The organism is Shewanella sp. VK101 (assembly GCF_056497865.1).
This window is the reverse complement of sequence record NZ_CM151402.1, coordinates 2,870,145-2,925,810: the sequence shown is the minus strand read 5'-3', so window position 1 is coordinate 2,925,810 and position 55,666 is coordinate 2,870,145. Positions and strand designations below refer to the sequence as shown.

Below are 55,666 nucleotides of genomic sequence, written 5' to 3'. Positions count from 1 at the left end.
TTTCCCTCTGCGCTTTAAACCGTTTCCAGGCCAGTGAGCCGATATAGAGCACCCATGGGACTCGTTCGCACCTTCCCTTGAATAACTGGTTAAGCTGCTCTCGATTGATATCAGTAAAGACACAATCATTCTTCAACAGATGCTGAAGTGATAGGGATTATTTAAGCGTTAACAACTTGGATGTATATAAGGTATCTAAATGTTGATTCAACAAGCACATGAAGTCGAAGAAGCAATAAATAATGGTGACATAGAATCAATCAGGAACGATCTGGACTTTAGGGTATTGACCTCGATAATTGAGAGTAACAGGTTTGATCTAGTCGAAATAATTTACAATCATTTTAAAGATACCGAACCTATGGAGCAGCTAATTTTTAATGCTGTTGTCGAGAGTGCCGGTGTTGATATCACCCCTACGGCCATCCAGTGCCTCAACTTCTTAAAGTCGCTCGACAAAGGAATATCCTATGAGTTCGACGATGAAGATGCTCTCTATCATATGTGCCAAATCCCCGGCAGGGTTGAACTATTCAAATTAATGCTCGATATGGAGGCAGACATACCTTGGGGTTATGTTTTACAGGTGAGCTGTAACTTTATTTGTCGTGATACCATTGAGTTTTTGATTGCCAACATTCAAGTATCCAACGAAGAGCTTAATCTTGCCTTTGGCTACTTGGTTAATGCCAGTGTCACTTCCTGTTATCATGAAAACTCCGATCAAACCGAAATAATTTCATGGTTTATAAACAAGCTCAATGTGGATGTGAACTTAACGACGGACAGTGATTATGCATGGGCGTATTTGGATTGCTTCATTAATGCACCCAATGCGGCTAAACACTTTTACGTTGAGAGATTTAACTCCGGCATTATCAATTCGGAAGATTTTTGGGCGAAGTTTATTGAAGCTTATCTTGAGGATCAAAAGTTCAAGCAAGCATTTGCTCAAGCTTTTGAAGACCTAAGGAATAGCAGCATAGATTTAACTGAGTTGGCCACATTATTTGACCGTTTGGGCCATGACGCGCTTGCAAAGGAATTACTGAACTAGGGCTTGGCCTGTAAGTTTGTACAGAGCAGATGTAAGGCTTCTTAGCAGTTCTGCATGACGGATATCTCCTGCTTACCCAACACATCCTGGGTTCCGTTGGGGGGATGCTATATGGCTAGGGCTGAATTGGACGTAAGAAAGGCGCTCAAGGAGCGCCTTTTTCGTCTCTGGTGTTTTGATGACTGCTTTTATTATTGCAGTATTGGGCCGAGTCCCATGCTCCAGAGGATCACGCTGCTGGCCATCAGAGCGACCAGGAGCACCAAACCTGCAGTCACCACAGAGCTGGCATAGATAAAGCCTTTTTCCTCGGGAATATTCATTATGATAGGGACCCCGGTATACAGCAGGTATACAGAGTAGCTAAGGCCTATCAGTCCTATCACCATAATAAACCAAAGCTCTGGATAGAGCGCCGCCAGTCCCACCATAAACAGTGGGGTGGCAGTATAAGACGCCAGTTCCAGGCACTGGGTAAAGTCCGGATGGGCATCAAAAGTTTGTCCCATCCAGTAGGCCAGGTAGGCGAGGGCGAACACACCGAATACCAGGCCGCAATACATGCCGGCGCACATGATGAAGCCGCTTTGGGCTGTTAGAAACAAGGGTTCGCCGGCACCTGGGTTCCAGCCGATATGCACGGCGGCGATATAACTACAGACAGAAGGGATGAGCGCAATGAGTAGCAGGTGACTGAGACAGCTTTTAAGTGCCTCATGGTTTTGTTCTATGGTTTGCCATTCCTGTTTGGGATGAGTATACAACCCCATTAAGTGATTCAATACCATTATAATTATCCTTATTCCGCTTTGACTTTTGCTCGTCAAACTGCAGACGAGCGTTTTACCGCTCTGAGTCTATTTATTGAACAAAAACAGCGGGCCGTCAAGTTTGTACTCCGAGAGGCTGTGGGCATAGCATTGGCTTGCTGGTAGACTTGGCGGCCTTGAAAACTCTTGTGGAAGCTTGACCTCAATGCAGCAGTTACTCGCCCCAGTAAAAGAATTCCTGGCCTGTGAAACCCCTGACAGCTGGATAGCAGCTGCCAAAGAGGAGCATAGACTGGCCGAATTGCTGATAGATCACTGTAATTGTGAGCTTAAGGCGGCGCAGACGGCGATGTTTTTGGTCCGCAAGTATGCGGTGGACAAGCAAAGTGGCGAGCAGTTGCTAACCTGGGCCAAGCCTTACGAAGAGTTTGTTTATCACAACGACAGGGATATGGCGGCATTTCTGGCCAGAGAGGTGAAGAAGAACGAGTTGATTGGTGAGTTGACGCCCAGGGCGGGATTCCCCCATGGCTTTGAGCTCATCGCCAAGATGATCCGCCTTATCAAAGAGGAGTTCCACCACTTTGAACAGGTTCTGGAACTGATGTTGGCGCGCAATATCCCATACAGCAACATCCGCGCCGGCCGTTATGCCAAGGGGATGATGAAACACGTTCGCACCCATGAACCTGCGACTCTGATAGATAAACTCATAGTGGGCGCCTTTATCGAGGCCCGCTCCTGTGAACGTTTCGCCAAGCTGGCGCCTTGGCTCGATGATGAGCTTAAACGTTTCTATATTTCACTGCTGCGTTCTGAAGCGCGCCACTATCAGGATTATCTTTCATTGGCCGAGGTGATTGCCGGCGAGGATATCAGCGCCAGAGTGGCCTATTTTGCTGAGGTGGAAGCCGAGCTTATTCTAGCGCCGGATGATGAATTCAGGTTTCACAGCGGGGCGCCGCTTTAAACTACTCGATATTGCGCCTACATAGATAAAGATGCCGACAGGGTCGGCAACTGCTGGATTGGAAGGGTTTTATAGGTTATCAGGGCTGGCTAGGTTCAATGTGAGCCGACTCAAGCTACACAGATAAAACTCGAACCGAATGAGTTCAGTTAAAGCCGGGTCTGCTGGCTTTATTCTATGAAAGGCAGGCTGGTCAGTGCTATGTTGTCGGCACTGATGCTCAAGACACTTCCCTGTTCATACCAGTCTCCCACTACCAAGCGCTGCTTATTACCCGCCAATTGATGGATATCCGGTCTATGGGTGTGACCGTGGATCATCAACTCGGCGCCAGTGCCGGCAAACAGTTCATCCACCGCGCTCGGCTCAACATCCATTATCTCAATGCTTTTCAGCTGATTCTGCATCTGGCTGTTTTGCCTGAGCTTGGCGGCAATATTGCTGCGGGTCTTCTTCGGCAGATGGCGGTATATCCAGCGGGGCAAAGCCATATTGCGAAAACGCCGAAAACGCTGGTAGGCCTTGTCCAGAGTGCAGAGGCTGTCGCCATGCAGCAGCACTGTCTTGTGGCCATAGAGATCCAGTCGATACACCTCGGGCAGTAAGGTTATCCCCGCTTTGGCGGCGTATTCTTTCCCCAGCATAAAGTCGCGGTTGCCGTGGATAAAGTACACCGGCAGGCTGCGGCTGACTTCATAGAGACGCTTGGCCAGCGCCAAGGCAAAGGGCTCGGCCAAATCATCACTGACCCAAACCTCAAACAGATCACCCAAGATATAGAGGGCGTCGACCTGTTCAAGACCGGTATCGAGAAATTGATAGAAGGCGTTGAGGATATCTTGGCGATCGGCACTGAGGTGCAGATCGCCGATAAAGAGAGTGCGCATTCAGAAGTTATCAGTCTGCTATGGTCACTTTCTCGATGATCACGGCTTCCAGAGGCACGTCCTGATGCATGCCGTGGTTGCCCGTGCTCACGCCCTTGATGGCATTGACCACGTCCATACCTTCAACCACTTCACCGAATACACAGTAACCCCAGCCTTGGATGGATTCGTTTTTGAAATCCAGGAAGGTGTTGTCGTTGACGTTGATAAAGAACTGCGCCGTGGCGGAATGAGGATCGGAAGTGCGGGCCATGGCTATGGTACCTGTCTTGTTTGACAGGCCGTTGTTGGCTTCGTTACGCACTGGGGCATTGGTAGGTTTCTGTGACATCTGTTCGGTAAAGCCGCCACCCTGAACCATAAAGCCATCGATAACGCGGTGGAAGATAGTACCGTCATAGAAGCCTTCCTGGGCGTACTTGATAAAGTTGGCCGCAGTCAGAGGGGCTTTTTCACTATCCAGCGCCAGTTTGATGTCGCCGTGGTTGGTGTGCAGTGTAATCATGGTCGGATCCTCAGGATAAATTTTGTTGGCGGATTCTAACTTATCCGACTCCGGCTATAAAGGGCAGTATTCAAGAGCTTTTGGCAATGCTAAACTGCCAGATTCGTTTTACCCACTAATCCTATATTGCTGAAGAGAAAGTCGATGTTGAAGATATACAACAGTCTGAGCCGCCAAAAAGAGGAATTTAAACCGATTAACCCAGGTAAAGTGGGTATGTATGTGTGTGGTGTCACCATATACGACTTGTGTCATATCGGTCATGGCCGGACCTTTGTTTCCTTTGACATGATAGTGCGCTACCTGCGTTACGCGGGGTACCAGGTTAACTTCCTGCGCAACATCACAGACGTGGATGACAAAATCATCAAGCGCGCCAATGAAAATGGCGAGAGCTGCGATAGTCTCACCGAGCGTCTCATCGGCCAGATGCACCAAGACTTTGATGCCCTGAACATGCTGCGCCCCGATATGGAACCAAGGGCGACTCTGCATATTGGCGAGATTATCGAAATGGTTGAGGCGCTGATCGCCCGTGGTCATGCCTATGTGGCCGATGATGGCGATGTGTTGTTCAGCGTCGCCTCTTTCCCTGAATACGGCAAGCTTTCCGGGCAGAACCTGGAGCAGTTGCAGGCCGGAGCCCGGGTCGAAGTGGACGAGCATAAGCGGGATCCCATGGACTTTGTGCTGTGGAAGATGTCCAAGCCTGGCGAACCTACCTGGGATTCACCTTGGGGCCCGGGGCGTCCCGGTTGGCACATTGAGTGCTCTGCCATGAACAGCAAACACCTGGGATTGCATTTCGATATCCATGGCGGCGGCAGCGATCTGCAGTTTCCGCATCATGAAAATGAAATCGCCCAGTCTTGCTGCGCCCACGACACGCCTTATGTGAACTACTGGATGCATACCGGCATGGTGATGGTCGACAAAGAGAAGATGTCCAAGTCGCTGGGTAACTTCTTCACCATTCGCGATGTGTTGGCGCATTATGATGCCGAAACCGTGCGCTACTTCCTGTTGTCCGGCCACTACCGCAGCCAGTTGAATTATTCGGAAGACAACCTCAAGCAGGCCAGAGCCGCGCTTGAGCGAATTTACACAGCGCTCAAAGACCTTGACCTGAGTGTCACTGCGGCGCCTGCCGAAGAGTATGTTGAGCGCTTCAAGGCGGCGATGGATGATGACTTCAACACCCCCGAAGCCTACTCTGTGCTGTTTGAAATGGTGCGTGAAATCAACCGCCTCAAGGGCGTGGATATGGCGGCAGCCTCGGCCCTTGGCGTGTCACTGAAACAACTGGCTGCAGTGCTTGGGATTGTCAGCTCTACACCTGAAGCCTTCTTCAAAGGCGAGGGCAGCGACGATGAAGTAGCTGAAATCGAAGCACTTATTGCCGAGCGCAACCGCGCCCGAGCCGAGAAGGATTGGCCTGCTGCAGATGTTGCTCGCGACAGACTGAATGAGCTGGGTGTGGTGCTGGAAGATGGCCCACAGGGGACCAGCTGGCGCAAGAAGTAATCCTTCTTTGCCAATAATCGAAACAAAAACGCCGGCTGTTGAAGCCGGCGTTTTTTATCGCTTGAAATTGAAAACCAAACTGAGGTTGGTTTCAATCTACCCTTAGTCGTGATATTGCTCCGCGGCAAACAGGGTATTTTCCAGCAAGCTGGCTATGGTCATAGGGCCCACGCCACCGGGAACCGGGGTGATATGGCTGGCGCGCTCACAGGCAACATCAAAGTCAACATCGCCCACCAAACGGCCACTGTCGAGACGGTTAATGCCCACATCTATGACTATGGCACCTGGTTTGATCCAGCTACCGGGGATAAAGTCGGGTTTGCCGACGGCAACCACCAGAAGATCGGCGCGGCTGACCTTATCCTTGAGATCTTTGGTGAATCTGTGGCAAGTCGTGGTGGTGCAGCCGGCCAGCAGCAGCTCCAGAGTCATGGGACGGCCCACGATGTTGGAGGCGCCAACCACAACCGCATCCAGACCATAGGTATCGATACCGGTAGACTTGATAAGGGTCATGATCCCCATGGGAGTGCAGGAGCGCAGTACCGGGATCCGTTGAGCCAGACGGCCGACATTATAAGGGTGGAAACCGTCGACATCTTTGTCGGGACGGATCCGCTCGATCACCTTGGATTCTTTAATATGTTCCGGCAGCGGCAGCTGCACCAGAATGCCATCAATGGCGGCATCTTCATTGAGTGAATCTATCAGGGCCAGCAGTTCTTCTTCACTGGTGGAATCCGGCAGATCATAGGAGCGGGAGATGAACCCCACTTCTTCACAGGCTTTACGCTTACTGCCGACATAAACCTGAGAGGCAGGATCAGCACCCACCAGAATAACAGCCAAGCCTGGGATACGTTGTCCCGCTGCTTGACGTGCAGCGACTTTTTGCTTTAGCTGTTGTCTTATGGATTGCGCAATCGCTTTGCCATCTATTAGTTGGGCTGTCATGGGTGTAGGATATCCTTTGTATGGCGCGATGTTGAAAACGGCGCTATTTTACCAGTGAGGCTTGGGAGTGTCATGGACAAACCTGCTCCAGAACACAGAATTTCGTCAAAGCAGCACGTAATTTCGCCAAGCAGATAAAGCGTTTAAAAAAATCGTTGACGCTTGTTGGGTGAGGGGCTAAGATGCGCTCCGTTCTCGAGGCAAGCCGGTTGTAACCGCGCTTGGAGAAAATTTTCGGTGATTAGCGCAGCCTGGTAGCGCATCTGCTTTGGGAGCAGAGGGTCAGAGGTTCGAATCCTCTATCACCGACCAGATTTCAAGGGCAGTGTGGATAGCATTGTCAGTACCGCTTAGGATGCAAATTGAATTTGTAGATCCTGCGCCCGTAGCTCAGTTGGATAGAGCATCCGCCTTCTAAGCGGATGGTCGCAGGTTCGAATCCTGCCGGGCGTACCACTTTCGGTGGTGATTGTAGCTCAGTTGGTAGAGCCCTGGATTGTGATTCCAGTTGTCGTGGGTTCGAGCCCCATCAGTCACCCCACTCTTTTATAAAAAAAGCGACCTTAGGTCGCTTTTTTTATGCCTTTTTCTGTGGCATTGAGGCTCGACTCCACTAAGAACGGTCGATATAATGCTGCGTCTTGATAACAATCAACAATGTGCGACCGGTGCCGGAATTCACTTCTGATGGGCATTTCAGTCAAGTTAAAGATCAAGAAACGAATACCTGAATAGTTGAAACAATCGGCTATTGCAAAGGACGTTAGACACATTTCGAGGTAAAACAATGCAAGTTTCTGTTGAAACAACCCAAGGCCTGGAGCGTCGCCTGACCATCTCTGTTCCTGCAGAGCAGATCGAACAACTGGTTAAAGACAGCCTGCAACGCGAAGCCAAGCGTGCCCGTATTCCAGGTTTCCGTCCAGGTAAAGTCCCAGCAAGCGTGATTGAAAAGCGTTATGGCAAAGCGATTCGCCAAGACATTACCGGTGAAGTAATGCAGCGCAACTTCATTGAGGCCATCATTGCCGAGAAGTTGAACCCTGCCGGTGCTCCTACCTTTACCCCAGGTGCCACTGACGCCGAAAAGTTTGAGTTCACCGCGACCTTTGAAATTTATCCAGAAGTTGAAATCAAAGGCCTGGACGGTATCGAAGTTGAGCAGCCTGTTGCCGAAGTACAACAAGCCGACGTTGACAACATGATCGAAACCCTGCGCAAGCAACACGCGACTTACGAAGCAGTTGAGCGCGCTGCCGAAGACGGTGACAAAGTCGTTATCAACTTTGTGGGTAGTGTTGACGGTGAAGAGTTTGAAGGCGGCAAGGCCGAAGACTTCGAACTGCAACTGGGCAGCGGTCGTATGATCCCTGGTTTTGAAGAAGGCGTTAAAGGCCACAAAGCCGGTGAAGAGTTCGACATCGACGTGACTTTCCCTGAGGAATACCACGCCGAAAACCTGAAAGGCAAAGCCGCCAAGTTCGCTATCACAGTGAAAGAAGTCAAGGGTGCCAACCTGCCTGAAGTTAACGACGAGTTCGCCAAGTTGTTCGGTATCACTGACGGTGGCATCGATGCTCTGAAAGCTGAGATCAGTAAGAACATGAGCCGTGAGCTGGAACAAGCTCTGAAAGCCAATGTGAAAGAACAAGTGCTGAACGGCCTGCTGGCTGCCAACGAAATCGAACTGCCAAAAGCGCTGATCGACGGTGAAGTTAACGTTCTGCGTCGCCAGGCCATGCAGCGTTTCGGTGGCCAAGGTGCCAACATGCCTGAGCTGCCAGCCGAGCTGTTCACTGAACAAGCCGAGCGCCGCGTTAAAGTCGGCCTGCTGCTGGGCGAAGTGATCAAGTCCAACGAGCTGAAAGCTGAAGAAGAGCGCGTACAGGCGTTGATCGCTTCTATGGCTTCTGCCTACGAAGATCCAAAAGAAGTGATCGAATACTACAACGGTAACGAAGAGTTGATGCAGAACATGCGCAACTTGGCTCTGGAAGAGCAAGCCGTTGAAGCGGTTCTGAAATCAGCCAAAGTGACTAAGAAAGATGTCGCTTTTGAAGAATTTATGAACAAGGCTACCGGCCGCGCATAACCTAAGCTTGACTTGCTTGGTTGTTCGCCATTTATAATGGCTCGTATGAGGTCCCTCATGCGGGCCGTTTTTTTATTTAGGGAAAGTTAATGATGCATAACGCGCCAGAATCAGTACTTAATGCACTCGTTCCTATGGTGGTTGAGCAAACTGCCAAGGGAGAACGCTCTTACGATATCTATTCACGTCTGTTGAAAGAGCGGGTGATCTTCCTGGTTGGTCAGGTTGAAGAGCACATGGCCAATCTGATCGTGGCACAGTTGCTGTTTTTGGAATCAGAAAACCCGGATAAAGAGATCTCTCTTTATATCAACTCACCAGGCGGCTCTGTCACTGCCGGTATGGCTATTTATGACACCATGCAGTTTATCAAGCCGGATGTCAGCACTGTATGTATCGGGCAAGCGGCCAGTATGGGCGCCTTCCTGTTGGCCGGTGGTGCCAAGGGTAAGCGTCACTGTCTGCCTAACTCGCGGGTGATGATCCATCAGCCTTTGGGGGGCTTCCAGGGACAGGCATCGGATATCGCTATCCACGCCCAAGAGATACTGGGGATCAAACAGAAGCTGAACCAGATGTTGGCCGATCATACTGGTCAACCGCTGGAAATCATCGAGCGGGATACCGACCGAGATAACTTTATGAGCGCTTCTCAGGCCATGGAATACGGTTTGGTGGATTCGGTTCTGACCAAACGTTAAGGCTGATTTTTGCTTTTGGCTGGGCTATGCTCAGATTGAAGACGCTTAAGTGTATGGCAGTAGAGCAGACTGCAAAAGAGGTAGAGTAATGGGTGACAACAAAGGCAACGGTGATAGCGGCAAATTGCTGTATTGCTCTTTCTGCGGAAAAAGCCAGCATGAAGTTCGCAAGCTGATCGCCGGGCCATCTGTGTATGTATGTGATGAATGTGTCGAGTTGTGTAATGACATCATTCGCGAAGAGATAAAAGAGATTTCGCCCAACCGGGATCAGGACAAGCTGCCAACTCCCCACGAACTGCGTGCTCATCTGGATGATTATGTTATCGGCCAGGAGCAGGCCAAGAAGGTGTTGTCTGTAGCGGTTTATAACCACTACAAACGCCTGAAAAACAGTACTCCCAAAGATGGTGTGGAGCTGGGCAAGAGTAATATTCTGCTTATCGGTCCAACCGGTAGTGGTAAAACCTTGCTGGCAGAGACCCTGGCGCGGTTCCTGAATGTGCCTTTCACCATGGCAGATGCCACCACATTGACCGAAGCCGGTTATGTGGGGGAAGACGTTGAAAACATCATTCAGAAGCTGCTGCAGAAGTGCGACTATGATGTCGACAAGGCGCAGCGTGGTATTGTCTATATCGATGAGATTGACAAAATCAGCCGTAAGTCAGATAACCCTTCCATCACCCGGGATGTGTCCGGTGAAGGGGTGCAGCAGGCACTGCTGAAACTGATTGAAGGTACTGTTGCCGCCGTACCTCCTCAGGGTGGCCGTAAACACCCACAGCAGGAGTTCCTGCAGGTTGATACCTCCAAGATACTCTTCATCTGTGGCGGTGCCTTTGCAGGCCTTGAGAAGGTGATTGAGCAGCGCTCCCATGTGGGTAGCGGTATAGGCTTCGGCGCCCAGGTTAAAGGCCAGGCCGAAAAGGCCACCATTACCGATACTCTGCTGCAGGTTGAGCCGGAAGACTTGGTCAAATATGGCCTTATTCCTGAGTTTATCGGGCGTTTGCCTGTGGTTGCGACCTTGGGTGAACTGGACGAAGCAGCTCTGGTGCAGATTCTGTCTCAACCCAAGAACGCCATCACCAAGCAGTTTGCCACTTTGTTCGAGATGGAAAATGTCGAACTCGAGTTTCGCGATGACGCCCTTAAGGCGATAGCACAAAAAGCCATGTCCCGTAAGACAGGGGCCCGAGGTCTGCGCTCCATCGTTGAAGCGATACTGCTGGATACCATGTATGACCTGCCGTCCATGGATAACGTGGTCAAGGTGGTTATTGATGAATCTGTGGTGAAAGGTGAGTCAGCGCCTATTCTTATTTACGAGAATAATGACTCCCAGGCTGCTGCCGGTGACCAATAACTGAGCAACAAGCTATCAAGTTGAAAATTAAGGAGTCCACTAGGGCTCCTTTTTTTGTCTTTACCATTGAAAGCCGGGAAAGCGTCCCAATATACTCTCTGTAATCTTTAACTGAAACGGAATCGAACTATGACCCTAGAGCGTGAAGCGCGAATCGAATTGCCCGTGCTGCCACTGAGAGACGTGGTGGTCTATCCCCATATGGTAATTCCGTTATTCGTAGGACGTGAAAAGTCCATCCGTTGTTTGGAAACTGCCATGGCGCAGGATAAACAGATCATTCTTGTGGCGCAGCGGGATGCGGATCTGGACGAGCCTGGCATAGACGATATTTTCGACGTAGGTACAGTCGCTTCCATTTTGCAGCTGCTGAAGCTGCCCGATGGCACAGTCAAGGTATTGGTCGAAGGCGGCAAGCGCGCCCGCATCGAACGCTATACCCAGGAAGAAGAGTTCTTTGTTGCTACCGCACACTACCTGGAGTCCGAAGCGCTGGACGACAGGGAAGAAGAGGTGCTGGTTCGCAGCGCAATCAGTCAGTTTGAAGGCTATATCAAGCTGAACAAGAAAATTCCTCCCGAGGTGCTCACTTCGCTCACAGGTATCGAAGAAGCCGACCGGCTGGCCGACACCATGGCAGCCCATATGCCTCTCAAGCTGGCAGACAAACAGTCTGTGCTGGAGATGGTCAAGGTCGGTGAGCGGCTCGAGTATCTGATGGCTATGATGGAAGCGGAAATCGACCTGCTGCAGGTTGAAAAGCGTATCCGCTCCCGGGTCAAAAAGCAGATGGAAAAGAGCCAGCGTGAGTACTATCTCAACGAGCAGATGAAGGCTATCCAGAAGGAGCTTGGCGATCTCGATGAAGGCCACGACGAATTTGAAAGTCTGAGCCGTAAGATTGAAGAAGCCGGCATGCCGGAAGAGGCCAAAGACAAGGCGTCTGCCGAACTCAACAAGCTGAGAATGATGTCACCCATGTCGGCCGAAGCCACTGTGGTGCGCAGTTATGTTGACTGGATGACCTCTGTGCCCTGGAAACAGCGCTCCAAGATCAAGCGTGACCTCTCCAAGGCCGAACAGGTGCTGGATACAGATCACTATGGCCTGGAGAAGGTTAAGGAACGTATCCTTGAGTATCTGGCGGTACAGAGCCGGGTGAAACAGCTCAAGGGGCCTATCCTGTGTCTGGTTGGTCCGCCAGGGGTAGGTAAGACATCCCTGGGGCAGTCTATTGCCAAAGCGACCGGCCGTAAATATGTGCGGGTAGCGCTGGGCGGTGTGCGTGATGAAGCGGAAATCCGTGGTCACCGCCGGACCTATATAGGTTCTATGCCGGGCAAGATTATCCAGAAGATGGCCAAAGTCGGGGTGAAGAACCCACTGTTCCTGCTCGATGAAATCGACAAAATGAGTTCGGACATGCGCGGCGATCCGGCCTCGGCTCTGCTGGAGGTGTTGGATCCAGAGCAAAACGCGACCTTTAACGATCACTACCTGGAAGTGGATTACGATCTGTCCGATGTGATGTTTGTGGCCACCTCCAACTCGATGAATATTCCGGGCCCCTTGTTGGATCGGATGGAAGTCATCCGTCTTAGCGGTTACACCGAAGATGAGAAACTCAATATTGCCAAGCAGCACTTGCTGCCGAAACAGATTGAGCGTAACGGCCTGAAGAAGAATGAAATCACAGTCGATGACAGTGCCATTCTCGGGGTGATCCGTTATTACACCCGCGAAGCCGGGGTGCGGGCGCTGGAGCGTGAGCTGTCGAAGATTTGCCGTAAAGTGGTCAAGCAGATCATGCTGGAGAAAGACACCAAGCACGTGGATGTCAATCAGGATAACCTCAAGTCGTTCCTGGGGGTACAGCGCTTTGACTATGGCAAGGCAGAGTCCAAGAATCAGATTGGTCAGGTGACAGGTTTGGCCTGGACCGAAGTGGGCGGTGACTTGCTGACCATTGAAGCCACCTCAGTGGCCGGTAAGGGCAAGCTCACCTATACAGGTTCTTTGGGTGATGTGATGCAGGAGTCTATCCAGGCCGCAATGACAGTGGTTCGGGCGCGCGCCGAGCAGTTGGGGATCAACCCTGACTTCTACGAGAAGCGTGATATCCATGTGCACGTACCCGAAGGGGCAACTCCGAAAGATGGTCCATCAGCCGGTGCCGCCATGTGTACCGCGTTGGTTTCCAGCCTGACGGGTAACCCGGTCAAGGGTGAAGTTGCCATGACAGGCGAAATTACCCTGAGAGGAGAGGTGCTGCCAATCGGTGGCCTGAAAGAAAAACTGCTGGCGGCCCATCGCGGTGGTATCAAACTGGTGTTGATACCCAAGGAGAACGAACGGGATCTGGAAGAAATTCCGGCTAACGTAGTGGCAGACTTGGATATTCGTCCGGTTCGCTGGATAGATGAAGTACTGCAACTGGCGCTTGAGCGACCAGTAGAGGGCTTTGAAGTGGTTAAAAATTTGGGCTAACGCAAGAAAATGTCCTATGCCACTAAAAAAAGTGAAAAAAGGGGCTTAACAAAACCCAGACCTGTGGTAGCCTAGGTCTGTGGAGAGCCAGTTGTGCCAAGCCCTTGGGGCAACTGGCTTTGAGCTGTATCCAATTTAAATTCTTTGGTTTTCCGACTGAGCTTGAACTTTGGTATCAAGCTTGTTATAAAAGCCTCCGCAGACCGCTCTAGAGAAGGATTTGGTTGCGGCGCGAAAACTACATTCAAGGGGATGACATGAACAAATCTGAACTAATCGAGAAAATCGCTTCTGGTGCTGACATTTCTAAAGCCGCTGCCGGCCGTGCACTGGATTCTTTCATCGCAGCTGTGACTGATGGTCTGAAAGAAGGCGACAAAATTTCTCTTGTTGGTTTCGGTACTTTTGAAGTGCGTGAGCGCGCTGAGCGTACTGGTCGTAACCCACAGACCGGGAAAGAGATCAAAATCGCTGCAGCTAAGATCCCTGCATTCAAAGCAGGTAAAGCTCTGAAAGACGCTGTTAACTAATTAACATCGCAGCCTTTGTAGGGCTTTCGTAAAGACTAAGCACTGCCTGGCAGTGCTTTTTACGGATTGGGAAGCGCCGGGTTAACCGACGTTTCGGAGTGTGAGGATAAGCTGAAGTAGCGTCTGCAGACTCCATTCATGTTACAGATAGGCGCATCCCACAAGAGATGCGCCTTTTTTTTACTATTAATCGCATAAGCGAGACGTCTGATGTTAGAGAAGATTCGCGAAGGGTCACAGGGCGTAATTGCCAAAGGTATTTTGGTACTGGTGATACTTTCCTTTGCATTTGCTGGTGTAAGCAGTTACCTGGGTTCCTCCTCAGTGGCTCCGGCCGCCACAGTCAATGGTGAAGAGATTTCCACAACCGAACTGGACCAGGCCTATCAAAGCGAGCGTGCCCGTCTGGAACAACAGCTGGGTGAGATGTTTGACGCCCTGGCGGCCAATGATGCTTACCTGGCCAGTATCAAAAAAGGCGTGCTTGAACGTCTGGTAGCGCAAAAGTTGCTGGATCAAGCTGCCGCTGAAATGGGCTTGAGAGTGTCCAATGCCCAAATCATAGAAGCAATTAGACAAGAGCCTGCTTTCCAGACTGAAGGCAAGTTCGACAATGATCGCTTCGAGGCCATTCTGCGCCAATTGGGCTATCAGCAAGCTGCTTTCCGTGAAAGCATGCGGGTGGACATGACTCGTCGTCAGCTGATCAGCGCCTTGATTGGCAGTGAGTTTGTTCTCAATGGTGAGGCAGAATCTCTGGCCAAGCTGCAGGGACAAACCCGTGATATTCGCTATCTCTTGGTTGATGCCGAGCCTTTCCTGGGCCAAGCGACAGTGACCGAAGAGGAAGCCAAATCATTCTACGACACCAATCCGGCTCAATTTGAACGTCCGGAGATGGTCAGCCTGGAATATGTCGAGCTTAACGCCAAAGATCTGGTCGATGGTATCGAGGTCAGTGACGAGCTAGCCAAGACTTACTATGATGAGCACCAGAATCAATACCAGACCGCAGAAAAGCGTTTGGCAGCCCATATTCTGATCGACGCCTCGACCGACAATGCCGAAGCCAAGGCAGAGGATATCCATAAGCAACTGGAAAACGGCGCCGATTTCGCTGCGCTGGCCAAGTCTGATTCCCAGGATACCCTGAGCGGTGAGAAGGGGGGCGAATTGGGTTGGTTTGAGCCTGGTGTGATGGATCCCGCTTTCGATGAAGCCCTGTTTGCACTGAACAAGGGTGATATCTCTAAAGTGGTCAAGACACCTTTCGGTTTCCATATCATCAAACTGCTGGATATTCAGAGCGGTCAAACTGCGCCTTTCGCTGAAGTGAAAGACAAGATAGTTGAGCAGATCAAGCAGGAAGAAGCTGTAAAACAGTTCTATGGCCTGCAGCAGAAACTGGCCGATACCAGCTATGAAATTCCTGATAACCTGCAGGAAGCGGCCAAGGCCGTTGGTGCAGAGATCAAGACTACCCGACTGTTCGGCCGTGACAACGCGCCCGCACCTTTCGATAAGCCTGAGCTGTCTAAGGCTGCCTTCTCCAGTGATGTACTGGGGGGCATGAACAGTGAGCTGCTTGAAGTGGATCGCAACCATGTCGTAGTTGTTCGCGTTAAAGAGCATCAGCAAGCCGGTACGCTGGAATTCGCCGAGGTTAAGCCTGCCATTGAAGCGCGTCTTAAACAGCAAAAAGCCAATGAGATTGCCCGTGACAAGGCACAGGAATACATGGTCAAGCTCAAAGAAGGCAATGCCGACACTGCGCTGCAAAGCCGCGCCAACCTGGGACGTTTCACCCAGGATGTAGATTCCGCTTTGGTGAGCAAGGCATTCCAGATGGCCAAGGCTAAAGAAGGCTTGAGTGTTGATACCGTGTCTCTGGCAACCGGTTATGCGGTAGTGGTACTGGATGCAATCCATGATACTGAAAGCGCACCTGCAGATCAGGTCGCGGCCATCAAGCAACGTCTCAACAGCCAGTTTGGTGAGAATGACTATCGTGCCGTTATCGATATGCTGAAGGCCAAGGCCGAGATCATTTATCCACAAGGTGATGAGTAACTTGACTCATTGATTTAACATTAAAAAACCGGTCCAAGTGACCGGTTTTTTTATCTCCAGCGTTTATGTCCAGCGGTTAACTAGGCTGCTGGAACTTGCGGATAAAACGGGTTAATCCGGCAAGCGCCAGTCTATGGGTGGCTTGCCTTTGGCTATGAGGTAATCGTTGGTCTGATTGAAATGATTGCAGCCAAAGAATCCTCTATGAGCCGAGAGCGGTGATGGGTGAGGGGCCTTTAAGATAAGGTGTTTGTTGCCGTCAACCCGCTGGGCCTTGAGCCCGGCATGCTTACCCCAAAGCAGAAACACTACGTCTTCTGTGTATTTATCTATGGCCTCTATCACTCTGTCGGTAAACTGCTCCCAGCCGAGATGGGCGTGGGAATGTGCCTGACCACGTTCGACACTGAGCACAGTATTGAGCAGCAACACACCCTGACTGGCCCAGCTGCAAAGATTGCCATGGCTTGGATAGCTGAAGCCTGGGACTGTATTGGCCAGCTCCTGAAACATGTTCTGCAATGATGGCGGTGGCATCACCCCTTTGGGTACTGAGAAGCACAGGCCGTGGGCCTGCCCTGGACCATGATAGGGATCTTGCCCCAGGATCACCACTTTAACTGCCGATAGTGGTGTATAACGCAAGGCGTTGAAGGTATCGTTTTTGGGAGGGTAGATGGCCTTTCCCCGGGCGCGCTCGGCGTCGATATAGGCCAGAGTATCCCGAAAGTAGGCTTGTTGTTTTTCCGGGCCCAGCACTTCGGCCCAACTGATGTCCTTATGCATAACTAAAAAAGCAGCGCCTTGCGGCGCTGCTCATCTATTACTCGTCCACACCCAGCATCACGCTGCTGGCTTTGATCAGTGCGTATGCACTGTCACCCACTTTTAGCCCCAAACGCTCACAGGAGGCCTTGGTGACCACGGAAGTCAATTCGACACCCGGAGCCAGTTCAATGGTGACTTCGTTGTTTACAGAGCCTTCTTCGATGGCTTTGATGGTGCCGCCAAGACAATTACGTGCACTGATTTTCATTGGTTTTCTCCCGAAAGAACGATTAGCAGGATCAAGAGTATAAACCGAATTGCCATTAAGTTGGGATGCTTCGATAACAAATTTGAGCGTCAGAGGAGATTGAAATGACGCCAATGTCACGCCGAAAGTAGATACAGGACGCTGGTCCCCGGATGACAGGCTTATGCTGGCAATAAACCTGGTCAGCGCCATTGCTCGCAGTCAGAGTACCACGGGGACTTATTCACACCTTTTAGTCTTTATCGAATAAGGTCCTCATGGCGTGGTTGATTTCCGGATAGTTGAATTCAAAGCCGTCGGCCTGAGCATGAACCGGCAATACAAACTGACCCTCGGTCAGCAGGGTCGACATCTCACCCATGGCCAGTTGCAGGGCCAATGCCGGTGCCGGCAGACAAGCGGGGCGGTGCAGCGCTTTGCCGAGGGCCTTGCTGAAGTCGCGATTGCTGACAGGCTGAGGCGCAGTGGCATTGTATATGCCACGGCAGGCTTCATTTTCCAGCAGAAATTCAATAAGGCGCAGCAAGTCTTCGCGCATTATCCAACTCATTCCCTGACGGCCATGGCCAATCGGGCCACCAAGGCCCAGTTTGAAGGCAGGCTGCATTTTGGCCAAGGCGCCGCCATCCTTGCCAAGCACTATGCCGATACGAAAGATACAAACCCGAGTGAGATCGGCAACCGCTAGGGCTTTTTGCTCCCATTGGGCACAGACCCTGTGGCTGAACTCATCATGGGGCGTGGCGTTTTCGTCTATGGGCTCCGGCCCCTGACGCCCGTAAAAACCCACCGCCGAGGCGCTGAGAAAGACTTGGGGTTTCTTTTGGCTGTTGCGGACAAGTGTAGCCAACTGCTCTGTGATGTCCCAGCGGCTGTGGCAGATCCGCTGTTTCTGCTCATCGCTCCAGCGTTTGGCAACTATGGGTTCACCGGCGAGATTGATGATGGCATCTATCTCCTCAAGCAGTCCGGGTGTTTGCAGCGAATCTATGTAACGGGTTTGTGCCAGCGCCAGCTTTTGCTCGGCCGCCGCGGGGTTGCGGCTCAAAATAGTCAGCCTATGGCGTTTTGCCAGCCGCTGCGCCAGTTCTGAACCGACAAACCCGGTTGCACCTGTGAGCAAAATATTCATGCTTTCTCCCTGAATCACTGAAGGTTTCTCCAGAGTATAGACGGACTTACACCGGCTTACGGTAGCTCAGTTGCAGTGAAACCGAGTCGGCATATCTCAAGGCATGGGGCTTGTCGATTTCCACGCTGGCGAACTCTACCCATTCATGCTCGCTGGCCAGTTCCAGTACTTTCCCTGTGAGGTGTTCAAGCAGGGAGAAGCGGTTGTCTTCCACCAGGTTAATGATCGCCTTGGTGATGGTGCGATAATTGAGCGCGTGCTCCATGTCATCACTTCTACGCGCCTTGTCGGCACAGTAATGGATGCAGACATTGATGATCACATCCTGGCGATTGTTGATTTCCTCTTCCTTGATACCGATAAAAGTGCGCAAGCGCAGGTTTTTAATGCGTATAATAGCTAATTCGGGTTTCATCATGTCACTACTTTTTGTTGTTGATGCAACGGCTGATTGTGACAGAGATCAACAAGGAATTTCAATTATGTCATCAGCCTATCGTCCGTCCATGGCGCTGAAAGGATTTGCTGTCATGGCCTGCCTGGTCATAGTGCTGGCGGGAATTAAGGCCGCCAGCGCCATAGTGGTGCCTTTTGTGTTGTCAGCCTTTATTGCGGTTATCTGCAGCCCGGCCATCAATGCCCTGAGTCGTTACCGCGTGCCTCGAGCCCTGGCTGTATTTGTGTTGGTGGCGATCATTTTGTTACTTGGGCTTTGGCTGGCCTCTGTGGTGGGCAGTTCCATCAATGAGTTTTCCCAGCAATTGCCTCAATACCGGGCGCAGTTGGTGGAGCAATTTGCCTGGATATTGGACAAGCTCAAGGAGCTGAATATTCACATCTCCAAAGAGAAGGTGCTGGCCTATCTGGACCCCGGCATGGCCTTGTCTTTGACCACCAATACGCTTTCCGGCGTGGGCAATGTCATGGCCAACCTGTTTCTGATCGTGCTGACCATAGTCTTTATGCTGTTTGAGGCACAATCTTTGCCGCGTAAGGTGCATCTGGCGCTGGATGACCCCGAGATGCGTTTATCCCAGATTGAGCGCTTCTTGCAATCAGTGAACCAATACATGGTGATCAAGACCCTGGTCAGCCTGGCAACCGGTGTTATTGTCGGTGTCGGTCTGGCGCTGATGGGGGTGGATTATGCGCTGCTCTGGGGCGTAGTGGCTTTTTTGTTTAATTATATTCCCAATATCGGTTCTATCATCGCCGCCATCCCGGCCGTACTGCTGGCCTTTGTGCAGTTGGGCGCAGCGGGTGCCGGCGGGGTTGCCGCCCTGTATCTGGCAACCAATATGGTAATGGGCAATCTGGTAGAACCCAGATTCATGGGGCGCGGCCTCGGGCTGTCCACCCTGGTGGTATTCCTGTCGTTGATCTTCTGGGGCTGGCTCTTGGGCTCGATCGGCATGTTGCTGTCCGTGCCGCTCACCATGATAGTCAAGATAGCGCTGGAATCGAGCCAGAGTGGCAGTTGGCTGGCAATCTTGCTCTCGGACGATGCCAGTATTGCCGTGCGGGAAAATGCCGATAAAGAAGCGGTATCCAATGCCGAATAAAGGCAGAAATAAGAAGTTGAGGATTTCATGCAGTTATTTTTGGAAGCCATCACCGACCTGACACCAGGCGATGAGTGTGGCCGTTTGTTTCATGGTCGCGGCGGCCGTTATCCAGGCGTTGAGCACTTATGCCTGGATTGGTTTGAACCTGTGGTGTTGCTGACCGCCTTTAAACCCCTGACGCCGGAAGAGCTGGCGCTGGTTACCGAGCGTCTGCAATTACGCTGGCAAGCCTTGGGGCTGGCACTGAATCTGGTCTATCAATACCGCGCCGCCGGGCAGACCCGCACCGAGCTCATTGCCGGCGAGATACCCGAGCCACATCTGGCCAGCGAGCTTGGCTGCCGTTATCAATTGCATCTGTTACGGGGCCAGAATCATGGTTTGTTCCTGGACATGCGAAACGGCCGCGAGTGGGTGATGGCCAACAGTGCTCAGCGGAAAGTACTGAATCTGTTTGCCTATACCTGTGCGTTTTCGGTGGCGGCCCTCAAGGGCGGCGCCGATGAGGTGGTCAATATGGATATGAGTAAGGGGGCGCTCGGCATCGGCAAGCAAAACCATTTGCTCAATGGGCTTACTGCCGGCGCCCGCTTTCTGGGGCATGATATCTTCAAGTCCTGGGGCAAACTTAAAAAACTCGGGCCCTATGACTTGCTGATTGTCGATCCGCCCAGCAACCAAAAGGGCAGCTTTGTGGCAACCAAAGACTATCTGCGATTGCTGCGTCATCTGCCGCAACTCTTGAACCCGGGCGCCGAGCTGTTGCTCTGTCTCAATGCGCCTGAGCTGGACAGAGCGTTTTTGCAGAGCCAGGTCAGTGACGCCGCACCAGAACTTGAGTTTGTCAAACAGCTGGATAACCCACCGGCCTTTGCAGACCGGGATCCTGACAGGGCATTGAAGGTGTTGCTGTATCGCTATGAGGGAGAACCGGACTCGGATACTCAATAACTGAGGCGTTCAGAGATCAGGGATTGGCCGCCTTCTTCCAACAGGGCGGCTATGCCTTCAACATCAAAACTGCTCAAGCCGGATGCCTGGTGCAATAGCCTGTCCTGGACATCCAAGGGCATCTGCATCCTTTCCATAAACATGCGCATTCCCAATATATCGCCACTGGCCAGCAGGGTGGCGAGGGTTCGTGCTTCAAAGTCGACAATATGATTCATGGCGTCGTCCTCTTGCTGATTTACGGGCCGGGGAGGCCTCCTTTAAGCAATAGCAGTTGCAGCGCCCGCCGCTAGACCCAATGTGTTTAAAAAATTTCGCCTCAGAACCCAGGGGCATATCAAACTGAAAGTCTTTCAGCACTTCCTACATAACCGGTGGATATTTGAGCTTTTGAAGGTGGTTTTACCAGTTTGGGGTAACGAAAGTGAAAGTTTTCTGTAATTCTTTCTCGGGCCCTGTTATACTGGCGCCGCCTTAGGGGAAACACCCTGGGCTCCGAAAAGCCGGAATCGGGCATAAAGTGTCGTCGGGACCTGAACTTAACAGGAATCCAAGAAAAAGATACGCCCTGTACCCTACAGAATAGACTGGAGTTGTTATGGAAATTCATGAGTACCAAGATGCTTACTACCAACTGCAGGATGAAGTGATTGAATCACTTCCGGTAGAGAAAGACGAAGAAGCGTTTTTGGATTAAGCCTCAGCCAGGCAGCTCAAATCTTGAAAAAGCGGCAACCTCAGGGTTGCCGCTTTTTTTGTTGCCATTGAATTACGGATGAGTCATTCGAGGGTGGAGCCGGGGTAATAATGCTCGATAAGTTGGGTCAATATCCGCTGCTGTTGAGCAAGCTTTTGTCTTTGTGCCTGGCGCTGCAAGCCTTTGAGTGCATGATGCTGAGGCTTGATTTCAATACCCTGGCTCTCGCTCAAGTGCTTGAAGCGACTGACCACTTCAGTCACGCTGAAATCCTCGGCGAATATATCCAACTGTTGCGAGTGCATCAGCCAGCGAATACCTTGATAGACACCTATGTGAGGCAGGGAGTGATGATCTTCGTCACTGAAGAACTCGCTTTGAAATATAAGTTGCTGAGACGGCAGCGCCGACAGATGTTTGGCCAGCGCCAGATTTCGCTGTTTGTGGTAGTCATTGCGGCCAAGTCCGGGGGTGGTGGCCTGGTTACTTATCGCCATGTACAGGGGCTTGCCTGTTAGCTTGCCCTGAGTGAGTGCCTGCTCGAGCTCATCGGCATAAGTCGGGCTGTCGTACCAGAGACTGGCATCCAGCACCAGGTAAGCATTGAACATAGGCTGTTGCCGGCGCAGCGCCTCCAGTGCCAACAAGCCTCCAAAAGAGTGACCGATAAGCACAGTAGGGCCGGGCTGCCCAAGCCTGGTATTCAGCCAGGGGTTAAGTTCCTGGTCGAGAAAGTCGAGAAAAGCGCCGGCATTCCCCGATTGCTGATAAAGCGGCCCTGCGGGTCTACCACCGGGTAGTGTTTCCAGTTTCACCGGAGTGAAGTCCCGAATACGGTTACGGTTGATGATGCCGACTATGACGCCTTCAGGTATCGCAGGATTAACCCCCGAAGCCAGATAATCCAGCATGGGCGCAAGATGCTCAAACTGCTGCTCGGCATCCAGGATCACATAACGGGCAAAGCTCTCGCTGTGCCTGGCGTCCCAGTGTTTGGGAAGGCGCAGTAATACTTCCCGCGATTCTCCCAATATGTTGGAGTTCAGCGTCAGTCGCTGTTGTTTCCCGGCGCCTTCTTTATCCAGGCTTTGGGCGCTGCAGCCTACCAGCAGACCGAACAATAGCGTCAGAGAGATAAACAGTGATTTTTTCATGGAAATTTTTACTCGGTAAAGGTGACATTTTCAGCTTGAAATTCAGCCCTGATGGGCTTTTGAGTGGCCTGGCTCACATTCGCATCATTACATTGTAAATGATAACCAATATCATTCCTATGTTGTAAAGATTATGCTACTTTTTCGCGCCATGGAACCAGGGGCTTTACCTGGATTTACCCAAAAGCAATAACTTACAAGGCGCAATCGTCGCCGCGATAATCGGGGGAATAGAATGAAACTGGATAAGTGCCGCAAACTGCTTACCTTGAGCCTGGTCGCCATGGCTGTCAGTGGTTATACCCAGGCAGATGAAGGTGAAATGGAGCATATGGTCGTTACTGCCAGTGCCAAGGATCAGCAACTCAGCACTGCACCTGCCTCAATCTCGGTGATCGATGCCGAAGCGATTAAGCTGATGCCGGTCAAAGATCTGGGGGATGTGCTGAGAAACAGTGTCGGCGTGAATGTGGTGACCAACGACTCGGGCCGAAACAGCATCTATATCCGTGGTATGGATGAAGACTATGTACTGATGTTGATCAACGGCAAGCGGGTTTCTTCTTCCAATGGTCTGTGGCGCGGCGGTAACTTTGACTTGACCGCTATCCCCATCGACGCCATCTCCCGGGTGGAGATTGTCCGCGGCCCCATGTCGGCTCTCTATGGTTCAGATGCGGTTGGCGGGGTCATCAACGTGATCACCAAGGCGCCAGATGATGACTGGCAACTGGTACTCGACAGCGAGTACAGTTGGATGCAGGACGGCGAGGGCGGTGATCGCAGTCGTACCAACCTGTTTGGCTCGGGCAAACTCACAGATAATCTGGGGCTGATGTTCACCGCAGAGGTGGCCGAGCAGGACGCCTGGTTGATGCCCGAACTGACCCCGAATCAGGACACCATAGAAGAGCGCAAGACCCGCAAGCTCTATGGCTCGCTCACCTGGCAGTTGGCAGACAATCAATCGCTGGACTTGGATTATCAATACGATAATGACAAGGTGCCCTTGACCACTTTTGCTGCCAATTCAAAACGCGAGCAGAAGATAGAGCGCAACACCTTTGCTCTGACTCACAGAGGCGAGTGGAGCTGGGGTGGCACCGAGCTTTTGGCCAACCTGGAAAAGTCGGATATCTACGACTACAACAGTCGCTATTCGCTGCAGCCCCCTCTGGGACGCGACATCGAAGAGAAAAACACTACCTTCAGAGGCTCAGCCTTCTTTAACCTGTGGCAGCAGGACTGGACAGTCGGCGCCGAGTACTTTGAAACTGAAGTCGACGATCCTGTGCAATATCCACTTACCGGTGGTGACAGTGTTGAACAATACTCGCTGTTTATTCAGGATCAGTTCGATTTCCTGGATGATTTCACCCTGACCCTCGGCGGCCGCTACGAAGACAACGAAAAGTACGGCAGCCATTTCAGCCCCAGGGCGTATCTGGTTTACCGTGCTTCGGATGCACTGGTGCTCAAAGGTGGTGTCGGCACGGCATTCAGGGCTCCGGCACTGTTTGAATCATCTCCGACTTTCTCTTCAGTCAGTTGCCGCGGCGCTTGTACTGTAGTGGGCAATGCAGATCTTGAGCCCGAAACCAGTGTCAACTATGAGCTGGCAGCCTTGTGGAGTCAGCCTTCCTATGAGCTGTCTGCAACCTTGTTCCATAACAAGGTGGAAGATCTGATCACGGTTTCGGCTTGGGATGGCTCCAGCCCAACCCGTACTTACTACAACGAATCCAAGGTGACTTTGCAAGGGGTAGAGCTGACCGCCAGCGTGGATATCACGGCGGATCTCGGTCTCAAGGCAAACTACAGTTATCTCGATACCGAGACAGGTGACGGTGATGAACTCACTGGTCGTCCACGCCAGAGTGCCAATGTGCAACTGGATTGGTATCTCACCGACGATTGGCAGCTGTATGTTGCCGGTAACTATTTCGGTTCATATTTGGATAGCAGTGCCGTGCGTCAGGATGGCTACAGCCGCTTCGATATCGGCAGCAGTTATCGGGTGAACGATCACCTGAAACTACGCGCAGGGGTAACCAACTTTACCGACGAGCAACCGGCCGAGGAAGACACCAACAGCGATATGATACTGCAAGGCCGTGCCTTCTTTGTCGGTGTCAGCCTGAGCCTCTAAGCATCTGGGCCTACTCCCGGCCTGAATCCTTTAAATAGCCAGGATTGCAATAAGAAAAGCAGCGACTTGTCGCTGCTTTTCTTTTGGCCAACATTTTATTTCTCCATCGAAAGGCTCAGGTGATAACCACCAACAGGCATTGAGCCGTAACCTAACCGCAGGCCTTTTGCCCTTTGCCTTTGCGACCATCTTTATCCAGCGGGCAATCGGCGCACATTGGGGTGCAGGGAAGCTTGTGCCGCAGGCAACAGGCGATACGCGGGCTTTGCTGCTGCTTGAGCCTTAGCTTTCGCCAAAACGGATGGGCAATCGGCGTAACATGGGTACGTGGCTGTAGCTCAGCTTGCTCGAACATCTCTCTTATCAATTGCCTACGCCAACTGACGGGCAGTGACAACTCACCCAGATACCAATGCACAATATAGGCTTGATGGCTGAAGTGCAGCTTTGATGGCACTGGCCCCAGCGCTGCCAGACGCTCGACAATCGGAATAAGCAACCGCTCTAGTAAGCTTTCCCAACTGGCAAGTTGCCCGGCAGGAGCCGGATGGCTGACATCCGCATCAAGCAGCAGATAAAAAGTTTCTGCCCGGCCGTTATCAAAAGATTCAAGGTACCAGTTGTCACTGCAAGCTGCTGATGTTATGGCGCGGTTAAGTGCGCTGCCGGGCTGACTGGCAAATAACCACAGCAGCAGGGGGGGTAGTTGCAGGCCGAAAAACCACTGACTCCACATGGAGTGCAGTGCCCGGGCGTCGATCTCGGGCTTTGTGGCACAAGTCGTGGACACCTTGGCTTGATAACTCAGGGCAAATTGCTGCAGCAGCGCCGGGTAATGTGCCTGGCTCAAGACCGAGTTCAAGCTGATGGCTTCTTGGGGTAACTGCTCCAGACTCTCTATGGCCTTGAAGTGCTCGCCATAGAAGGCGGCTTTTTGCGCCAGTAGTTGGTTGAGCTCGCTGGCAATACTCATTCCCATGACGGCAGTCCTCCGGTGGCAGTGTTGGTCGAATCCTCGCCGTCATGGTGTCCGGCAGATCTGGGGTGTGCTCTGGGCCTGGGGATAATCATCGGGCAGTTGGCCTCGGGATCTGTGATTATGCTGGCATTGATATCGAACACCTGTTCCAGCAGGGCCTCGGTCAACAGTGACTCAGGCGCGCCGCAGGCAATCAGCTTGCCATCACGCATCAACAGCAAGTGATCGCCGTAGCGCAGAGCCTGATTGATGTCGTGCAGCACCAATACCAAGGTGCGCCCCTGATCCACCAACGCTCGGCAAAAGTCGAGTACTGCCAGCTGGGCGCGGATATCGAGAAACGAGGTGGGTTCATCGAGCAGCAGCAAGTCGGTTTGCTGCGCCAGCACCATCGCCAGCCAGACTCGCTGTTGCTGGCCGCCCGAGAGCTCGGCCACAGGCCTTTGTGCCAGTGTCGTTAACCCTGTGGCAGCCAGGGCTTGGGCAACCGCCAGCTCATCTTGCTCTGACCATTGGTGCCACAGGCTCTGATGAGGGTAGCGGCCGCGACTGACCAGCTCCTGCACATCTATTCCTTCCGGCAATTCCGGCTTTTGCACCAGCAATGCCAGCTCCCTGGCTCTGGCCTTGTTGCTCATCTGTGCCAAAGGGGTGTGACCCAAGATGACCTGGCCGCGTGTGGGCGGCAGTACCTGGCTCAAACACTTGAGCAGGGTCGACTTGCCACAACCATTGGGGCCAAGGATCACCGTCAGCTTACCCTTGGGGATGGCCAGGTTCATGGCGCTTATGATGGGCCGCTGGCCGTACTCGAGATAAAGCTCATGCCCACTGAGGGCAATGTCATAGTCAGGGTATTGGGTCATGATCTTTCTCCTTTCAGTCCCTTGGCCAGTTGCGGTTGTCCCCGGATTTCGCGGCTCAACAACAGCGCCAGATAGACGCCGCCGATGAGGGCGGTCAATACGCCCACCGGCAGCCTTTGGTTGCCCGGCAGCAATAAGGTGAGGGTGTCGGCCCCTAGCAGCAACAGCGCGCCTATCAGCGCCGAGCGCAGCAGTGCCAGTTGACGATTGCCAAAGCGGGCCAGATGTGGCGCCACCAAGGCGACGAAGGCTACAGGGCCGGCGCAGAGTACGGCTCCCAGCGCCAGCAAGGTGGCAAACAGCAGCGCCAGTGTTTGGCTTTGGCGCACCGGGTTGCCAAGCGCCTGAGCCAGTTCCTGGCCCAAGCTCAGCAGTGACAGACGGCGGGAGAGCAGCAACAGAGCGGGCAGCGCCAGCAGTAACACTGAGGTTATCAGCAGCACATCACCCCAGGTGCGGTGTGCCAGACTGCCGGACAGATACCCCAGCATCTGCTGCGCTTGCTCTCTTTGCACCAGTGTCAGTACAAACTGCACCAGGGCGATGGCAAAGGCGTTGATAGCGATGCCCATCAGCACCAGATTGCGGGAAAACTGCCATTGGCGTCCGAGTCCTGCGAAAAACAGCAGGAGCACAACCCCAGTGCCCAAGAGGGCGCCGGGCAGCAATGGCAGTTCCGGCAGCCATAATAACCAGAGGACGGCGCCGGCACTGGCGCCGGCATTGACCCCGAGAATATCCGGGCTCCCCAGCGGGTTACGGCTCAGACTTTGAAACACGGCGCCGGAGAGTCCCAGCGCCATGCCGGCGCCGAGGGCGCACAGGGCCCTTGGCAGGCGTGATTGCCACAAAAGCCAGTTTTCATAGTCGGAAGCTTCGGCAAACAGGGCCTTGGCAAGGCTCACCGGCGCCAGGCCCTGATGTCCCAGCATCAGGCTAAGTAGCAGTGCACCGACGAGCAAAAGTACAGCCAGCAAGGCAGCCCTTATGGCGCCGGTGGAGGGGGCTCTTAAGGTTATCGGGCCCCATTGCCAGATGGGAAAACGGGTGTGGTTCATGACGCCTCCTTCAGGTTTTGCCCTCGGGCCATCAGGTACAGAAACGGCGCTCCCAGCAGGGCGACCATGATGCCGGTCAGCAGCTCGGCCGGCGGCATCAATACCCGCGCCAACAGATCTGCCAGTAACACCATGGCGCCGCCTATTAAAGCGGCTCCCGGTAATAGCAGGCGGAAATTGAGTGTCAGATAACGCCTGGCCAGATGGGCACTGGCCAGGCCGACAAAGGCCAGCGGGCCGACAATGGCGGTGGCTGCGGCGCACAGCAAGGTGGCACCCAGCCAGGCGAGCAGCCCCTGCCAGCCCTGTGAGGCACCGAGCGCCTTGGCGGTATGATTATCCAGCAGCATCAGATTCAGCGCCGGTGCCAGTAGCCACAAGAGTGCCGCGGCGGGCAGCAGATAGGGCCAGAGCGCATGAAACTCCGGCCAGCCCAGCCCGGACAGGGAGCCCGCCATCCAATACCTGAAACCATCAAATAGCTGCGGGTTCAGCAACACTCTGGCCTGGACATAGGCCCCGAGCACGGCGCTGATGGCGGCGCCGGCCAGGATCAGCCTGACCGCCGCGGATTGCCCCTGGGATTGCTGCGCCCTGGACATCATATACACCAAGGCGCTGGCCAGCAGCGCTCCGGGCAAGGCCTGCCAGAAGAGACTCAAACCCGCTGTTGCGCTCCATAGCCCCAGAGTGACCAGAGAGGCGCTGGCGCCGGCATTGACGCCGAGTAGGCCGGGATCCGCCAAGGGGTTGCGGCACAGCGCCTGGATAACGCAACCGGCCATTGCCAATGCCATGCCGGCCAACATGCCGCACAGCAATCTTGGCAGCCTTGCCTGTAACACCAGCGACAGATGATCGTCTGCGGCCGGTTGCCAGAGCTTGCCCAGCATAGTCAGCGGTAGTGTGCGGGCGCCAAAGAGCAGGTTGGCCAATACCAGCAGCGCCAGTATCGTCAGCAGCCCAAGCAGGGTTACCGCGTTACGTCCAAGACGGTTCTGGGACTGGGTAGCTCCATGTTGCAGAAAGATTTTTGGGTGTGTCATCCCGGCCTCCAATTTTTATTCGATGGCGCGCCTGTATCTGCGTCTGTCTGTGTGTCTTGATGCCGGTATTGGCGAGGGTTTTCTTTTTGCTCTGCCAGGGTTTGTTGCAGTTGCGGCACCAGCTTGGGAATAGCCCATTTAACGCTTAGCAGCGAGCCGTAGGAGCTGGCCATCACCAACGCCGGGTCGGTTATTGCCAGATACCGACCGCGGCGCATGGCGGGCAGACGACGGATAACCGCCATGGCTTCCACCTCGGCTCTGGCCTTGTCCGAGCTGTACCAACTGAGCAGCAGCTCGGCATCGTCCAGCATGTCGGCGTGCTCCAGTCCTATGTGGGCGGCGAAGTGGCCTCGGCTGGCATTGAGCCCAAAAAGTTGTGGCGGCAATACAAACCCCAGCGCCAACAGCAGATCCACTCTGGGATCGCCTGTGACATAAACCGAGAGATTGCCAACTCGACTGGCGGCATTGATATAGGCCAGGCGCACGCCATTGAACTGAGGATTTTCGGCGGCGACTCGGGCGATATAGGCCTGTTGCTGTTTCAAAAGTGCTTTGGCCTGCGCTTCTTTGCCGAGCGCCTTGGCTATCAGTTCCACCTGCTGCTTAACCGGTGTCAGCCAGGGTTTGTCCGGATAGGCGATGACGGGGGCCAGAGCGCTCAGCTGCAAAAAGCTTTCGCGGGTGATACCGGACTGGGGCGCCAGAATAAGATCCGGTTTCAACGCCAATAATTGCTCCACATCCAGTTCGGGGTAACTGCTGATGATGGCGGGCAGCGGCAGCTCTTGCGCTTCCAATGCCTGGCGAAACCAGGGCAGATAACCCTCTGCATCGCCGCCCCAGTAATGGGGTTCAATGGCGATGGGGACAACCCCTAAGGATAGGGTCCAGTCTTCGGCCCCGGCTCCCAGGGTCACTACGCGCTTGGGCGGCGACTCGATACAGCTGGTCCCGTGGGCCGTGGTAATGCAAACAGGATAACCGTCTTGCGGCGGTGTTTGGGCTTTGGTTTGCTGAGGGTCATAACAGCCCGTCAGCCCCAGGCTCAGAAACACGACAAGCGCCAACAGGCGCCTTGCTTCACACAACATATTTGTTATTCGCCCCGCAGTGCGGGGCGCTCCTTATGATGGATAATTTCACGGCATAACGCGGCTCAGAAACGGTAGTCCAGGGTGACGCTGAAGTTACGCGGCGCGCCGTACTGGTATTGGTCATAGAAGCCGAGCTGGCTGTAATAACTCTTGTCGAGCGCGTTATCCAGATTGGCCCTCAGGCTCAATTGTTCATTGAACTTGTATCTCGCCATCAACTTCACCAGGGCATAGCTGCCTTGTTCCACTTCAACCTTTTTCCCGTCCGGTTTTGAGACTTGGCTATAGATGCGGCTCTGCCAGTTGACTCCGGCGCCCAGCTGCAATCCGTGAAGCCAGCCATCAAATTCATAAGTGGTAAAGAGTTTGAGCTGCCGCTCCGGGTTGGTGGTGTTGATCTTTTGCCCTTGGGGATTTTCGGTATCAAACTGGGTGTAGCCCAGGTAAAGATCCCAGTTGTCATTGATGGAGCCGTTGACCTCAAACTCGAAACCCCGGGTCTTGGTGCCGTCGACACTGAGATAAATAGGGATAGTGCTGTTGGGCAGGCTTTCGCCGGTTCGCTCACCAACATTGTCCTGACGGATCTCAAAGGCGGCCAGTGACAAGTCCAGCGCCTCATCGAACAGGCTGGCCTTGATCCCGGCCTCATAGTTGCTGCCCTTGATGGGGTCCAGGTAACGGCCATCGGCCTGAACCTTATTTTGCGGAGTAAAAATGTCCGTGTAGTTGGCATAAAGGGCATATTCATCGCTCAGGGCATAGGTCAGTCCCAGGTAGCCGGTGAACTCACCATCGACCTTATAGTCGTGTTTGGCACCAAAGTTATCCTGATCTGTCTCCCAGTTATCCAGGCGGCCACCGAGCACCATGGACAGGGCATCGGTCAGCTCAAGTTGGGAAGCGACATAGACAGATTGTTGCTTGGTTTCACCCCAGGAGCCGTAGAGCACCTTGTCGCTCCATTGCGGCTTTGGGTAATCAAAGCCGGGTTGGCGGAAGTCTCCCAGAGGTGGCCTGGCGCCGAGTGCGCCATAGTAGGGGTTGGCAAAATCCTGTTTTTGTTGATTGGCACCGGCCACCAGTTGATGGTTGCGGCCAAAGGCATTGAAATTGCCGGACAGCTTGAGATCAAAGGTGTGCTGAGTGCGACTGCCGTCGATAAAGGCCAAAGAGCCGGGGACCATGCCTTCATTGGTGACGGGATCCGGATTTTTCATGGGCCAGAGCACATCAAACTCCAGGCTGTTGTCGCCATAGATATAGCTGCCTTTAAGGGTCCAGTCTGAACTGAAATGATGCTCCAGAGTCACAAAGCTGTTGAGCGCATCTGTCTTGGCGGAGGCCCAACTGGGGGCGGTGGATACATGGCGGTCGTAATTGGTGCGGTTGCCATCACTGTCAAACAGCGGCAAGCCGCCGGACATGGTGCCTTCCGGCCTGGTATGCTGGAAATCACTGCCCAGGGTCAGCAGAGTATTGGCTCCTAAATCAGCCTCCAGGATGCCATACAGGGTTTGCCGCTGCTGCTCATATCTGTGTTGCCAGTTCTCCCTGTCCTGATAGGCCAGCACCACCCGGCCACGGATGCTGGCATCCTGATTGAGGCCACCGGAGAGATCGACCACACCGCGCAGCATGTCCCAGGAGCCGCTGCTCAGGCTGACGCTGCCTTGAAACTCGGCAGTGGGCCGTTTTCGCACCAAATTGATGGCGGCGGAAGGGCTACCGGCACCCAGCATCAAGCCGGTGGCACCGCGTACCACTTCGATGCGTTCGTAAAGGGCGCTGTCCATCAGGTTGTCGCCATAGTTGAAACGGGTGTCATAGGTGGTTGCCACACCATCATAGAGAATGCTGCTGACCGAGATCCCGCGGGCGCTGATGGAGTATCTGTCGTTGTCCGAAGGGCGGGCGTTGATCCCGGCGACACTGGTCATGACATCAATGACAGAGTTGAGCTGCTGATCTTCAATGGCCTTGGCGGTGACGGCTGTGACAGACTGCGGCGTTTCGAGAAACGACAGCTTCATGCCGGTGGCCGTGCTCATGTCGCTCGCCTTGTAGCTTGCGGTTTTGTCTTTGGCACCGACGATTGTCAGTACCTCCATCTCTTTCTCATGGGCCTCACTCTTGTCGGCGGCGAACGCCGGGGCGCTCAATAGCACAGAGCAGAGAAGGGCGATGGGAGTCGGTTTGAAGCCATTAAGGGTTTGCATATTAATATCCATTTCCTGTTACTTCCTGGAAGGGTTATAAGGCCGGGTCTGCAAGACGCTCGGTCTGGGTTGATGTAATGCCAAAGCTGTGGCTGGCGGCAAAGGGGTGCAGCGGATTGTCGATATCGCCGGCAAAGCGCAGGTTCTTCTCCCTGTCTTCGAGATCTATCATCTGCTGGTTGTTATTGAGTTTGATCCGGTTCAGGCAGGTACGGACAAAGGTCGGCTGGAACAGATCGTAGCGGCGATACTTATCGGCAAACTGGGGGTGGGAGGCCTGATAATCACGGACCTTTCCAGCCACCAGAGCCCAGAATCCCTGTTCACTCAGGCTGGTGTGGCTATCGAGCAGCGGCGCCATAAAGCGGAAGATACAGTCGAAAATATCCAGCAGTATGTAGTTGAGTTTCATCTCCTCTTCGAGTGAGACCGCCAGTTGCGCCACTCGTCCCGGCAGCGGCGCACTGCCGTTGAGAATTGCGACTTCTTCGCCTATGTCCTTCATCAGTATGGTGACAGGCACCTTGTCATCCAGCACCAGAATAAGGTTCTCGCCATGGGGCATAAACACCAGATCGTAGGCAAAGAAGGCGTGCAGCAAGGGGGTAAGGTAGAGATCCAGCAGCCGGCTCATCCAGTCGTGGGCGCTCAGGGGGGATGCTTTAATAAGCGCCGCCAGCAGGCTCTGCTGCTGATTGTCCTGGTGCAGCAGGGCCGCCAGGGTCATCAGTTGCTGTCCGGGTTTTACCAAAGGCTCGCCCTGGAAACTGAGAGCATAAGGGCTTTCACGCCACAGTGCCGAGAGCATCTTCTTGTAGGGGGTGTCTTTCTCCAGCGCCTGCTCATAGTATCTGTGGTGATAGCCTATGGCGGCGATTTCCCTGAGCAGCACAAATCTTTGATTGGCAAAGAAAGGGTCGCTGTCGATAAGCTCGGCGACAAAGGCATTGATCTCCGGGGTTCGGCTCATGTAGTAGGGCGATAAACCCCGCATAAAGCCCATATTGAGAATCGACAGCGCCGTCTTCACGTAACAGCGCTTGGGTTGGCTCAGGTTGAAGAAGGTGCGGATGGATTGCTGCACCTGATATTCATCACGGCCTTGTCCCAGGTGAATGAGGCGGTCACGGGCCAGATCGGCGGCAAATATGCGGCTGATCTTTTCGCGCCACTGCCATGGATGAACGGGCATCAGAAAATAATCGTCCGGGTTTTTGCCCTGTTGCCGGATCTTCTGCTCAAATCTGAGCAACAAAGCATCGCCCAACTCATCTTGCAGCAGTTGGCGATAGTCGAGCCCGGCTATCAGCGCCAGGCTGGTATGTTCACTGCTGACCGCCAGCCACTCGAGTTGCAACGGTTGGCCGCTCTCCGGCGTAAAGGCCCTCCAGTCATCGACATCAAAACCTATGCGGCCGTTGTTGGCGACAAACACAGGATGGCCTTCGGTCATGGCCGCTTCTATCTGCTGATAGTCGCAATCCACCAGCTCCTGCACCGGCTTTGCCTGCCACAGAAGTTTGAAGGCCTTGCTGTAGAGGGTGCTGGTGATCTCTTCAAGATAAGTGGGCAGCAATGCATCGCTTATGCCGAGTCTCTCCTTGAGGGCGATGATAAGCAGCATGGCGTCCGGCTGTTGCTGCTCGCCATCTTTGAAACACTCGATGGAATCCGGCGCTATCTGCAGGTGATCCAGCTGATAACGGCGACCGCTGAAGCGGTAGCAGAGCTGACCATCCCGGGTATCCAGCTTGAGCTGCCAACAGGCCTCTTGCTCTGCCTCTGCTGGCAATAACAGCTCTGGCGCTATTAGCTTTTCATGACTGAATTCACTGAGAATTTTCGCCAGCAGATGGCGGCTCGCCTGGTTCCAGATGGCAGGCGTCAGATGGCTGAGACGGGTCTGTTCGATAATGGATGCTGTCATTGTGTGGCTCCTGTTGCCAGTGCGGCACTGAACCCAGGCAGGGTGCAAAAACCCAGCATGGCTTGTTTGTTTTCGAGTTGAATGGCGTGGCTGTAGCAGATGCCTACCGCACGGTTCAGCGGGTGAATCTTTTGGTTGTTGATATCCGGCTCTACCACCAGGCGGGCAAAGCCCAGATGCTGCAGTATCAGAGACACCACAGCAGTGATGGCCTGGCGGCTGAAACCGCGCTGCGGCTTAGTGGGAGGAGCCAGCAGCAAATGCATGCCGCAATCGCCGTGTTGGCAGTCAAAGTGTTTGCCCACTTCATCAAAGCGGGGATCGTACAGCTCGGTATAGAGCACAGGCTCTGCGTCGCGATAGGCCATCAGGCCAAACTTATCTGCAGTGGGGGCGAGCTCAACGCGGCGCTCGGTGGGCGTTAAGGATTGCATACCCCAGAAGGCGGCATAGTCGCGGCCGAGCCAGTCGCTCAGGGTGTCAAAGTGCTCGCTTTCCCGATAGGCACAAAAATCAAAGTCGTTGACCTTGAGGCGCTTGCCCGGCGCAAAGCCGTATCTGGCGCTGAAGCCGGCTGTGTCGGCAGCCGGATTAACTGCTGTTTGAGAGGCCATCAGCTGGCCTCCCGCTGCAAAGCTTGATTGCTGCTTTGCCGGCGTTTGGGCGCACTGGTGTCTTGCTTGGGAATACCAAAGCTCTGGAAGGCAATTTGTTGCTCTATCTCGTAAGGTGCTTTGCCCAGGATCTGCCGCAATATGGTGGCGTTGCGATAGCAGCCCATTCCCAGATCCGGCGAACACAGCCCGTGGGTGTGCAGCCCCAGGTTCTGAACAAAAATTCGCCCGGCCTTGTCTATGTGATAATGACGCTGGACATCGGGATCGCCCTTTTGATCGAACAGCAGCTGCAAGTGGAGCGGCTCGAGAAAGTCCGGCAATTGGTAGCAGTAGCCGGTGGCCATCACCAGTGCCGAACTGGTCAGCTCGAACTCCTGTTCAAGCTCTGTATGTCTGCAACCCAGCAGCAGTTGCTGTCCGTCGCTGTGAACGCTTTGCAGTGCCGTGTTGGTCAGCAGCTGTACATCAAAGTCACAGTGCAGGCGTTTTTGGTAAAGCAGATCATAGATGCTGTTGATCAGATCGGCGTTGATCCCCTTATAGAGGCTCTTCTGTGAGCCGATAAGTTCGCGGCGCTGCGCCTCGGGCAGGGCGTGGAAATAGTCGATATATTCCGGCGAGGTCATCTCCAGAGTCAGCTTGGTGTACTCAAGCGGGAAGAATCTTGGCGAGCGGGTGAGCCAGCGCAGGCGATAACCGTATTTGTCGATATCCAGCAGCAGATCTTCGAAGATCTCTGCCGCGCTTTGGCCACTGCCGACTATGGTGATGTCATTTTGGCTCTGCAGCGCCTGTTTACGGTGCAGATAGTTGGCCGAGTGCAGTACTCGCTTGTCGGCGCCGGGGCAGAAGTGGGGCATCCAGGGTTGGGTACCGGTTCCCAGCACCAGGTGACGGGCGCGCAGGCTCTGCTCTTGGCCACTGATTCTGTCCTGCCCTTTGACCAGATAGGTGTCGGTTTCGGCATCGAAACTGACCCGGGTGACCTTGAAATTGAATTTAAGGTTACTCAGCTCGGCGCAGACCCATTGGCAGTAGAGATTATATTCCTGCCGCGGCAGGAAGAAGCTTTCGCGAATATAGAAACTGTAGAGTCGGCCGGTTTGTTTGGCGAAGTTCAAATAGCTGTAGCGGCTGGTGGGATCGGCCATGGTCACCAGATCCGACATGACAGGGGTCTGCAATCTGGACGATTCCAGCAACATGCCGGGATGCCAGTCGAAACCGGCGCCGGCATCGACAAACAGACACTCAAGACCGTCAAGCGGCTCGGCTAGGGCCGCCAGGCTCAGGTTAAAGGGGCCTATCCCTATGCCCAGGATATCGTAGACTTTGGTTTGCATCAGTTCCTCCTCAGGCGCTGCAAAGCGCGCTGGTCTTGTAGTGACGGGCCTGCTCGCGACCGATTTTGCAGATGTCGGTTAATACGGCTTCGATATCCTCGAGACGGGTGTGAGGGTTGAGCAGGGTAAACTTGAGATATTGGCTGCCGGCCACCTTGGTCGCTGCAATCATGGCGCGGCCTTCACGGGCCAGACGGGCACGGATATGGCGATTGCATTCATCCAATTCGGCGCTGCCGAGTGCCGGGTCGTTGAAGCGAAACACCAGGGTAGTCAGCGACGGGCGCTGCGCCGTCTGCAACTCGGGGAAACGGCTAAAGCTTTCATAAAGCTCGGCTGTGGTGGCAATCAGGGTGTCGAACATTTCGCCTATGGCATCCGGCCCGGCGGCTCTCAGGCTCAGCCACAGCTTGAGGGCATCAAACCTGCGTGTGGTTTGCAGGCTCTTGTTGACCAGATCCGGCACTCCGGCCTGGGCCTGGGACTCAGGGTTGAGGTAATCGGCATGGTAGGTGAGGTAACCGAGCACGCCTTTGTCCTTGACCAACAGTGCCGAGCAGCACACGGGCTGGAAGAAGGACTTATGGAAATCCAGGCTGACAGAGTCGGCCAACTCTATGCCTTCGAGGCGTTGGCGCTGAGTGCGTGACAGCAACAAGGCGCCGCCGTAGGCCGCATCCACATGCAGATAACAGCCGAACTTGCGGCAAAGGGCGGCGATGGGCGCTATGGGATCTATGGCGCCAAAGTCAGTGGTCCCTGCGGTAGCGACCACGGCGATGGGGATCAGTCCTGCCGCTTTGAGCTGCCGGAGTTTGCCCGCCAGCGCCTTGGGATCCATGCGCCGATTGGCATCACAACCGACACTCACCACCGCCTCGTGTCCCAACCCTAAAAGTGCGGCTGCCTTTTGAATGCTGAAATGGCTGAATTCAGAGCAGAGAATGCGGTAGCGGCGGGCATTGGCAGCCAGGCCGGCCAGAACATTGCCTCTGTGACCCGGCTCAAGGCTGCCGGCCAACTCTCTGGCAAGCAGCAGCGCCATCAGGTTGGACTGGGTGCCGCCGGTAGTGAAGACACCGTCGGCAAATCCTTGATATCCCACGCGCTCGCAGGCCCAGTCGATAACCTTCTGTTCAATCAGAGTCCCGCCGGCGCTCTGATCCCAGGTTTCCACCGCAGTATTGATGGCAGAACTCAACTGCTCGGCCAACAAGGATGTGAGCATTACAGGGCAGTTGAGGTGGGCCAGATAATCAGGGTGTTGGAAGTAGATGGCGTGGCTGAGATAGAGCTTGTCCAGTTCGGCCAGAACTTGCTTCATGTCCCCGAGGGGACGGTCGAGATTGATATCGGAAAATGCGCTTTGCAGCTCTTCGGGGCGAATGCCACTGCTGGGGCCATCCAGCCGTTCAAGGCGGTGTTTCAGGGTATCCATGCCCAGTAGCATCAAGCGGGAGTAGTGGTGTTCGGGTGCGATACCAAAGAGTTCAGTGTGGGGAGCGAACGGCAGGTGGCCGGCGGCATCATAGCTCGGGTCATTGCTCGCCTGTTCAGGCTCCATGCTGGGGTGTGTCACTTTTGCCTCCTTTGCGACTGACATGAGGTCAGTCATCAATGACAAGTCACCCAGGGACAGGAACTACTTCGGCCTTTCCCTGGGCCATTCCTTTTTTGCTGTCATCCGTTTCTCAACGACAGCGGCGACAAATTAGCATGCACTCAAATACAAATGCAAATGATTCTCAATTGATTTGTGTAAAGATGTAACTGGTCTGATTAGAAGCCTGTACCGATAACCATAAATTGGTCGGATAAAGACGGCATTTACAGCATTGGGAGCGACTGATTTGAGAGTGGCTGAGTTGAGAGCGATTTGCTCAAGAGTGACGGAATTCCCATTGGCTCCGTCGGCGGAGAGGTAAAGGACGGGAGTCGAAGACGGTGGAGCAAGCTTGCTCAAATATCCTCTTAACTGGGCCGACTAAATTCCCCAACATAGGCACGAATGGAGAATTAACTCACTGCCATATAAGCACTAAACTGAGTATATTCATCACAAGAGGAATTTTTGAGGAGCAGGGGATGAAAGCCACAGCCGGTCGTCCTAAAGGCCATTCAGGGGCCAGGGATGCTTTGATAGAAGCCGCGCGCAGTTGCTTTACCCTGAAGGGGTATGAGCGGGTTTCCACCCGAGAGTTGGCGCGCAAGGCGGGAGTGGATGCGGCGATGATCCGTTATTACTTCGGCTCCAAGGCAGGCCTGTTTGAGGCCATGGTCAGAGACACAATCGCTCCAGTGCTGGAAGCCTTCAAACATTACAATGCCGCGCAAAGTCATCAATCTGCCAGTGAGGGCTCTGCAAACAGCCCTGAGCCCAGCAATAGCCGCCTTGAGCTTGGTAATAACAGCCTTGAGCCCAGCAAGATGAGTCTTGATTCGAGCAAGAAAAGACCCGAGCCAGGTTTTGGCGGGCCATTTGAGCTGATGCAGGTCTATTACCGCGCCATGGCTGCCAACCCGGCCTTGCCCGGGCTTATCATCCAGGTGTTGAATCACAGAGAAGGCAGTGAAGCCTTCGATGCCCTTGCCAGCGTATTCAGTGACATGCTCAGCCGCTCGAGGCTGTGGATCCGCCAGCTTGGGCAAGATCAAGGCCTTAATCCCAACCTGGACCCTACCTTGGCGCGGCTGAGTTTTGTCAGCCTGATGGTGTTTCCGCTGATCGCCCCGGCCCATCTGATGCGGGATTTCGGTGTCGAATTGAATGAAACCTGGCTCAAACAGCTGGCAGAGCACAATGCCAAAGTCCTGCATCAAGGCTTATTGCGCCAGGATATTGCCGCCACCCCAGGCTGTGAGGAACCCCAATGAACAAGATATCCCTGATACTGACAGCGACACTATTGCTGTTGCAAGCTTGTGGCGACAACGGTGAAAGCCGTGCCATGGGTACACTGGAGCGGGATCGTATCCAGCTTTCAGCCCCCGTTGCCGAGCAAATAGCCGATATCCATGTGGCCGAGGGTGACAAGGTCGAGGCGGGGCAGTTGTTGCTGCAATTGGACAGCCGCAGCGCGGCAGCCAGAGTGGCACAGCGCCGTGCCGAATTGGCTGAGGCCGGCGCCAGGCTCAATGAGCTGCAACAAGGCGCCAGGGTAGAAGAGCGGCGGGCGGCCAGAGCCGCCATAGAGGCGGCAACGGCAGCCGCGACCGAAGCCAGACTCAGATATCAGCGCACCCGCGAGCTGTTTGCCGCCAAAGTGGTGGGGCAGGCGGAGTTGGATGCGGCCATCGCCGAGCGGGATCACACCAAGGCCTTGGTCGAGCAGGCCAATGAACACTGGCTGCAACTGGAAAACGGTACCCGCAGCGAACAACTGGCCCAGGCCGAAGCCAGAGTGGCTGCCGCAGCGGCGGCGCTCAAGGCCGAGGAGAAAGCCTTGGACGACCTCAGTCTCAGGGCGCCGCTGGCATCAGAGGTGGACATATTGCCCTGGAAGAGGGGCGATCGAGTGGCTCAGGGCACTCAACTTGTCGCGCTTTTGGCACTGGATAAACCCTATGCCAGAGTCTATCTGCCGCAAACGGCCATCAGTAAGCTTTCCCGCGGCGACAAGCTGGAGGTCTGGGTCGATGGGGTGGAGCAGCCGCTCAAAGGCACTGTCAGAAATATCCGTTCCCAACCTGCCTTTACTCCGTTTTATGCCCTTAATGAGCGCGATCGTGCCAGATTGATGTATCTGACGGATATCGATGTCGAGGGCGCCGAGTCTCTGCCCTCAGGGCTGGCGCTGGAGGTACGACTGCCATGACTCAGTCAGCTGATGCCGGTGCTTCTTCGGCCATTCAAACTCCCCTGGTCATTGAAGCTCATGGGCTGACCCGGCGCTTTGGTGAGTTGACCGCGGTGGATAATCTCAGTCTCGCCATTCCCCGTGGCAGCATTTACGGCTTTCTCGGCCCCAACGGTTGCGGCAAGTCCACTGCGATTCGGCTGCTTACCGGCCTGTTGTTGCCGGATGCCGGTGAGGTGACCGTATTGGGAAAGCCGCTTGCCGGTAACGAAGAGAGGCTCAAGCAACGTATAGGTTATATGACCCAGAAGTTCTCTCTCTACGATAATCTGTCTGTGCTGGAGAACCTCAGATTTGTTGCCAGTATTTATGGCCTGTTCGGCCGCCGCGGCAAGGCGCGCATCGAAGAGCTACTGCATCTATATAGCTTGGAGGGCAGGGAGTCTCAGTTGGCCGGCTCCATGAGTGGTGGTCAGAAGCAGCGTCTGGCACTGGCCTGCGCCACACTGCACTCCCCCGAGCTGTTGTTTCTCGATGAACCCACCTCGGCGGTCGATCCGGAAAACCGCCGCGAGTTTTGGGAGCGGCTGTTCGATCTCTGCGCCGCCGGGACCACTATTTTGGTGTCAACCCATTACATGGACGAGGCGGAGCGCTGCCATGCATTGGCAATCCTTGAGCGCGGCGCCAAGCGGGCCGATGGCTCCCCGGCCGAACTGATGCAGCAGATGGGCGCCAGCGTGGTGGAAGTGAGCGGTGAGCAGCTCAGGGCGCTCAAGCAGCAGTTGGTGGCCTTGCCTGAGGTTGTTTCTGCCGCTCAGGTAGGCACCCGGCTCAGGGTGTTGGTGCGGCGTGATGCCACAGATCCCATCGCCTTTCTCAGCCCCTATTGCGATGGGCGCAAGCTCGCCATGGCGCGCCCCAGTCTCGAAGATGTGTTTGTATCCTGCACCGGAGGTCGACATGTGGGCTAGGATATTGGCAATCATGCTCAAGGAGCTCAGGCAGCTGTCGCGGGATAGGATGACCTTCGGCATGATAGTGATGATCCCTCTGGTGCAGCTGCTGCTGTTTGGCTACGCCATCAATACCGATGCCAGGCATCTGCCCGCCGGATTGGTGGATATGTCCGCCAGCAGCTACAGCCGGGCCTTGGTGCAGGCGGTAAAGGCCACCCAGGTGGTGGACTTCAAGGCAAAATACGCCTCTATCGAACAGGCCGAGGCGGCCATCACCTCGGGAGAAGTGCGCGCCGTGCTCTATTTGCCGGCGGATCTCAATGCCCGTCTGGTGAATCATCCAGCCTTCGACCGTCGTCAAAGCGACAGCCAGCTTACCCGGCCCGTGGCCCAGTGGCTGGTGGATGGCTCGGATACGGTTATCGCCGCCGCGATTCGTAGCCTGAGAAGCATGCCGCTGGATGAGGTGGCCGGTTTCAGCAGCCAAAACCGGGTGCCAAGCTTTGAGGTGGTGCAGTATTTCAACCCGGAGCAGCGCACTGTGGTTAACATAGTGCCCGGCTTGCTGGCGGTGATTTTGACCATGACAATGATCATGTTCACCTCCGCCGCCATTGTCAGGGAAAGAGAGCAAGGCAATATGGAGTTTCTGATCACCACTCCGGTCAAACCCATGGAGCTGATGGTGGGGAAAATCATCCCCTATGTGCTGGTGGGGCTTATTCAGGTGAGTATTATCCTCAGCGTGGGCCACTTCCTGTTCGGTGTGCCGGTGCGCGGCGGTCTGGACAGCTTGTTGCTGGCCTCTTTGCTGTTTATCTTTGCCAGCCTCAGTCTGGGCCTGGTGATCAGCACCATTGCCAGGACTCAATTGCAGGCGATGCAACTGACGGTATTTATCCTGCTGCCCTCTATTTTGTTGTCAGGTTTTATGTTTCCTTATGAAGCTATGCCAATTGCGGCGCAGTGGATTGCCGAAGCGCTGCCGGCGACCCACTTTATGCGTATGGTGCGCGCCATAGTCCTGCGTGAGGCCGATATTCTGATGTTGGCTAAAGATGCCTTTTGGCTGGGGGCGTTCACCCTGGGAGGCGTGTTGCTCGCTTCATTGAGGTTCCGTAAGCGTTTGGGATGAGCGCTGTGGTTCAGCACTCTTCATCTCTGAGGGTCAACACTTCATAGCCGGTATCTGTCACCAGTATGGTGTGCTCCCACTGGGCCGAGAGTTTTTTATCCCGGGTCACTACTGTCCAGCCATCTTTCTTGGTCTTTATTTTGGCGCCGCCCTGGTTGATCATCGGCTCTATGGTAAAACACATACCGGCTCGCAGTTCCAGGCCGCTGGCAGCGCGGCCATAGTGCAGCACCTGGGGCTCTTCGTGCATCTCGCGCCCTATGCCATGACCACAGTATTCCCTGACCACACTGTAGCCCTGGGATTCGGCATATTGCTGAATCGCATGGCCAATATCCCCGAGGCGGGCACCGGGCCTGACCATCCTGATCCCTCGCAACATGGCTTCATAAGTGGCCTGTACCAGGCGTTTGGCCAAAGGCGATGCCTGTGGCATCAGGTACATCTTGCTGGAGTCGGCAATAAAGCCATCTTTTTCGAGGGTAATATCCAGATTGACAATATCGCTGGCCTTCAGCAACTGCTGCTCCGACGGAACCCCGTGACACACGACTTCATTGACCGAACTGTTGAGCACATAGGCATAGCCGTATTGGCCCTTGCTGGCCGGACGCGCCTTAAGTTCGTTGACGATAAAGTCTTCTACTCTGTCGTTGATGGCCATGGTCGAGATGCCGGGAACAACAAAGTCGTCCAACATGGCAAATACCTTGGCAAGCAGGGCGCCTGAGCGGCGCATCAGCTCGGCTTCAGCTGCAGTTTTTAAATGAATTTTTCTTTTTTGTTCAAGCATTTTGCACTCCAGGTACCTTGATGGCTTCCCGCTGATACAGCTCGGCCATCAGCTCATTAAAACTCCGGTCGGGGTTAAGCTCGGCCAGCATGCCCATCTTGATCCAAAATTCCGCCTGGGCGTTGATGGAGCGCGCCATCAGGCCGCTGGCCTTGCGCAGCTCCTCATGGAGTTCATCGGAGATCTTGATAATTCCCATATACTAAAAATACACTTTATATATAAAACATATATGAATCGTATACTTTGTGGCGGTGAAAGAAAAGCATGTTGGTTGAAAGATTGCGGCGCCTTAAGAAAGTGTGGCGTTGTCAGAAAAGGGCTTAAGGCTGTTCTTTAGACAAGCATAAGCAGCCTTAGCTCTATTCGGGAGGGTCAAGCTGATGGGTGGCTATGATGTTAAAAAGCCTGCTTGGGGAAGCAGGCTTGAGATTGAGCTCGAGGGTGAAGCTGAAGCTAGAGAACCGTTTGCGGCTCGTCTTCCGTTGTGCTGAAAGCAAGAGATGGTTCTTAACTACCCTGATTTTTAACCGCTTTGGTTTATACCGGCTTGGGTCTTAACTTGTTGCCAGCGGCAGATGGGCCTTGCTGCCCCAGTCGGCCCAGGAGCCATCGTAGAGTATCAGGGCATCGAGGCGTACCTGATAGGCCGCCAGGATCAAAATACAGGCGGTGATCCCTGAGCCGCAACTGAAGATCAAAGGTTTGCCGCTACGTCTGGCATCCATGGCACCCAGATGCAGAAAAATCTGCTCCAGTGCCGGCTGAGGTTTCAGGCTGTCGCCATCCAGCACTTCGGCAAACGGTAGATTCACGGCGCCGGGAATATGGCCGCTGCGCACGCCTTCTCTGGGCTCGGGACTCTGGCCGAGAAAGCGTGAACTGGCCCTGGCATCCAGTATCATGGCCTGCTTGCCTGCCAGGGTATCCAATACCTGGAGGGCGTTACAGACCTTTTCCGCTTGATATTGCCCACAGGCGTTACCGCGCTGAAACTCGGTCGCCGGCTTGTCGGCACAGGGGCGCTGCTCTTTGAGCCATTTGGGCAGACCGCCGTCGAGAACAAACACCTGCTCAAAGCCCATGACCTTGAAACACCACCAGCCCCGGGGCGATGAGTAGATGCCCTGGTTGTCATAGATGACGACAGTGCTGTCCTGGTCGATGCCAAGCCGCTGCACCAGTTCGGTAAACTGGGCCTGACTCGGAAGGGCGTGTAATTCACTGGACTGCAGATCTGTGCACTCCCGCTCCAGATCCAGCCGCCGGGCACCGGCAATAAAGCAGGGCTCATCGTAGACTATCGTCTCGCGGCCTATCACCTTGTCCATGCTGGCATCCAAAATGACCAACTTGGGATCAGAAAGATGAGCGGCCAACCACTCGCTGCTTACCAGTGCAGATTGCATCTCGACTCCTTAAGCTCGGTAACGGCACCAAGCAATGAAACTTGGCCCAAATTACTGGAGCGCTACGGATTTCTCAAGCTGTTATTGCCACAGAACCTCTATAGGCGATTATTCTCAATAGTTATTGGCATGCGGTTTGGATTGCAGCCTCGGCAGCACTTTGCAGGCTGGCATCAATAATGGCCTCAAACTGTGGCTGTTGTCCGGCGGGCAACAGCTCCCTTAGCATTTCCCGGCGTTTCTCTTCACCGAGCAGGCGTTCGGCCAGCCAGGCACACAGATACATGGCCGACAGGCAGCCACCGGCGGTAGCTATGTTGCCTCTTATCACCAAAGGTTCATCCAGTACTTCGGCACCTGTCTTTTGCAATGCCGTTTTGGCATCCGGATGCGTGGTGGCCGCGCGGCAATCCAGTAACCCCAATCTTTGCAGGATAAAGGAACCGGCGCAGATAGAGCCGAGCAGTTGCTTGTTGGGATCCAACTCAAAAGTATTGATAAAGTCCGGGTCTTGCAGCGCCAGCGGGATCCCCTGTTTGCCGCTGATAAACAGCACGGCATCAGCCTGGTTGGCTTCGCGAATATGGCCCTGCATCTCAATCTCAAGACCCAATGCCGATTTGTGACTTTTGCTGCTGCCGAGCAGCTTGACCTGCCAATCATTCTGGATGCGGCCCACTATGTCCCACATCAAAAACAGATCGATATCGGTAAATTCATCGAAAGCCACTATGGCGATAGTGGGTTTCTTGTCCGCCGCGCTATAGCTGGCGCTCGGAGTTTGGGCGTTTGGTGAAGTATAAACAGACATACAGGCTCCTTGTCTGGTATCAGTTTGACAATTGGGTTCTTCAGGAATGTTATTCAATGCTCATGCAAGCCGGGATTCAGTCTCTGAACTCTTCGTCATAGGCCAGGCCGCTGACATCGGCCAGCTCTTTACCCAGTTCCTGCATTGCGGCCTTGCCCTTACGTCTCAGCAGGGTCACTCTCTGACCATCCTTGAGCATCAAGATCAAGTCCCAGTATCTGGGCTCGCCGAAATGGGGGCAGAGGCAAAATCCGCTGATTTCGGCCAGTGGCACCTTGAGTTGCCCTATGGGGTAGATACTGCGAATACTGTGCACCAGCACACAGGTATCTTTGTCTATCAAGATTTTATGGCGACAGAACAACGCGTGCCAGCCGAGTGTTGCCCCCATGGCCCAACCGAGCAGCAATTCAGGGTTAAGCCCGAAATACACCTGTGCCAAAGTCAGCGCCGCCAGCGGCAGGCCGATTAACCAGGTCCAGCGGCCAAACACCAATTCGGCCCTTTGTGAGGAGTACTTGTTCCAGTGCGCCATGGCTCAGCTCCCCAAGCGTGTCAGTAGCAGTCCGAGCAGGGCAAAAAGCGGCAGCGGAAGTGCCAGTTTCCACATCAGGTGTTGCTCCCAAATGGGCCGGTACTGACTGATGGATTGGCCAGTTTGAGTCGCGGCTTTCAGAGGCTTGGTTTCGGTATGGGGGGATTTTGCGGCCTGGCTCTTGGCCTCCGGCGCCAAGTCGCTTGGAGCTGTGTCAAAGGGCACGGCTTTCAACTCGGGCCAGGCAGTGACTTTTTCATAAACTTCAAGTTCATAGACTTCAAGTTCATTGACTGCGCGCGGGCCGGCGCAGCCGCGCAAAAAGCCTATCAATGCCAGCGCCTCGGCCATATCTGTCAGGGTGTGGCGCTGTCCGAGCAGCACCAGCTGCACCCCATTGGGCGTTTGCGCCAGTGGGGTAATATGAATAGAGAGTTGACTGTAGGGCAGGGTTTTACGGGGCTTGGCTTTTATACGCCACCAGCCGGTGTATTCTTGAATCTCAGCGCTTTTAGGGTCAAACAGCCAACGCCTTCTCACCCCTAAACAGCCAATTGCCAGGGTTAACAACAGCAAGGCCGAGACGGCATGAAATACCTGTGATTTACCTGTCAGCACCACAGCCATTAAACTTGAGGCCGACAGGGGAACCAGCATGATAAAGCCCCAGATTGTAGCCAGGGTTTGCTGTCTGCCAATAAAGTAGGCTCGTCCATCGGCATCCAGCTTTAAGTGCCAACGAGCGCCGCGGGGTAGTGCGCGATATTTTTTGTTTAACTTATCTTCCTTGGACATCAATCAGTTATCCTTTTGCTGAAGTATCAAGCGACAGATGCAAAATAGGGAAGGGCTTACCCATGGCATCGAGTGCCGAGCGGGAGATCTGTTTAAAGCCTTGATGCCGGTAGAATTCGACCGCCTGTGGGTTTTGCTCATTGACATCGACCAAGTTGGCGCCGAGGTCTTCGATGGCATGCTTGAGCAGGGCACTGCCTACGCCTTGGCCGCGAGCCCGGCTGTGAACAAACAGCATCTCTATCTTGTCGTCTGCTACGCCCAGAAAGCCGACAATGGCTTTGGCCTCATCTCGTATACATCTGAGCGTCACCGCCGGGAAGGCCTTATCGAGGATCAGCGGCTTGAAAAAGGCGATATCGGCTTCGCTGATAAAGTCGTGGGTGGCGCGCACTGAATCTTCCCAGACTTGCAGCAGCTCAGCAAAGTCGGCACTGGATGGGGTTTCAATGTTCATATCTTGTGGTTTTCCAATCCGGGGTCGGGTTGTGGTGCTCTTTGAGAGCCAGGCCGAGCAGGATGCGCCCATCTTTACCCGGTGCTTCCTGCAGTTGCATGGTTTATATCCATGGGCTTAATTAGGCTCTGGTTAGCGCTACTCAGCCCCTGAGGTTATTGCCCGGCTTGCACCATTTGCAGAATTTTGCGGGCCTTCTCAAAGTGATCCAGTTTGTGGGTCTGGATCCACCAGGTAGCTGCCTCCATGAGCAACTCGGGATCATCATTCTTGTTGGCAAAGAAGGCATAGAAGGAGACGCCAACATTCTCGCCCTTCTGGGCGATTTTTTGCTGGCAGACATGGATAACTTTTTGTCGCAGGCTGGCACGCATCTCGATTGTTCCCTCAATCTGAAAAGTCATTTTTAGGTGTTTTGCTGTTGCAACTGGGCTTGTTGCGCCTTGGTCAGTTTACTGACAACCAGGGCGTAGGATGCCTCAATCAGGTCACGGAGCATATCCTCGCTGACCTCACCATTCAAGGTTAGCGTGAACCAATGCTGCTTATTCATGTAATAGCCGGGCACTATCGCCTCAAAGCTATCGATCAGTGCCTGCACGTCGGCTGGCTTGGCCTTGAGTGTCACCCTAGGGGGCGTTTCCTGCTCGGCCAGCAGAGCAAACATCTTACCCATGACCTTATAGACTCTGGCCTCAGGACCAAAAGGATAGTCGGCAGTGGCGTTGGGGCATTGCTGTAACAGTTTCTTGAGTTGTGTCAGTGTCATGGCGTTCTCTGTCATTTTGGAGGGAGTATAATAATACCGGCTTCAGTTGACGTTTTGTTGATAACCGAACAGGACAAGTGTATCGGTCCCAAATTGGCAAGGGAGCTGACCTAGGGTTTTCAGTTCCGTGCTCAGCTCTAAAAATAAATCTGTCATCTCGTTTGCTCCCCAAGCCGATATTCTGGCTGGACGTTTTACTTTCAACTTGTCTATCTCGTTGTAGCTGACTGAACATCTTACATAAGTAAAGTGTGTCGCACCCAGCTCAGATAGAATCAGATCGGCGCGTTCGACATCCAGTGGAAAGTCTTCATCCTGCAGGCGTTTGAGCTGTAGATAGACGGGGTACTTGGCCAGAACAGTCAATACCTTGCGCCACTTGGTGTTACTCATGAGTCCGTGCATGGAAACAAGTCTCTAAATTGAACAAGGCGCAAACACGCTCTCAGGAGAAAAGGCGTATTGCAGCCTGGCCTTCAGCCATTGAAGCGTTTACACATAAAATACCTGTCCGGACTGCCGGGAATTCCGCTGACCGAGCCGACAACTTCAAACCCTTGTTTGGCATAAAATGCCGGCGCCTGAAACGACAAAGTATCGAGCTGCGCAGCCAGGCACCCCCGTTTGATTGCCTCTTGCTCGCACAGAGCCATTAAGCGGCTGCCAAGACCTGAACCTCTATGCTCCTTCGCGACCCAAACCACCTCAATCAGCAACTGGCGATAGATGCTGCGGCCACTCACGCCACCAATGAGTTGTCCCTCGGAATCGCGGGCGATTGCGGCCAGAGGTTGGCTAGTTTCGTTTATATAGCTGTGATTATAGGTTCTGAGCTTGTCGATAAGCTCATTTTGCAGGTCATCATCAACTTGCTGAAAAGGTCAATCTGCATACCGATTTCCTTGAGTTGTTGTTGGTTGTTTTGGATCCAGTCTTAATCAAATCAGGGGTTAAGGCTGCTGTCGTTTTATGCTCAAGGCCCAAGCTCAAGGCAGTTGCTCAAGGTTGAGTGTCGCGTTATCTATCAAGGTCAGATATCCCTGCTCTTCGGTCAGTTTGATCAAAACCGACAAGGTGACTTCCCTTAACGGTTCGCTTGTATCAGCAAGGCCCGCGTCGATGGAAAAGCTGTACTCTGTGGGTGTCTCGGTATTTATCAACGCCTGCACTTGCCTGAAACTGCTTATTGCCGTTTCAGAGAGTGTCAATTGGTAATGGTGTTTCATAGGGCTGGTGCTGAACAGTCCCTCGTTTTGGGGGATAATCTCAGTCGATTCCAGTCTGAGCGGGAAACGATAACTGGATATTCCCTTACTGCTATCCAGCTCCAGGGTCAGTTCAGTGGTATCAAGGTCGAGTTTGCCCGGCGCATCGATAAGGATCTGCGATCTGATGACTTGCGGGTTTAATTGAACAAAATCCTGCTCATCGAAGGAGCTTAGACTGAGCATGGTGCCAAGTGGAATATTGGCACAACCGACAATAAAAAAGCTTATCCCAAAAACAGCTAACATCCTTTTTATCATTATTCTTTCCCTGTCCTTTATACAATCAAGTCTGATAGTGAATTTGGATTTGCTGATGAGCATGCTAATCGAGCCATTGCCCGGATTGTTCCAGGATCAACTCGCCATGTTGATTGGTGACGCTAAGCTCGCCAAAGACGGAAACAAAGTAATTGATTGAGTCGTTTTGAAACTCATAGCCCAGGAAGGTGCAGGGGGTAACACCATCATTGCACATAGTGTGTACTGTTCTGCCGGTTAATCTTATTTGATTCCCCCAACTTTTTGGACTGGCCTATATAGGAAACATCGTCACATAACATTTCACTTTCACAGTTGATTTCTATCTCTATTTTATAACCATCCGTTTCCAGTGTTTATGCCATAGCAGCAGTCGAGAATAGAATAATCGGGAGGTAAAATAGTCTTCTCATACTTGAGTTCCGCTTGGTGTAGTTGGTTGTCAGTCGCGGTTTGATACTGGGCTCCTGAAGCGTATCTGAGTGCTGCGCGGCTCTATCCCAAGCCATTGCCTTAAATACAGCTTTAAAACAGTGCATGAAAATAGTGCATTAAGACAATAGCTACCGCACGGCCGAAAGTCCCTTTCGTCCCTGAAGCCGAGATGATTAGCTTGATACAAGGATCTCGGTTTTACATGCTTCTCATTGCAACCGCATAGAGAATGATTCAAGGGTATCTTGTTACCCTGTGCCAACACAAGTAACAAGCGCAAAGTCATTGTAAGACAAGCATAAAAAAGCCAGGGAATACCCTGGCTGGAGGGTTAAAGAGGGAGGGGCGAATAAGTCCTCTCTTAGCTGGCGTCCTTCATGGCACGGGTAAAGTCGGCCAGAGTGCTCAATAGCATATCGGGCGCATTTTGGTGTTGCTCAATGATCCTGACCACAGCAGAGCCAGAAATGGCACCGGCGGCGCCGGCGGCAATTGCGGCGCTGACCTGAGCCGGCTCGGCAATACCGAACCCCAACAGTGGAGGCGGCGCATCGAAGGCTTTGAGCTTGGCCAGTATCTCATCCACCGGCATACCTGCCTTATTGTCGGCGCCTGTTACCCCGGCGCGGGACAGCAGATAGGTGTAGCCTTCAGCGGCTTCACTCACCGCCTTGAGGGTATCATCATCGGCATTGGGTGGCGCAATAAAGATAGGCGCTATGGCATGGGCCTTGGCGGCTTCTATAAAAGGTGCGGCTTCCTCAACCGGCACGTCGGCTATCAGCACTGAATCCACCCCGGCCTCGGCGGCGTGGCGATAGAAGTTGTCAATGCCGTTGGCGTATACCAGATTGGCGTACAACAGCAGGCCGATAGGCAACTCGGGATAACGGCTGCGTACCTCGGCGATAAGCTCGAAGCACTTGGCTGGAGTAGTACCTGCCGCCAGCGCCCGCAAGTTGGCGCCCTGGATCACCGGGCCATCGGCCAACGGATCGGAAAAGGGGAAGCCCAGCTCAAGGGCGTCGGCACCATGGGCAATCAGGGTGTCGATAATCTGCAGCGACAGCTCAGGGCCGGGATCGCCCAGTGTCACAAAGGGAACAAAGGCGCCGCGGCCTTCGGCCTGCAATCGGGCAAAAGTGGTTTGATAACGTGTACTCATGCCTGTGACTCCTGTGGCTTATGTGACGGCTCAGATTTGGATGCAGATGCAGCCTGGCGCTCTGCCAGGATATCGGAAACGGTAAATATGTCTTTATCGCCGCGGCCGGAGAGGTTAACCACCAGTATGGTTTCTTCGCGGCACTCTTTGGCAAGCCTGATGGCATAGGCCAGCGCGTGGGCCGACTCCAGCGCCGGAATAATCCCTTCGCAGCGGGCCAGTAACTGGAAGGCCTCCAACGCCTCCTCATCGGTGGCCGACTCATAGGTGGCGCGTCCGGTGGCGTTGAGGTGGGCGTGTTGCGGGCCCACAGAGGGGAAATCCAACCCGGCAGAGATGGAGTAAGATTCTTCTATCTGGCCGTTGCTGTCCTGCATCAAGGGCGCCTTCATGCCAAAAAAGATGCCTGTCTTGCCGTGCCGCAGCGGCGCGCCGTGCATCGGCGTATCTATGCCTTTTCCGGCCGGCTCAACGCCTATGAGGCGCACCGAGGCTTCATCTATGAAGTCGGCAAACATACCTATGGCGTTGGAGCCGCCGCCAACACAGGCAATGACGGCGTCCGGCAGTCGGCCTTCACGCTCAAGGATCTGCGCCTTGGTTTCGGCGCCTATCATGCGCTGGAACTCCCTGACTATGGTGGGGAAGGGGTGAGGTCCGGCGGCGGTACCCAACAGGTAGTGTGCCTTGTCATAGCTGCCGGACCAGTCGCGCATCGCCTCGTTGCAGGCATCTTTGAGAGTGGCAGAGCCTGAGGTGACAGGAATGACCTCGGCGCCCATCAAACGCATGCGGAACACATTAGGGCTTTGGCGCTCCACATCTTTGGCGCCCATGTAAATTTTACACTTAAGGCCCAGCAGGGCGCAGGCCAGGGCGGTGGCCACCCCGTGTTGACCGGCGCCGGTTTCGGCGATGATCTCTTTTTTACCCATGCGCTTGGCCAGCAGCGCCTGCCCCAGCACCTGGTTGGTCTTGTGGGCGCCGCCGTGCAGCAGATCTTCCCGCTTGAGGTAGATTTTCACCTTGTCATTGGGCGACAGGTTACGGGTCAGGGTCAAGGCGGTGGGGCGCCCGGCATAGTTTTTCAAAAGCTCGGTGAACTCGGCCTGAAAGGCGGGATCATTCTGGGCCTCGACAAAGGCACTTTCCAACTGCTTCAGCGCCGGCATCAAAATCTGCGGCACATACATGCCGCCGTATTCCCCGAAATAAGGGTTGAGTTTTAACTCGCTCATACTGCTTTCCTTAGGATACTTGTTGCGCCTGTCTGACAGGCGAATACTGTTGTTCTTGTCAGGCTTTGAGCTGCTTAAACACCGCCTGCAGTGCTGCTCTATCTTTGATGCCTGGGGCGCTTTCCACCCCTGAGTTAAAGTCCAGCCCGAAAAAGCCCTGGGTGGCAGCCAAGGCGGCGTTGTCCGGACTCAGGCCACCGGCAAGCATGGCGCGTTCACGCTGGGCAAGCCCTTGTTGCCAATCGAAATTTTTGCCGGTACCACCAAAGCTGTCGCCGCTTTTACTGTCATAGAGATAGCGGTCGGCGCCTTCCGGCAAGGTCGGCAGCTCGCCGCCGTCGACATTGACCGGGACAGCCTTCCAGATCTCGGCCTGGTGCCCATTTTGCTCAAGCAGCTGCTTGAGCTTGGCAATATCTTCGCTTGATTCACTGCCATGAAGCTGTAGCGCGCTCAGTTTCAGTTCATTGGCCAGCTCGGCCATCTTAGCCGGTGATTCATTGACAAATACCCCTACCATTGCCAGTTTACGCGGCTGCTCGGCGTTATAACGGCACAGCTCGGCGGCGTGGGCGCGGCTGACACAACGGGGGGACTTGGCGGCGAAGATCAGGCCGCCATAGACGGCACCGGATTTTGCCACATCCAGCAGATCCTGCTCCCGGGTCAGGCCACACACCTTGTTGTTGCCATAGATAAGGCGGCGACAGGCCAGATCCAAATCGGCCTCGGCCATCAGCGAGCTGCCCACCAAAAAGCCGTCGACCAGCGGGCTGAGGCGGCGTACATCCTCACGGCTGTAGATCCCGGATTCGCTGATGATCAGTGTCCCCTCGGGGATCTTGGGGGCTAAGTATTCTGTCATCGCCAGATCTGTACTCAGATCCCTGAGGTTGCGGTTGTTGATGCCAATAATCGGCGCACCCAGAGCCAGCGCCCGCTTGAGTTCTTCCTCGTTGGAGACCTCGGTGAGGGTGTCGAGGGCATATTGCTCGGCTTCGCTCGCCAGCAATTGATATTGTTCATCGCTGAGTACCGACAGCATCAGCAAGATGGCATCGGCGCCCTGATGGGCCGCCAACTTAACCTGATAAGGCGAAACAAAAAAATCTTTGCACAATACCGGCTGTTTGATTCTGGCTCGCACCTTGGGTAGATAGCGAAAGTCACCCTGAAAGAAGGCCTCGTCTGTCAGTACCGACACCGCGGAAGCGTAGCGGCTGTAAACATCGGCAATGGCAACCGGATCGAAGTCTTTGCGGATAAGCCCTTTGGAGGGGCTGGCCTTCTTGCATTCCAGAATAAAGCCGGCGCCTTTTGCACTGAGTGCCTGATACAGGCTGCGATCCGACGTCTTGGGCGTCAGGCTCTCTTCGGGAAAACGCAGCTTGAGGGCTTCAATATGCTGCTGCTTGGTGGCGACGATACGCTCAAGCACGTTACTCATGATATGGCTCCTGCCTTGCTGGGTTGTGGTGAGTTGGCGTCATTGTTTTCAGTCTGGGTTTGGTGGGCCTTGTCTGCCAGGGCGTTGAGTTTGGCGCAGGCGCGGCCATCATCCAGGGTGGCCAGTGCCAGTTGGGTGGCCCGTTTGAGATTGTCTGCCTTGCCAGCGAGATAGAGCACGCAGGCGGCATTGATGGCTACGGCGTGACGTTGGGCGGCGCTGCCTTTACCGGCGAACAGCGCTTGGGTAATAAGGGCGTTTTCTGCCGGGGTGCCGCCTTCCAGCTCGGCCAGCGTCGCTTGGGGCACGCCAAAGTCTGCCGGGGTGAGGCGATATTCCACTATCTCTGCACCCTTGAGTTCGGCCACCTGGGTCTCGCCGTGCAGCGCCACTTCATCTAGGCCGCTGCCGTGAACGACCATGGCGCCTTTGACGCCAAGGGCCCGCAACACTTCGGCGATGGGGCGAACCAAGCTCGGGCTGTAGACCCCAAGCAGCATATAGTCGGGGCGAGCCGGATTAATCAGCGGGCCGAGTACATTGAACAGGGTGCGGGTCTTGAGCGCTTGGCGTACAGGTACAGCATGCCGCACTCCACCATGGTAATGGGGCGCAAATAGAAAACACAGGCCGTTGTCTGCAAGGTGTTTGGCGGCGCACTCGGGCGACATGGTCAAGTCTATGCCGAACTGTGCCAGCAGATCGGAAGAGCCCGACTTACTGGACACTCCGCGGTTGCCGTGTTTGGCAACATTGACTCCGGCCGCGGCGGCAACAAAGGCGGCCGTGGTAGAGATATTGATGGTGTTGTGGCCGTCACCGCCGGTGCCGACAATATCCACTACCCTTTGACATTGGTGCGGAAACGGCTTGGCCGCGGCCAGCAGAGCATCGGCGGCGCCGCTGATCTCGTCTATGGTTTCGCCCTTGAGCTTGAGCGCGATCAGCATGGCCGCCATCTGGCTTTCACTGAGCTTGCCGTCGATAAGTTCGGCAAACAGGCTGGCGGCCTGGCTACGGCTTAAAGACTCGCCCCGGTACAGGCTGTCGAACAGAGGTTGCAGTTCAGTCATGGCAGGTTTCCTCGCGGCTCATGGTCAGGTATTGCAGTGTTTGCACCAGCAAGGTGCTGCCAAGGGTGGTGAGAATCGATTCGGGGTGGAACTGGAAGCCGACTGCGGCATCACAGCGATGGCTGATGGCCATAGGCATGCCTTCTGTCGTGGCAATCACCTCCAGGCAGTCGGGCACCTTGGTTGCCACCAGTGAATGATAGCGGGCCACAGGCAAGGGAGATGGCAGGTTGGCAAACAGGCCATCGCAGTTGTGCTCGACCGGGCTGGCCTTACCGTGTACCACTTGGGGGGCACGCTCAACCTTGCCGCCGTAATGTTCAACCAGGGCCTGGTGACCAAGGCAGATACCGAGAATCGGCAGTTTGCCGGCCAGCAGCGCAATAAGTTCCATCATGCAACCGGCTTCTCCGGGGGCGCCCGGGCCGGGAGACAGAATAAGCGCCGCCTGCCCCGGCTCCGCCAGCATCCGCTCGGCGAGCGACTGAGCACTGACATTATTGCGATACACCAGCACTTCAAAGCCCAGGCTGCGGAACTGATCCACCAGGTTGTAGGTGAAGGAGTCGAAGTTATCCAATAGATAGAGTTTCACAGGCCACCTCCCATCTTGATTGCACTGATCACTGCCTGCGCCTTTTGCGCGGTTTCGTCGGCCTCGGCCTGGGGATCTGAATCATAGACCACTCCGGCCCCGGCCTGGATGTGCGCCATGCCTTCGCTGACGAAGGCAGAGCGGATCACTATGCAGGTGTCCATATCGCCAAGGGCGTTGAGATAACCTACGGCGCCGCCATAGCTGCCGCGGCGCTGCTGCTCGGTTTCACGAATGAGTTGGGCGGCGCGCACCTTGGGGGCGCCCACCAGGGTGCCCATGTTCATGCAGGCCTGATAGGCGTGCAGGGCGTCGAGATCTTCCCTAAGCTGCCCGGTTACCCGGCTGACCAGATGCATCACATGGGAGTATCTGTCTACCTTCAGCAGTTCGGCCACTTTACGGCTGCCGCTCTGGCTGATGCGGGCGATATCGTTGCGGGCCAAGTCCACCAACATGATGTGCTCCGACAACTCTTTCTTGTCCAGTCTTAGCTCCAGCTCTATTCGGCTGTCGAGATCGAAATCTATCTCGCCATCTGGGGTCTTGCCGCGTTTGCGGGTACCGGCGATGGGGTAAACCTCAACCTGATTGCCCTTGGCTTCATACTTGAGGGCGCTTTCCGGAGAGGCGCCAAACAGGGTGAAGTCGGCGCTGCGCAGGTAAAACATATAGGGGCTGGGGTTGGTCAGTCTCAGTGCCCTATAGGCGCCCAGAGTATTGGGGCAGGGCAGGCTGAAACTGCGTGATGGCACAACCTGAAAGATATCACCGGCGCAGATATGCTCCTTGAGGCGGCTCACCTGGCGGCAAAAATCGGCGTCACTGATATTGACGCTGGCCTCGGCATGTACGCCGCTTAAAGGGGCAACATCTTCCAGCAGCTGGCAGTTGGTTTCTATGGCATCCAGTCTGGCGCCAAGCTCGGCCTGCACCTCGCTGTTACCATTAAACTCCATCACCACGGCT

General features: G+C 54.2%; 55 protein-coding genes and 3 tRNA genes (1 of these 58 running past the window's edge). 19 read left to right on the top strand and 39 right to left on the bottom strand.

Going from position 1 to position 55,666, the window contains the following annotated elements; all coding sequences use genetic code 11:
* Positions 1-199: 199 nt before the first annotated feature.
* Entirely contained in the window at positions 200-1,057 is an 858-nt protein-coding gene (locus ACSHSR_RS13175) for a hypothetical protein (RefSeq protein ID WP_144133829.1), read from the top strand.
* 191 nt (positions 1,058-1,248) lie between these two features.
* Here the strand turns inward: ACSHSR_RS13175 and ACSHSR_RS13170 are convergent, their stop codons facing one another.
* Positions 1,249-1,845, bottom strand: coding sequence for a Yip1 family protein (locus tag ACSHSR_RS13170; RefSeq protein WP_101059139.1), 597 nt, complete (start codon positions 1,843-1,845; stop codon positions 1,249-1,251).
* Positions 1,846-2,032: 187 nt separating this feature from the next.
* Here ACSHSR_RS13170 and miaE point away from each other — a divergent pair, with 187 nt between their 5' ends.
* Complete coding sequence (miaE, locus tag ACSHSR_RS13165) at positions 2,033-2,797, top strand: tRNA isopentenyl-2-thiomethyl-A-37 hydroxylase MiaE (protein ID WP_208184624.1); 765 nt, start codon at positions 2,033-2,035, stop codon at positions 2,795-2,797.
* A gap of 170 nt (positions 2,798-2,967) precedes the next feature.
* On the opposite strand, the gene ACSHSR_RS13160 is transcribed toward miaE, so the two are convergent.
* Both ACSHSR_RS13160 and ACSHSR_RS13155 read right to left on the bottom strand, forming a co-directional pair.
* On the bottom strand, positions 2,968-3,684 hold the full coding sequence (locus ACSHSR_RS13160; RefSeq protein WP_107004604.1) for a UDP-2,3-diacylglucosamine diphosphatase: 717 nt from the start codon (positions 3,682-3,684) through the stop codon (positions 2,968-2,970).
* A 10-nt stretch (positions 3,685-3,694) separates the two neighbouring features.
* Positions 3,695-4,189, bottom strand: a complete 495-nt coding sequence (locus tag ACSHSR_RS13155; protein ID WP_025010708.1) for a peptidylprolyl isomerase — start codon at positions 4,187-4,189, stop codon at positions 3,695-3,697.
* A 144-nt stretch (positions 4,190-4,333) separates the two neighbouring features.
* Here ACSHSR_RS13155 and cysS point away from each other — a divergent pair, with 144 nt between their 5' ends.
* On the top strand, positions 4,334-5,713 hold the full coding sequence (gene cysS, locus ACSHSR_RS13150) for a cysteine--tRNA ligase (protein WP_044734237.1): 1,380 nt from the start codon (positions 4,334-4,336) through the stop codon (positions 5,711-5,713).
* 102 nt (positions 5,714-5,815) lie between these two features.
* On the opposite strand, the gene folD is transcribed toward cysS, so the two are convergent.
* The gene (folD, locus tag ACSHSR_RS13145) at positions 5,816-6,670 is read right to left on the bottom strand and encodes a bifunctional methylenetetrahydrofolate dehydrogenase/methenyltetrahydrofolate cyclohydrolase FolD (RefSeq protein ID WP_062793544.1); all 855 of its coding nucleotides are present in this window, start codon (positions 6,668-6,670) and stop codon (positions 5,816-5,818) included.
* A gap of 235 nt (positions 6,671-6,905) precedes the next feature.
* Here folD and ACSHSR_RS13140 point away from each other — a divergent pair.
* The 9 genes from ACSHSR_RS13140 to ACSHSR_RS13100 all read left to right on the top strand — a co-directional run bounded on the left by ACSHSR_RS13140 (position 6,906) and on the right by ACSHSR_RS13100 (position 15,919).
* Positions 6,906-6,982: transfer RNA gene (locus ACSHSR_RS13140), tRNA-Pro, on the top strand.
* Positions 6,983-7,049: 67 nt separating this feature from the next.
* Positions 7,050-7,126 (top strand) — tRNA-Arg (locus tag ACSHSR_RS13135).
* 9 nt (positions 7,127-7,135) lie between these two features.
* A tRNA-His gene (locus ACSHSR_RS13130) sits at positions 7,136-7,211 on the top strand.
* A 246-nt stretch (positions 7,212-7,457) separates the two neighbouring features.
* Positions 7,458-8,762, top strand: coding sequence for a trigger factor (gene tig / locus ACSHSR_RS13125; protein WP_025010707.1), 1,305 nt, complete (start codon positions 7,458-7,460; stop codon positions 8,760-8,762).
* A 92-nt stretch (positions 8,763-8,854) separates the two neighbouring features.
* Positions 8,855-9,463 (top strand): ATP-dependent Clp endopeptidase proteolytic subunit ClpP, encoded by a 609-nt coding sequence (gene clpP, locus ACSHSR_RS13120; protein WP_025010706.1) that lies wholly within the window; start codon positions 8,855-8,857, stop codon positions 9,461-9,463.
* An 88-nt stretch (positions 9,464-9,551) separates the two neighbouring features.
* Positions 9,552-10,832 (top strand): ATP-dependent protease ATP-binding subunit ClpX, encoded by a 1,281-nt coding sequence (clpX, locus tag ACSHSR_RS13115; protein WP_025010705.1) that lies wholly within the window; start codon positions 9,552-9,554, stop codon positions 10,830-10,832.
* A 129-nt stretch (positions 10,833-10,961) separates the two neighbouring features.
* Positions 10,962-13,319: an endopeptidase La gene (gene lon / locus ACSHSR_RS13110; protein ID WP_025886755.1), complete on the top strand. Its 2,358-nt coding sequence runs from the start codon at positions 10,962-10,964 to the stop codon at positions 13,317-13,319.
* Between the two features lie 257 nt (positions 13,320-13,576).
* Positions 13,577-13,849 (top strand): nucleoid-associated protein HU-beta, encoded by a 273-nt coding sequence (gene hupB / locus ACSHSR_RS13105; protein WP_025010704.1) that lies wholly within the window; start codon positions 13,577-13,579, stop codon positions 13,847-13,849.
* 210 nt (positions 13,850-14,059) lie between these two features.
* Positions 14,060-15,919 carry a SurA N-terminal domain-containing protein gene (locus ACSHSR_RS13100; protein ID WP_479630820.1) on the top strand — a complete coding sequence of 620 codons (1,860 nt, stop codon included), beginning with the start codon at positions 14,060-14,062 and terminating at the stop codon, positions 15,917-15,919.
* 111 nt (positions 15,920-16,030) lie between these two features.
* Here the strand turns inward: ACSHSR_RS13100 and ung are convergent, their stop codons facing one another.
* The 4 genes from ung to folX form a co-directional block, all read right to left on the bottom strand.
* The gene (ung, locus tag ACSHSR_RS13095) at positions 16,031-16,705 is read right to left on the bottom strand and encodes a uracil-DNA glycosylase (RefSeq protein WP_411393883.1); all 675 of its coding nucleotides are present in this window, start codon (positions 16,703-16,705) and stop codon (positions 16,031-16,033) included.
* Positions 16,706-16,742: 37 nt separating this feature from the next.
* Positions 16,743-16,955, bottom strand: coding sequence for a TOBE domain-containing protein (locus ACSHSR_RS13090; RefSeq protein ID WP_025010701.1), 213 nt, complete (start codon positions 16,953-16,955; stop codon positions 16,743-16,745).
* 232 nt (positions 16,956-17,187) lie between these two features.
* Complete coding sequence (locus ACSHSR_RS13085; protein ID WP_208128217.1) at positions 17,188-18,087, bottom strand: TIGR01777 family oxidoreductase; 900 nt, start codon at positions 18,085-18,087, stop codon at positions 17,188-17,190.
* Positions 18,088-18,133: 46 nt separating this feature from the next.
* Entirely contained in the window at positions 18,134-18,502 is a 369-nt protein-coding gene (gene folX, locus ACSHSR_RS13080; protein ID WP_479631522.1) for a dihydroneopterin triphosphate 2'-epimerase, read from the bottom strand.
* Positions 18,503-18,569: 67 nt separating this feature from the next.
* On the opposite strand from folX, the gene ACSHSR_RS13075 reads away from it, so the two are divergent.
* The gene (locus tag ACSHSR_RS13075; protein ID WP_479630819.1) at positions 18,570-19,649 is read left to right on the top strand and encodes an AI-2E family transporter; all 1,080 of its coding nucleotides are present in this window, start codon (positions 18,570-18,572) and stop codon (positions 19,647-19,649) included.
* A 27-nt stretch (positions 19,650-19,676) separates the two neighbouring features.
* Complete coding sequence (locus ACSHSR_RS13070) at positions 19,677-20,603, top strand: class I SAM-dependent methyltransferase (protein ID WP_475624402.1); 927 nt, start codon at positions 19,677-19,679, stop codon at positions 20,601-20,603.
* On the opposite strand, the gene ACSHSR_RS13065 is transcribed toward ACSHSR_RS13070, so the two are convergent.
* Together ACSHSR_RS13065 and ACSHSR_RS13060 are read right to left on the bottom strand one after the other, a co-directional pair.
* A complete protein-coding gene (locus tag ACSHSR_RS13065; protein ID WP_025886758.1) occupies positions 20,597-20,821 on the bottom strand; it encodes a hypothetical protein in 225 nt (74 codons plus the stop codon). The genes ACSHSR_RS13070 and ACSHSR_RS13065 overlap by 7 nt on opposite strands.
* A gap of 562 nt (positions 20,822-21,383) precedes the next feature.
* Positions 21,384-22,454, bottom strand: coding sequence for an alpha/beta fold hydrolase (locus ACSHSR_RS13060; RefSeq protein ID WP_475624404.1), 1,071 nt, complete (start codon positions 22,452-22,454; stop codon positions 21,384-21,386).
* 235 nt (positions 22,455-22,689) lie between these two features.
* Here ACSHSR_RS13060 and ACSHSR_RS13055 point away from each other — a divergent pair, with 235 nt between their 5' ends.
* A complete protein-coding gene (locus ACSHSR_RS13055) occupies positions 22,690-24,603 on the top strand; it encodes a TonB-dependent receptor domain-containing protein (protein WP_025010695.1) in 1,914 nt (637 codons plus the stop codon).
* A 151-nt stretch (positions 24,604-24,754) separates the two neighbouring features.
* On the opposite strand, the gene fhuF is transcribed toward ACSHSR_RS13055, so the two are convergent.
* From fhuF to ACSHSR_RS13005, 10 genes are all read right to left on the bottom strand, one after another.
* A complete protein-coding gene (gene fhuF, locus ACSHSR_RS13050) occupies positions 24,755-25,582 on the bottom strand; it encodes a siderophore-iron reductase FhuF (RefSeq protein WP_479630818.1) in 828 nt (275 codons plus the stop codon).
* Positions 25,573-26,448: an ABC transporter ATP-binding protein gene (locus tag ACSHSR_RS13045; RefSeq protein ID WP_335909990.1), complete on the bottom strand. Its 876-nt coding sequence runs from the start codon at positions 26,446-26,448 to the stop codon at positions 25,573-25,575. Before ACSHSR_RS13045 ends, fhuF begins: the two co-directional genes overlap by 10 nt.
* Entirely contained in the window at positions 26,445-27,506 is a 1,062-nt protein-coding gene (locus ACSHSR_RS13040) for a FecCD family ABC transporter permease (protein ID WP_226684063.1), read from the bottom strand. The genes ACSHSR_RS13045 and ACSHSR_RS13040 overlap by 4 nt, the downstream gene beginning before the upstream one ends.
* A complete protein-coding gene (locus tag ACSHSR_RS13035; protein ID WP_208128212.1) occupies positions 27,503-28,552 on the bottom strand; it encodes a FecCD family ABC transporter permease in 1,050 nt (349 codons plus the stop codon). Before ACSHSR_RS13035 ends, ACSHSR_RS13040 begins: the two co-directional genes overlap by 4 nt.
* Positions 28,549-29,649, bottom strand: a complete 1,101-nt coding sequence (locus ACSHSR_RS13030) for an iron-siderophore ABC transporter substrate-binding protein (protein ID WP_345873607.1) — start codon at positions 29,647-29,649, stop codon at positions 28,549-28,551. The genes ACSHSR_RS13035 and ACSHSR_RS13030 overlap by 4 nt, the downstream gene beginning before the upstream one ends.
* Positions 29,650-29,714: 65 nt before the next feature.
* Complete coding sequence (locus ACSHSR_RS13025) at positions 29,715-31,871, bottom strand: TonB-dependent siderophore receptor (RefSeq protein ID WP_479630817.1); 2,157 nt, start codon at positions 31,869-31,871, stop codon at positions 29,715-29,717.
* A gap of 34 nt (positions 31,872-31,905) precedes the next feature.
* Positions 31,906-33,798, bottom strand: coding sequence for an IucA/IucC family protein (locus ACSHSR_RS13020; RefSeq protein ID WP_479630816.1), 1,893 nt, complete (start codon positions 33,796-33,798; stop codon positions 31,906-31,908).
* Positions 33,795-34,412: a GNAT family N-acetyltransferase gene (locus ACSHSR_RS13015; RefSeq protein ID WP_096141290.1), complete on the bottom strand. Its 618-nt coding sequence runs from the start codon at positions 34,410-34,412 to the stop codon at positions 33,795-33,797. Before ACSHSR_RS13015 ends, ACSHSR_RS13020 begins: the two co-directional genes overlap by 4 nt.
* A complete protein-coding gene (locus ACSHSR_RS13010; RefSeq protein ID WP_479630815.1) occupies positions 34,412-35,758 on the bottom strand; it encodes a lysine N(6)-hydroxylase/L-ornithine N(5)-oxygenase family protein in 1,347 nt (448 codons plus the stop codon). Before ACSHSR_RS13010 ends, ACSHSR_RS13015 begins: the two co-directional genes overlap by 1 nt.
* Positions 35,759-35,768: 10 nt before the next feature.
* Positions 35,769-37,337, bottom strand: coding sequence for a pyridoxal phosphate-dependent decarboxylase family protein (locus ACSHSR_RS13005; RefSeq protein ID WP_479630814.1), 1,569 nt, complete (start codon positions 37,335-37,337; stop codon positions 35,769-35,771).
* Between the two features lie 506 nt (positions 37,338-37,843).
* Between ACSHSR_RS13005 and ACSHSR_RS13000 the strand changes: the two genes are divergently transcribed.
* The 4 genes from ACSHSR_RS13000 to ACSHSR_RS12985 are packed head-to-tail and all read left to right on the top strand — an operon-like array spanning position 37,844 to position 41,649.
* Positions 37,844-38,632, top strand: coding sequence for a TetR/AcrR family transcriptional regulator (locus ACSHSR_RS13000; RefSeq protein WP_301561380.1), 789 nt, complete (start codon positions 37,844-37,846; stop codon positions 38,630-38,632).
* Positions 38,629-39,573, top strand: coding sequence for an HlyD family secretion protein (locus ACSHSR_RS12995; RefSeq protein ID WP_208221603.1), 945 nt, complete (start codon positions 38,629-38,631; stop codon positions 39,571-39,573). The genes ACSHSR_RS13000 and ACSHSR_RS12995 overlap by 4 nt, the downstream gene beginning before the upstream one ends.
* Complete coding sequence (locus ACSHSR_RS12990) at positions 39,570-40,529, top strand: ABC transporter ATP-binding protein (protein WP_208157652.1); 960 nt, start codon at positions 39,570-39,572, stop codon at positions 40,527-40,529. Before ACSHSR_RS12995 ends, ACSHSR_RS12990 begins: the two co-directional genes overlap by 4 nt.
* Positions 40,519-41,649, top strand: coding sequence for an ABC transporter permease (locus tag ACSHSR_RS12985; RefSeq protein ID WP_156019894.1), 1,131 nt, complete (start codon positions 40,519-40,521; stop codon positions 41,647-41,649). The genes ACSHSR_RS12990 and ACSHSR_RS12985 overlap by 11 nt, the downstream gene beginning before the upstream one ends.
* Before the next feature lie 10 nt (positions 41,650-41,659).
* On the opposite strand, the gene map is transcribed toward ACSHSR_RS12985, so the two are convergent.
* From map to ACSHSR_RS12890, 19 genes are all read right to left on the bottom strand, one after another.
* Positions 41,660-42,442, bottom strand: coding sequence for a type I methionyl aminopeptidase (gene map / locus ACSHSR_RS12980; RefSeq protein ID WP_208157653.1), 783 nt, complete (start codon positions 42,440-42,442; stop codon positions 41,660-41,662).
* Positions 42,435-42,641, bottom strand: a complete 207-nt coding sequence (locus tag ACSHSR_RS12975) for a ParD-like family protein (protein ID WP_025886768.1) — start codon at positions 42,639-42,641, stop codon at positions 42,435-42,437. The genes map and ACSHSR_RS12975 overlap by 8 nt, the downstream gene beginning before the upstream one ends.
* Positions 42,642-42,999: 358 nt before the next feature.
* Positions 43,000-43,851: a sulfurtransferase gene (locus tag ACSHSR_RS12970; protein ID WP_109247625.1), complete on the bottom strand. Its 852-nt coding sequence runs from the start codon at positions 43,849-43,851 to the stop codon at positions 43,000-43,002.
* A gap of 121 nt (positions 43,852-43,972) precedes the next feature.
* On the bottom strand, positions 43,973-44,662 hold the full coding sequence (locus tag ACSHSR_RS12965) for a DJ-1/PfpI family protein (protein ID WP_025886769.1): 690 nt from the start codon (positions 44,660-44,662) through the stop codon (positions 43,973-43,975).
* Positions 44,663-44,738: 76 nt separating this feature from the next.
* Complete coding sequence (locus tag ACSHSR_RS12960) at positions 44,739-45,197, bottom strand: hypothetical protein (protein ID WP_025010679.1); 459 nt, start codon at positions 45,195-45,197, stop codon at positions 44,739-44,741.
* A 3-nt stretch (positions 45,198-45,200) separates the two neighbouring features.
* The gene (locus tag ACSHSR_RS12955; RefSeq protein ID WP_208157654.1) at positions 45,201-45,992 is read right to left on the bottom strand and encodes a hypothetical protein; all 792 of its coding nucleotides are present in this window, start codon (positions 45,990-45,992) and stop codon (positions 45,201-45,203) included.
* 7 nt (positions 45,993-45,999) lie between these two features.
* Positions 46,000-46,449, bottom strand: a complete 450-nt coding sequence (locus ACSHSR_RS12950) for a GNAT family N-acetyltransferase (RefSeq protein WP_107111316.1) — start codon at positions 46,447-46,449, stop codon at positions 46,000-46,002.
* 155 nt (positions 46,450-46,604) lie between these two features.
* Positions 46,605-46,823, bottom strand: a complete 219-nt coding sequence (locus ACSHSR_RS12945) for a DUF6500 family protein (protein WP_028780256.1) — start codon at positions 46,821-46,823, stop codon at positions 46,605-46,607.
* A gap of 32 nt (positions 46,824-46,855) precedes the next feature.
* Complete coding sequence (locus ACSHSR_RS12940; protein ID WP_025886772.1) at positions 46,856-47,218, bottom strand: MmcQ/YjbR family DNA-binding protein; 363 nt, start codon at positions 47,216-47,218, stop codon at positions 46,856-46,858.
* Between the two features lie 42 nt (positions 47,219-47,260).
* Positions 47,261-47,611 carry a hypothetical protein gene (locus ACSHSR_RS12935; protein WP_187575637.1) on the bottom strand — a complete coding sequence of 117 codons (351 nt, stop codon included), beginning with the start codon at positions 47,609-47,611 and terminating at the stop codon, positions 47,261-47,263.
* A gap of 83 nt (positions 47,612-47,694) precedes the next feature.
* Positions 47,695-48,027: a GNAT family N-acetyltransferase gene (locus ACSHSR_RS12930; protein ID WP_311043381.1), complete on the bottom strand. Its 333-nt coding sequence runs from the start codon at positions 48,025-48,027 to the stop codon at positions 47,695-47,697.
* A gap of 177 nt (positions 48,028-48,204) precedes the next feature.
* Positions 48,205-48,732, bottom strand: a complete 528-nt coding sequence (locus ACSHSR_RS12925; protein WP_221051364.1) for a hypothetical protein — start codon at positions 48,730-48,732, stop codon at positions 48,205-48,207.
* Positions 48,733-48,808: 76 nt separating this feature from the next.
* Positions 48,809-48,961, bottom strand: coding sequence for a hypothetical protein (locus ACSHSR_RS12920; RefSeq protein ID WP_201314576.1), 153 nt, complete (start codon positions 48,959-48,961; stop codon positions 48,809-48,811).
* Between the two features lie 579 nt (positions 48,962-49,540).
* Positions 49,541-50,344, bottom strand: coding sequence for a tryptophan synthase subunit alpha (gene trpA / locus ACSHSR_RS12915; RefSeq protein WP_479630813.1), 804 nt, complete (start codon positions 50,342-50,344; stop codon positions 49,541-49,543).
* Positions 50,341-51,582 carry a tryptophan synthase subunit beta gene (gene trpB, locus ACSHSR_RS12910; RefSeq protein WP_144132122.1) on the bottom strand — a complete coding sequence of 414 codons (1,242 nt, stop codon included), beginning with the start codon at positions 51,580-51,582 and terminating at the stop codon, positions 50,341-50,343. Before trpB ends, trpA begins: the two co-directional genes overlap by 4 nt.
* Positions 51,583-51,640: 58 nt before the next feature.
* On the bottom strand, positions 51,641-53,029 hold the full coding sequence (trpCF, locus tag ACSHSR_RS12905) for a bifunctional indole-3-glycerol-phosphate synthase TrpC/phosphoribosylanthranilate isomerase TrpF (protein ID WP_479630812.1): 1,389 nt from the start codon (positions 53,027-53,029) through the stop codon (positions 51,641-51,643).
* Positions 53,026-54,102: an anthranilate phosphoribosyltransferase gene (gene trpD, locus ACSHSR_RS12900; protein ID WP_208157656.1), complete on the bottom strand. Its 1,077-nt coding sequence runs from the start codon at positions 54,100-54,102 to the stop codon at positions 53,026-53,028. The genes trpCF and trpD overlap by 4 nt, the downstream gene beginning before the upstream one ends.
* Complete coding sequence (locus tag ACSHSR_RS12895) at positions 54,095-54,697, bottom strand: aminodeoxychorismate/anthranilate synthase component II (protein ID WP_208128200.1); 603 nt, start codon at positions 54,695-54,697, stop codon at positions 54,095-54,097. The genes trpD and ACSHSR_RS12895 overlap by 8 nt, the downstream gene beginning before the upstream one ends.
* Positions 54,694-55,666, bottom strand: the 3' portion of a protein-coding gene (locus ACSHSR_RS12890) for an anthranilate synthase component 1 (RefSeq protein ID WP_335919750.1). The gene runs 587 nt beyond the window's last position; 973 of the gene's 1,560 nt are visible here — the last part of the coding sequence; the start codon falls outside the window, past its right edge; its stop codon occupies positions 54,694-54,696. Before ACSHSR_RS12890 ends, ACSHSR_RS12895 begins: the two co-directional genes overlap by 4 nt.

What these genes read in the sequence shown, in the direction of transcription:
- trpCF (WP_479630812.1), bottom strand. Translation starts at nt 53,029, where the DNA reads ATGAGTAACGTGCTTGAGCGTATCGTCGCCACCAAGCAGCAGCATATT.
- lon (WP_025886755.1), top strand. Translation starts at nt 10,962, where the DNA reads ATGACCCTAGAGCGTGAAGCGCGAATCGAATTGCCCGTGCTGCCACTG.
- ACSHSR_RS13030 (WP_345873607.1), bottom strand. Translation starts at nt 29,649, where the DNA reads ATGTTGTGTGAAGCAAGGCGCCTGTTGGCGCTTGTCGTGTTTCTGAGC.
- ACSHSR_RS12925 (WP_221051364.1), bottom strand. Translation starts at nt 48,732, where the DNA reads ATGTTAGCTGTTTTTGGGATAAGCTTTTTTATTGTCGGTTGTGCCAAT.
- ACSHSR_RS13010 (WP_479630815.1), bottom strand. Translation starts at nt 35,758, where the DNA reads ATGCAAACCAAAGTCTACGATATCCTGGGCATAGGGATAGGCCCCTTT.
- cysS (WP_044734237.1), top strand. Translation starts at nt 4,334, where the DNA reads ATGTTGAAGATATACAACAGTCTGAGCCGCCAAAAAGAGGAATTTAAA.
- ACSHSR_RS12955 (WP_208157654.1), bottom strand. Translation starts at nt 45,992, where the DNA reads ATGTCCAAGGAAGATAAGTTAAACAAAAAATATCGCGCACTACCCCGC.
- ACSHSR_RS12995 (WP_208221603.1), top strand. Translation starts at nt 38,629, where the DNA reads ATGAACAAGATATCCCTGATACTGACAGCGACACTATTGCTGTTGCAA.
- clpP (WP_025010706.1), top strand. Translation starts at nt 8,855, where the DNA reads ATGCATAACGCGCCAGAATCAGTACTTAATGCACTCGTTCCTATGGTG.
- hupB (WP_025010704.1), top strand. Translation starts at nt 13,577, where the DNA reads ATGAACAAATCTGAACTAATCGAGAAAATCGCTTCTGGTGCTGACATT.
- ACSHSR_RS13175 (WP_144133829.1), top strand. Translation starts at nt 200, where the DNA reads ATGTTGATTCAACAAGCACATGAAGTCGAAGAAGCAATAAATAATGGT.
- ACSHSR_RS13170 (WP_101059139.1), bottom strand. Translation starts at nt 1,845, where the DNA reads ATGGTATTGAATCACTTAATGGGGTTGTATACTCATCCCAAACAGGAA.
- ACSHSR_RS12950 (WP_107111316.1), bottom strand. Translation starts at nt 46,449, where the DNA reads ATGAACATTGAAACCCCATCCAGTGCCGACTTTGCTGAGCTGCTGCAA.
- trpA (WP_479630813.1), bottom strand. Translation starts at nt 50,344, where the DNA reads ATGAGTACACGTTATCAAACCACTTTTGCCCGATTGCAGGCCGAAGGC.
- ACSHSR_RS12945 (WP_028780256.1), bottom strand. Translation starts at nt 46,823, where the DNA reads ATGCGTGCCAGCCTGCGACAAAAAGTTATCCATGTCTGCCAGCAAAAA.
- ACSHSR_RS12975 (WP_025886768.1), bottom strand. Translation starts at nt 42,641, where the DNA reads ATGGGAATTATCAAGATCTCCGATGAACTCCATGAGGAGCTGCGCAAG.
- ACSHSR_RS13160 (WP_107004604.1), bottom strand. Translation starts at nt 3,684, where the DNA reads ATGCGCACTCTCTTTATCGGCGATCTGCACCTCAGTGCCGATCGCCAA.
- ACSHSR_RS13040 (WP_226684063.1), bottom strand. Translation starts at nt 27,506, where the DNA reads ATGAACCACACCCGTTTTCCCATCTGGCAATGGGGCCCGATAACCTTA.
- ACSHSR_RS13035 (WP_208128212.1), bottom strand. Translation starts at nt 28,552, where the DNA reads ATGACACACCCAAAAATCTTTCTGCAACATGGAGCTACCCAGTCCCAG.
- miaE (WP_208184624.1), top strand. Translation starts at nt 2,033, where the DNA reads ATGCAGCAGTTACTCGCCCCAGTAAAAGAATTCCTGGCCTGTGAAACC.
- ACSHSR_RS13070 (WP_475624402.1), top strand. Translation starts at nt 19,677, where the DNA reads ATGCAGTTATTTTTGGAAGCCATCACCGACCTGACACCAGGCGATGAG.
- ACSHSR_RS12990 (WP_208157652.1), top strand. Translation starts at nt 39,570, where the DNA reads ATGACTCAGTCAGCTGATGCCGGTGCTTCTTCGGCCATTCAAACTCCC.
- ACSHSR_RS12985 (WP_156019894.1), top strand. Translation starts at nt 40,519, where the DNA reads ATGTGGGCTAGGATATTGGCAATCATGCTCAAGGAGCTCAGGCAGCTG.
- ACSHSR_RS12960 (WP_025010679.1), bottom strand. Translation starts at nt 45,197, where the DNA reads ATGGCGCACTGGAACAAGTACTCCTCACAAAGGGCCGAATTGGTGTTT.
- trpB (WP_144132122.1), bottom strand. Translation starts at nt 51,582, where the DNA reads ATGAGCGAGTTAAAACTCAACCCTTATTTCGGGGAATACGGCGGCATG.
- ACSHSR_RS12970 (WP_109247625.1), bottom strand. Translation starts at nt 43,851, where the DNA reads ATGCAATCTGCACTGGTAAGCAGCGAGTGGTTGGCCGCTCATCTTTCT.
- ACSHSR_RS13100 (WP_479630820.1), top strand. Translation starts at nt 14,060, where the DNA reads ATGTTAGAGAAGATTCGCGAAGGGTCACAGGGCGTAATTGCCAAAGGT.
- ACSHSR_RS12965 (WP_025886769.1), bottom strand. Translation starts at nt 44,662, where the DNA reads ATGTCTGTTTATACTTCACCAAACGCCCAAACTCCGAGCGCCAGCTAT.
- ACSHSR_RS12935 (WP_187575637.1), bottom strand. Translation starts at nt 47,611, where the DNA reads ATGAGTAACACCAAGTGGCGCAAGGTATTGACTGTTCTGGCCAAGTAC.
- ACSHSR_RS13090 (WP_025010701.1), bottom strand. Translation starts at nt 16,955, where the DNA reads ATGAAAATCAGTGCACGTAATTGTCTTGGCGGCACCATCAAAGCCATC.
- ACSHSR_RS13085 (WP_208128217.1), bottom strand. Translation starts at nt 18,087, where the DNA reads ATGAATATTTTGCTCACAGGTGCAACCGGGTTTGTCGGTTCAGAACTG.
- ACSHSR_RS13060 (WP_475624404.1), bottom strand. Translation starts at nt 22,454, where the DNA reads ATGAAAAAATCACTGTTTATCTCTCTGACGCTATTGTTCGGTCTGCTG.
- ACSHSR_RS13020 (WP_479630816.1), bottom strand. Translation starts at nt 33,798, where the DNA reads ATGACAGCATCCATTATCGAACAGACCCGTCTCAGCCATCTGACGCCT.
- trpD (WP_208157656.1), bottom strand. Translation starts at nt 54,102, where the DNA reads ATGACTGAACTGCAACCTCTGTTCGACAGCCTGTACCGGGGCGAGTCT.
- ACSHSR_RS13025 (WP_479630817.1), bottom strand. Translation starts at nt 31,871, where the DNA reads ATGCAAACCCTTAATGGCTTCAAACCGACTCCCATCGCCCTTCTCTGC.
- clpX (WP_025010705.1), top strand. Translation starts at nt 9,552, where the DNA reads ATGGGTGACAACAAAGGCAACGGTGATAGCGGCAAATTGCTGTATTGC.
- ACSHSR_RS13155 (WP_025010708.1), bottom strand. Translation starts at nt 4,189, where the DNA reads ATGATTACACTGCACACCAACCACGGCGACATCAAACTGGCGCTGGAT.
- ACSHSR_RS13015 (WP_096141290.1), bottom strand. Translation starts at nt 34,412, where the DNA reads ATGGCCTCTCAAACAGCAGTTAATCCGGCTGCCGACACAGCCGGCTTC.
- tig (WP_025010707.1), top strand. Translation starts at nt 7,458, where the DNA reads ATGCAAGTTTCTGTTGAAACAACCCAAGGCCTGGAGCGTCGCCTGACC.
- ACSHSR_RS13055 (WP_025010695.1), top strand. Translation starts at nt 22,690, where the DNA reads ATGAAACTGGATAAGTGCCGCAAACTGCTTACCTTGAGCCTGGTCGCC.
- map (WP_208157653.1), bottom strand. Translation starts at nt 42,442, where the DNA reads ATGCTTGAACAAAAAAGAAAAATTCATTTAAAAACTGCAGCTGAAGCC.
- folD (WP_062793544.1), bottom strand. Translation starts at nt 6,670, where the DNA reads ATGACAGCCCAACTAATAGATGGCAAAGCGATTGCGCAATCCATAAGA.
- ACSHSR_RS13065 (WP_025886758.1), bottom strand. Translation starts at nt 20,821, where the DNA reads ATGAATCATATTGTCGACTTTGAAGCACGAACCCTCGCCACCCTGCTG.
- ACSHSR_RS13045 (WP_335909990.1), bottom strand. Translation starts at nt 26,448, where the DNA reads ATGACCCAATACCCTGACTATGACATTGCCCTCAGTGGGCATGAGCTT.
- ACSHSR_RS12940 (WP_025886772.1), bottom strand. Translation starts at nt 47,218, where the DNA reads ATGACACTGACACAACTCAAGAAACTGTTACAGCAATGCCCCAACGCC.
- ACSHSR_RS13000 (WP_301561380.1), top strand. Translation starts at nt 37,844, where the DNA reads ATGAAAGCCACAGCCGGTCGTCCTAAAGGCCATTCAGGGGCCAGGGAT.
- ACSHSR_RS12920 (WP_201314576.1), bottom strand. Translation starts at nt 48,961, where the DNA reads ATGTGCAATGATGGTGTTACCCCCTGCACCTTCCTGGGCTATGAGTTT.
- folX (WP_479631522.1), bottom strand. Translation starts at nt 18,502, where the DNA reads ATGAAACCCGAATTAGCTATTATACGCATTAAAAACCTGCGCTTGCGC.
- ung (WP_411393883.1), bottom strand. Translation starts at nt 16,705, where the DNA reads ATGCATAAGGACATCAGTTGGGCCGAAGTGCTGGGCCCGGAAAAACAA.
- ACSHSR_RS13075 (WP_479630819.1), top strand. Translation starts at nt 18,570, where the DNA reads ATGTCATCAGCCTATCGTCCGTCCATGGCGCTGAAAGGATTTGCTGTC.
- fhuF (WP_479630818.1), bottom strand. Translation starts at nt 25,582, where the DNA reads ATGGGAATGAGTATTGCCAGCGAGCTCAACCAACTACTGGCGCAAAAA.